This is a genomic window from Enterobacter sp. LM3, from assembly GCF_046622475.1.
In the GTDB taxonomy this organism is placed as follows: domain Bacteria; phylum Pseudomonadota; class Gammaproteobacteria; order Enterobacterales; family Enterobacteriaceae; genus Enterobacter; species Enterobacter cloacae_P.
Window position 1 is genome coordinate 1 of sequence record NZ_JBJURN010000011.1, and the last position, 56,052, is coordinate 56,052.

Annotated in this window: 57 protein-coding genes and 1 tRNA gene (1 of these 58 only partly in view); 25 read left to right on the forward strand and 33 right to left on the reverse strand. The window is 53.7% G+C overall.

Translation table 11 applies throughout. From position 1 onward, the window contains the following. Positions 1-102 precede the first annotated feature (102 nt). Both ybaL and ACJ9N4_RS13085 read right to left on the reverse strand, forming a co-directional pair. Complete coding sequence (gene ybaL / locus ACJ9N4_RS13080; RefSeq protein ID WP_182919515.1) at positions 103-1,779, reverse strand: YbaL family putative K(+) efflux transporter; 1,677 nt, start codon at positions 1,777-1,779, stop codon at positions 103-105. Between the two features lie 233 nt (positions 1,780-2,012). Next, positions 2,013-3,233, reverse strand: coding sequence for an MFS transporter (locus tag ACJ9N4_RS13085; protein WP_182273990.1), 1,221 nt, complete (start codon positions 3,231-3,233; stop codon positions 2,013-2,015). A 162-nt stretch (positions 3,234-3,395) separates the two neighbouring features. On the opposite strand from ACJ9N4_RS13085, the gene ushA reads away from it, so the two are divergent. Beyond that, positions 3,396-5,048 (forward strand): bifunctional UDP-sugar hydrolase/5'-nucleotidase UshA, encoded by a 1,653-nt coding sequence (gene ushA / locus ACJ9N4_RS13090; RefSeq protein ID WP_182273991.1) that lies wholly within the window; start codon positions 3,396-3,398, stop codon positions 5,046-5,048. Between the two features lie 98 nt (positions 5,049-5,146). Here ushA and ybaK read toward each other — a convergent pair whose 3' ends face one another. The 3 genes from ybaK to copA all read right to left on the reverse strand — a co-directional run bounded on the left by ybaK (position 5,147) and on the right by copA (position 9,236). Next, entirely contained in the window at positions 5,147-5,626 is a 480-nt protein-coding gene (gene ybaK / locus ACJ9N4_RS13095; protein WP_182919517.1) for a Cys-tRNA(Pro)/Cys-tRNA(Cys) deacylase YbaK, read from the reverse strand. Between the two features lie 199 nt (positions 5,627-5,825). Then, positions 5,826-6,620 (reverse strand): TraB/GumN family protein, encoded by a 795-nt coding sequence (locus tag ACJ9N4_RS13100; protein WP_411500537.1) that lies wholly within the window; start codon positions 6,618-6,620, stop codon positions 5,826-5,828. A 117-nt stretch (positions 6,621-6,737) separates the two neighbouring features. Further along, positions 6,738-9,236, reverse strand: coding sequence for a copper-exporting P-type ATPase CopA (copA, locus tag ACJ9N4_RS13105; RefSeq protein WP_182919519.1), 2,499 nt, complete (start codon positions 9,234-9,236; stop codon positions 6,738-6,740). A 108-nt stretch (positions 9,237-9,344) separates the two neighbouring features. Between copA and cueR the strand changes: the two genes are divergently transcribed. Next, a complete protein-coding gene (gene cueR, locus ACJ9N4_RS13110; RefSeq protein ID WP_182273995.1) occupies positions 9,345-9,755 on the forward strand; it encodes a Cu(I)-responsive transcriptional regulator in 411 nt (136 codons plus the stop codon). Here the strand turns inward: cueR and ACJ9N4_RS13115 are convergent. Together ACJ9N4_RS13115 and ACJ9N4_RS13120 are read right to left on the reverse strand one after the other, a co-directional pair. Continuing rightward, positions 9,752-10,204 carry an NfeD family protein gene (locus ACJ9N4_RS13115; RefSeq protein ID WP_182273996.1) on the reverse strand — a complete coding sequence of 151 codons (453 nt, stop codon included), beginning with the start codon at positions 10,202-10,204 and terminating at the stop codon, positions 9,752-9,754. The two genes, cueR and ACJ9N4_RS13115, sit on opposite strands and share 4 nt — an antisense overlap. Then, positions 10,201-11,115, reverse strand: a complete 915-nt coding sequence (locus tag ACJ9N4_RS13120; RefSeq protein WP_182273997.1) for an SPFH domain-containing protein — start codon at positions 11,113-11,115, stop codon at positions 10,201-10,203. The genes ACJ9N4_RS13115 and ACJ9N4_RS13120 overlap by 4 nt, the downstream gene beginning before the upstream one ends. A gap of 136 nt (positions 11,116-11,251) precedes the next feature. Between ACJ9N4_RS13120 and fetA the strand changes: the two genes are divergently transcribed. Continuing rightward, positions 11,252-11,923: an iron efflux ABC transporter ATP-binding subunit FetA gene (gene fetA / locus ACJ9N4_RS13125; RefSeq protein ID WP_182919520.1), complete on the forward strand. Its 672-nt coding sequence runs from the start codon at positions 11,252-11,254 to the stop codon at positions 11,921-11,923. Then, positions 11,916-12,698 (forward strand): iron efflux ABC transporter permease subunit FetB, encoded by a 783-nt coding sequence (fetB, locus tag ACJ9N4_RS13130; RefSeq protein WP_182273999.1) that lies wholly within the window; start codon positions 11,916-11,918, stop codon positions 12,696-12,698. The genes fetA and fetB overlap by 8 nt, the downstream gene beginning before the upstream one ends. Positions 12,699-12,742: 44 nt before the next feature. On the opposite strand, the gene ACJ9N4_RS13135 is transcribed toward fetB, so the two are convergent. The 3 genes from ACJ9N4_RS13135 to tesA are packed head-to-tail and all read right to left on the reverse strand — an operon-like array spanning position 12,743 to position 15,078. Then, positions 12,743-13,597 carry a co-chaperone YbbN gene (locus tag ACJ9N4_RS13135; RefSeq protein WP_182274000.1) on the reverse strand — a complete coding sequence of 285 codons (855 nt, stop codon included), beginning with the start codon at positions 13,595-13,597 and terminating at the stop codon, positions 12,743-12,745. Between the two features lie 58 nt (positions 13,598-13,655). Then, positions 13,656-14,465, reverse strand: coding sequence for an SDR family oxidoreductase (locus ACJ9N4_RS13140; protein WP_182919521.1), 810 nt, complete (start codon positions 14,463-14,465; stop codon positions 13,656-13,658). Beyond that, positions 14,446-15,078 carry a multifunctional acyl-CoA thioesterase I/protease I/lysophospholipase L1 gene (tesA, locus tag ACJ9N4_RS13145; protein ID WP_182274002.1) on the reverse strand — a complete coding sequence of 211 codons (633 nt, stop codon included), beginning with the start codon at positions 15,076-15,078 and terminating at the stop codon, positions 14,446-14,448. The genes ACJ9N4_RS13140 and tesA overlap by 20 nt, the downstream gene beginning before the upstream one ends. Between tesA and ybbA the strand changes: the two genes are divergently transcribed. From ybbA to ACJ9N4_RS13160, 3 genes are all read left to right on the forward strand, one after another. After that, positions 15,049-15,735, forward strand: coding sequence for a putative ABC transporter ATP-binding protein YbbA (ybbA, locus tag ACJ9N4_RS13150; RefSeq protein WP_182274003.1), 687 nt, complete (start codon positions 15,049-15,051; stop codon positions 15,733-15,735). The genes tesA and ybbA overlap by 30 nt on opposite strands. Further along, positions 15,732-18,146, forward strand: coding sequence for a putative ABC transporter permease subunit YbbP (gene ybbP / locus ACJ9N4_RS13155; protein ID WP_182919523.1), 2,415 nt, complete (start codon positions 15,732-15,734; stop codon positions 18,144-18,146). Before ybbA ends, ybbP begins: the two co-directional genes overlap by 4 nt. A gap of 182 nt (positions 18,147-18,328) precedes the next feature. Continuing rightward, positions 18,329-19,474 carry a porin gene (locus ACJ9N4_RS13160; protein WP_182919524.1) on the forward strand — a complete coding sequence of 382 codons (1,146 nt, stop codon included), beginning with the start codon at positions 18,329-18,331 and terminating at the stop codon, positions 19,472-19,474. Positions 19,475-19,548: 74 nt separating this feature from the next. Here ACJ9N4_RS13160 and mnmH read toward each other — a convergent pair whose 3' ends face one another. From mnmH to ppiB, 7 genes are all read right to left on the reverse strand, one after another. Beyond that, the gene (mnmH, locus tag ACJ9N4_RS13165; protein WP_182919526.1) at positions 19,549-20,619 is read right to left on the reverse strand and encodes a tRNA 2-selenouridine(34) synthase MnmH; all 1,071 of its coding nucleotides are present in this window, start codon (positions 20,617-20,619) and stop codon (positions 19,549-19,551) included. Between the two features lie 95 nt (positions 20,620-20,714). Continuing rightward, positions 20,715-21,782 (reverse strand): 5-(carboxyamino)imidazole ribonucleotide synthase, encoded by a 1,068-nt coding sequence (gene purK / locus ACJ9N4_RS13170; protein ID WP_182919527.1) that lies wholly within the window; start codon positions 21,780-21,782, stop codon positions 20,715-20,717. After that, positions 21,779-22,288 carry a 5-(carboxyamino)imidazole ribonucleotide mutase gene (gene purE / locus ACJ9N4_RS13175; RefSeq protein WP_182919528.1) on the reverse strand — a complete coding sequence of 170 codons (510 nt, stop codon included), beginning with the start codon at positions 22,286-22,288 and terminating at the stop codon, positions 21,779-21,781. The genes purK and purE overlap by 4 nt, the downstream gene beginning before the upstream one ends. Positions 22,289-22,462: 174 nt before the next feature. Further along, complete coding sequence (locus ACJ9N4_RS13180; RefSeq protein ID WP_182919529.1) at positions 22,463-22,648, reverse strand: hypothetical protein; 186 nt, start codon at positions 22,646-22,648, stop codon at positions 22,463-22,465. Positions 22,649-22,718: 70 nt separating this feature from the next. Further along, positions 22,719-22,928, reverse strand: a complete 210-nt coding sequence (locus ACJ9N4_RS13185) for a YdgH/BhsA/McbA-like domain containing protein (protein ID WP_182274010.1) — start codon at positions 22,926-22,928, stop codon at positions 22,719-22,721. A gap of 151 nt (positions 22,929-23,079) precedes the next feature. After that, positions 23,080-23,802: a UDP-2,3-diacylglucosamine diphosphatase gene (gene lpxH, locus ACJ9N4_RS13190; protein WP_182274011.1), complete on the reverse strand. Its 723-nt coding sequence runs from the start codon at positions 23,800-23,802 to the stop codon at positions 23,080-23,082. Positions 23,803-23,805: 3 nt separating this feature from the next. Continuing rightward, a complete protein-coding gene (ppiB, locus tag ACJ9N4_RS13195; RefSeq protein ID WP_023334762.1) occupies positions 23,806-24,300 on the reverse strand; it encodes a peptidylprolyl isomerase B in 495 nt (164 codons plus the stop codon). A gap of 174 nt (positions 24,301-24,474) precedes the next feature. Here ppiB and cysS point away from each other — a divergent pair, with 174 nt between their 5' ends. Continuing rightward, complete coding sequence (gene cysS, locus ACJ9N4_RS13200) at positions 24,475-25,860, forward strand: cysteine--tRNA ligase (RefSeq protein ID WP_182274012.1); 1,386 nt, start codon at positions 24,475-24,477, stop codon at positions 25,858-25,860. 89 nt (positions 25,861-25,949) lie between these two features. On the opposite strand, the gene malI is transcribed toward cysS, so the two are convergent. The 7 genes from malI to folD all read right to left on the reverse strand — a co-directional run bounded on the left by malI (position 25,950) and on the right by folD (position 32,778). Further along, positions 25,950-26,966, reverse strand: a complete 1,017-nt coding sequence (gene malI / locus ACJ9N4_RS13205) for a Mal regulon transcriptional regulator MalI (protein WP_196390942.1) — start codon at positions 26,964-26,966, stop codon at positions 25,950-25,952. Between the two features lie 84 nt (positions 26,967-27,050). Then, positions 27,051-28,550 (reverse strand): PTS transporter subunit EIIC, encoded by a 1,500-nt coding sequence (locus ACJ9N4_RS13210; protein WP_182274014.1) that lies wholly within the window; start codon positions 28,548-28,550, stop codon positions 27,051-27,053. A 410-nt stretch (positions 28,551-28,960) separates the two neighbouring features. Then, entirely contained in the window at positions 28,961-30,490 is a 1,530-nt protein-coding gene (locus tag ACJ9N4_RS13215) for an aryl-sulfate sulfotransferase (RefSeq protein WP_182274015.1), read from the reverse strand. Positions 30,491-30,717: 227 nt separating this feature from the next. Continuing rightward, positions 30,718-31,104 carry a M15 family metallopeptidase gene (locus tag ACJ9N4_RS13220; protein ID WP_182274016.1) on the reverse strand — a complete coding sequence of 129 codons (387 nt, stop codon included), beginning with the start codon at positions 31,102-31,104 and terminating at the stop codon, positions 30,718-30,720. Then, the gene (locus tag ACJ9N4_RS13225) at positions 31,091-31,417 is read right to left on the reverse strand and encodes a phage holin family protein (RefSeq protein ID WP_411500538.1); all 327 of its coding nucleotides are present in this window, start codon (positions 31,415-31,417) and stop codon (positions 31,091-31,093) included. Before ACJ9N4_RS13225 ends, ACJ9N4_RS13220 begins: the two co-directional genes overlap by 14 nt. A 279-nt stretch (positions 31,418-31,696) precedes the next feature. Next, complete coding sequence (gene ybcJ / locus ACJ9N4_RS13230; RefSeq protein WP_004858878.1) at positions 31,697-31,909, reverse strand: ribosome-associated protein YbcJ; 213 nt, start codon at positions 31,907-31,909, stop codon at positions 31,697-31,699. Between the two features lie 2 nt (positions 31,910-31,911). Then, positions 31,912-32,778, reverse strand: a complete 867-nt coding sequence (gene folD, locus ACJ9N4_RS13235) for a bifunctional methylenetetrahydrofolate dehydrogenase/methenyltetrahydrofolate cyclohydrolase FolD (RefSeq protein WP_182274018.1) — start codon at positions 32,776-32,778, stop codon at positions 31,912-31,914. Positions 32,779-33,087: 309 nt separating this feature from the next. Here folD and fimA point away from each other — a divergent pair, with 309 nt between their 5' ends. The 6 genes from fimA to sfmF all read left to right on the forward strand — a co-directional run bounded on the left by fimA (position 33,088) and on the right by sfmF (position 39,132). Further along, a complete protein-coding gene (fimA, locus tag ACJ9N4_RS13240; protein WP_182274019.1) occupies positions 33,088-33,651 on the forward strand; it encodes a type 1 fimbrial major subunit FimA in 564 nt (187 codons plus the stop codon). Positions 33,652-33,719: 68 nt separating this feature from the next. After that, positions 33,720-34,262, forward strand: a complete 543-nt coding sequence (gene fimI / locus ACJ9N4_RS13245; RefSeq protein ID WP_182274020.1) for a type 1 fimbrial protein subunit FimI — start codon at positions 33,720-33,722, stop codon at positions 34,260-34,262. A 43-nt stretch (positions 34,263-34,305) separates the two neighbouring features. Then, positions 34,306-34,998 (forward strand): type 1 fimbria chaperone FimC, encoded by a 693-nt coding sequence (fimC, locus tag ACJ9N4_RS13250; RefSeq protein ID WP_411500564.1) that lies wholly within the window; start codon positions 34,306-34,308, stop codon positions 34,996-34,998. 14 nt (positions 34,999-35,012) lie between these two features. Then, on the forward strand, positions 35,013-37,580 hold the full coding sequence (locus ACJ9N4_RS13255; protein ID WP_411500539.1) for a fimbrial biogenesis usher protein: 2,568 nt from the start codon (positions 35,013-35,015) through the stop codon (positions 37,578-37,580). A gap of 13 nt (positions 37,581-37,593) precedes the next feature. Beyond that, positions 37,594-38,598, forward strand: coding sequence for a type 1 fimbria D-mannose specific adhesin FimH (gene fimH / locus ACJ9N4_RS13260; RefSeq protein ID WP_182274632.1), 1,005 nt, complete (start codon positions 37,594-37,596; stop codon positions 38,596-38,598). A 9-nt stretch (positions 38,599-38,607) separates the two neighbouring features. After that, entirely contained in the window at positions 38,608-39,132 is a 525-nt protein-coding gene (gene sfmF, locus ACJ9N4_RS13265; RefSeq protein ID WP_182274023.1) for a fimbria assembly protein, read from the forward strand. A 51-nt stretch (positions 39,133-39,183) separates the two neighbouring features. On the opposite strand, the gene fimZ is transcribed toward sfmF, so the two are convergent. The 3 genes from fimZ to ACJ9N4_RS13280 all read right to left on the reverse strand — a co-directional run bounded on the left by fimZ (position 39,184) and on the right by ACJ9N4_RS13280 (position 42,068). Continuing rightward, the gene (gene fimZ / locus ACJ9N4_RS13270) at positions 39,184-39,816 is read right to left on the reverse strand and encodes a fimbria biosynthesis transcriptional regulator FimZ (protein WP_411500540.1); all 633 of its coding nucleotides are present in this window, start codon (positions 39,814-39,816) and stop codon (positions 39,184-39,186) included. A gap of 812 nt (positions 39,817-40,628) precedes the next feature. Next, the gene (locus ACJ9N4_RS13275; protein WP_182274633.1) at positions 40,629-41,345 is read right to left on the reverse strand and encodes a response regulator transcription factor; all 717 of its coding nucleotides are present in this window, start codon (positions 41,343-41,345) and stop codon (positions 40,629-40,631) included. A 24-nt stretch (positions 41,346-41,369) separates the two neighbouring features. Next, the gene (locus ACJ9N4_RS13280) at positions 41,370-42,068 is read right to left on the reverse strand and encodes an EAL domain-containing protein (RefSeq protein ID WP_411500541.1); all 699 of its coding nucleotides are present in this window, start codon (positions 42,066-42,068) and stop codon (positions 41,370-41,372) included. A gap of 277 nt (positions 42,069-42,345) precedes the next feature. Between ACJ9N4_RS13280 and ACJ9N4_RS13285 the strand changes: the two genes are divergently transcribed. The 5 genes from ACJ9N4_RS13285 to pheP all read left to right on the forward strand — a co-directional run bounded on the left by ACJ9N4_RS13285 (position 42,346) and on the right by pheP (position 47,919). Beyond that, positions 42,346-42,422: transfer RNA gene (locus ACJ9N4_RS13285), tRNA-Arg, on the forward strand. A gap of 311 nt (positions 42,423-42,733) precedes the next feature. Beyond that, positions 42,734-43,750 carry an iron ABC transporter substrate-binding protein gene (locus tag ACJ9N4_RS13290; RefSeq protein WP_182919540.1) on the forward strand — a complete coding sequence of 339 codons (1,017 nt, stop codon included), beginning with the start codon at positions 42,734-42,736 and terminating at the stop codon, positions 43,748-43,750. Between the two features lie 24 nt (positions 43,751-43,774). Next, positions 43,775-45,349 (forward strand): ABC transporter permease, encoded by a 1,575-nt coding sequence (locus tag ACJ9N4_RS13295; RefSeq protein ID WP_182919541.1) that lies wholly within the window; start codon positions 43,775-43,777, stop codon positions 45,347-45,349. A gap of 1 nt (position 45,350) precedes the next feature. After that, positions 45,351-46,373, forward strand: a complete 1,023-nt coding sequence (locus tag ACJ9N4_RS13300; RefSeq protein ID WP_182274027.1) for an ABC transporter ATP-binding protein — start codon at positions 45,351-45,353, stop codon at positions 46,371-46,373. Between the two features lie 157 nt (positions 46,374-46,530). Then, positions 46,531-47,919, forward strand: a complete 1,389-nt coding sequence (gene pheP, locus ACJ9N4_RS13305) for a phenylalanine transporter (RefSeq protein WP_411500542.1) — start codon at positions 46,531-46,533, stop codon at positions 47,917-47,919. A 36-nt stretch (positions 47,920-47,955) separates the two neighbouring features. Here the strand turns inward: pheP and ACJ9N4_RS13310 are convergent, their stop codons facing one another. Beyond that, on the reverse strand, positions 47,956-49,392 hold the full coding sequence (locus ACJ9N4_RS13310; protein ID WP_395122260.1) for an MFS transporter: 1,437 nt from the start codon (positions 49,390-49,392) through the stop codon (positions 47,956-47,958). A 107-nt stretch (positions 49,393-49,499) separates the two neighbouring features. Here ACJ9N4_RS13310 and ACJ9N4_RS13315 point away from each other — a divergent pair, with 107 nt between their 5' ends. The 4 genes from ACJ9N4_RS13315 to ACJ9N4_RS13330 all read left to right on the forward strand — a co-directional run bounded on the left by ACJ9N4_RS13315 (position 49,500) and on the right by ACJ9N4_RS13330 (position 52,175). Then, positions 49,500-50,378: a helix-turn-helix transcriptional regulator gene (locus ACJ9N4_RS13315; RefSeq protein WP_182919544.1), complete on the forward strand. Its 879-nt coding sequence runs from the start codon at positions 49,500-49,502 to the stop codon at positions 50,376-50,378. Between the two features lie 24 nt (positions 50,379-50,402). After that, positions 50,403-51,437, forward strand: a complete 1,035-nt coding sequence (locus ACJ9N4_RS13320) for a DUF2157 domain-containing protein (RefSeq protein WP_411500543.1) — start codon at positions 50,403-50,405, stop codon at positions 51,435-51,437. A 140-nt stretch (positions 51,438-51,577) separates the two neighbouring features. Further along, complete coding sequence (locus tag ACJ9N4_RS13325) at positions 51,578-51,907, forward strand: type II toxin-antitoxin system RelE/ParE family toxin (RefSeq protein WP_196391352.1); 330 nt, start codon at positions 51,578-51,580, stop codon at positions 51,905-51,907. After that, the gene (locus ACJ9N4_RS13330; RefSeq protein WP_182274032.1) at positions 51,888-52,175 is read left to right on the forward strand and encodes a helix-turn-helix domain-containing protein; all 288 of its coding nucleotides are present in this window, start codon (positions 51,888-51,890) and stop codon (positions 52,173-52,175) included. The genes ACJ9N4_RS13325 and ACJ9N4_RS13330 overlap by 20 nt, the downstream gene beginning before the upstream one ends. A 36-nt stretch (positions 52,176-52,211) precedes the next feature. Here the strand turns inward: ACJ9N4_RS13330 and nfsB are convergent, their stop codons facing one another. The 3 genes from nfsB to ACJ9N4_RS13345 all read right to left on the reverse strand — a co-directional run bounded on the left by nfsB (position 52,212) and on the right by ACJ9N4_RS13345 (position 53,933). Then, positions 52,212-52,865 (reverse strand): oxygen-insensitive NAD(P)H nitroreductase, encoded by a 654-nt coding sequence (nfsB, locus tag ACJ9N4_RS13335; RefSeq protein ID WP_182919548.1) that lies wholly within the window; start codon positions 52,863-52,865, stop codon positions 52,212-52,214. Between the two features lie 119 nt (positions 52,866-52,984). Next, complete coding sequence (locus ACJ9N4_RS13340; protein WP_411500544.1) at positions 52,985-53,353, reverse strand: MmcQ/YjbR family DNA-binding protein; 369 nt, start codon at positions 53,351-53,353, stop codon at positions 52,985-52,987. Further along, the gene (locus ACJ9N4_RS13345) at positions 53,343-53,933 is read right to left on the reverse strand and encodes a TetR/AcrR family transcriptional regulator (RefSeq protein ID WP_182274035.1); all 591 of its coding nucleotides are present in this window, start codon (positions 53,931-53,933) and stop codon (positions 53,343-53,345) included. The genes ACJ9N4_RS13340 and ACJ9N4_RS13345 overlap by 11 nt, the downstream gene beginning before the upstream one ends. Positions 53,934-54,123: 190 nt before the next feature. On the opposite strand from ACJ9N4_RS13345, the gene ACJ9N4_RS13350 reads away from it, so the two are divergent. Together ACJ9N4_RS13350 and ACJ9N4_RS13355 are read left to right on the forward strand one after the other, a co-directional pair. Beyond that, a complete protein-coding gene (locus ACJ9N4_RS13350; protein WP_411500545.1) occupies positions 54,124-55,224 on the forward strand; it encodes an MBL fold metallo-hydrolase in 1,101 nt (366 codons plus the stop codon). A 31-nt stretch (positions 55,225-55,255) separates the two neighbouring features. Then, positions 55,256-55,597 (forward strand): RamA family antibiotic efflux transcriptional regulator, encoded by a 342-nt coding sequence (locus tag ACJ9N4_RS13355; protein WP_395122261.1) that lies wholly within the window; start codon positions 55,256-55,258, stop codon positions 55,595-55,597. 49 nt (positions 55,598-55,646) lie between these two features. Here the strand turns inward: ACJ9N4_RS13355 and ACJ9N4_RS13360 are convergent, their stop codons facing one another. Together ACJ9N4_RS13360 and ACJ9N4_RS13365 are read right to left on the reverse strand one after the other, a co-directional pair. After that, entirely contained in the window at positions 55,647-55,895 is a 249-nt protein-coding gene (locus ACJ9N4_RS13360; protein ID WP_182274038.1) for a DUF1158 domain-containing protein, read from the reverse strand. Between the two features lie 91 nt (positions 55,896-55,986). Further along, a protein-coding gene (locus ACJ9N4_RS13365) for a glutamate-cysteine ligase family protein (RefSeq protein ID WP_182919554.1) crosses the window boundary here: on the reverse strand, positions 55,987-56,052 show its 3' end. Its footprint extends 381 nt past the window's final position; only the last 66 of its 447 coding nucleotides appear in the window; its start codon lies off the right edge, out of view — the gene reads right to left on this strand; its stop codon occupies positions 55,987-55,989.

Consider the following 56,052-nt stretch of genomic DNA (forward strand, 5'->3'; position numbering starts at 1 on the left):
GTGAATTCATTTTTTGCACCTCATCAGTTATTTAATTTATAACCTCTGAACGTGTCTAAAACTATTAAACCACTTCAGTGAGGGCAGCAGGCCGCAGAAATCTTACCGCATCACCGCCTCTTCAACTGGCGGCTTCTCCAGCAGCGTCAGCATCGTATTCGCAATTTCCCGCTCGCCCATCACTACCTGGTTAGCTCCGCGCTCGGTAATGTACTCCACTTCGTCGTCATAATGCGCCCGGGCGATAATCTCGATATGAGGGCACTTTGCGCGCGCTGAGGCCACAATCTCACCGGCTTCGTAGCCGTTCGGAATGGTCAGCAGCAGCCAGCGTGCGCACTCCAGGTGCGCCAGATGCATGGTTTCTTCATTGGCGGCATTGCCCAGCACTGCCTGGATGTTGCGTTCGCGCAGTTCATCTACACGGGTGCGTGAGGTTTCAATCACCACCAGCGGAATACCCTGTGCCATCAGTTTCTCACCCAGCAGACTACCCACGCGGCCAAAGCCGACCAGCAGCGCATGATTGCAGATATCCACCGGGATCTGTTTCTCTTCTTCTATCGCCTCTTCCAGCGTCTGCTCTTCAAGGGTTTCGGTTTTATCGAGGTATTTTTCCAGCAGCGCGAACAGCACCGGGTTCAGCATAATGGAGAGGATTGCCCCCGCCAGCACCAGATTTTGCCCCGCCTGCGGCAGCAGGTTCAGCGCCATACCCAGACCGGCCAGAATAAAGGCGAATTCACCAATCTGTGCCAGGCTGGCGGCGATGGTCAGCGCCGTACGCGGCGAGTGACCAAACAGGCGCACCAGGAAGAAAGCCGCAACCGACTTGCCAAAGATGATGATCGCCAGCGTACCCAGCACGGCCAGCGGTTGTTGAATCAGGATCAGTGGGTCGAACAGCATCCCGACGGAGACAAAGAACAGTACAGCGAAAGCATCACGCAGCGGCAGGGTGTCGTGCGCGGCACGATGGCTCAGCTCGGATTCGTTCAGCACCATCCCGGCGAAGAACGCGCCAAGCGCAAAGGAGACATCAAACAGCTCGACGGCACCAAAGGCGATACCCAGCGCCAGGGCGAGCACGGAAAGGGTAAACAGTTCGCGGGAGCCGGTCGCTGCGCTGCGGGACATGATCCACGGTACAAGGCGACGCCCCACCAGCATCATAATGGCGATAAAGGCCACAACCTTACCGATGGTGATGCTCATATCCAGCGCCAGTGAAGCGAAGCCGACGTTATCTTTTTCCATCATCCCGGCGACAGCTGGCAGTAAAACCAACGTCAGCACCATCACCAGGTCTTCGACAATCAGCCAGCCTATTGCGATTTGTCCGCGCTGGCTGTCTATCAGCTGCCTCTCTTCAAGCGCACGCAGCAACACCACGGTACTGGCGGTTGAAAGACACAGTCCAAAAACGATCCCGGTCATCAGTGACCAGCCCAGCACTGCCGAAAGCGCCATTCCCAGCAGCGTCGCCACCCCGATCTGGGCGATCGCTCCCGGTATGGCGATAGACTTTACCGCCATCAAATCCTTCAGTGAAAAATGCAGACCAACGCCGAACATCAGCAGGATCACGCCCAATTCCGCCAGCTCGGGAGCCAGTTTTGTATCCGCCACAAAACCTGGCGTAAATGGCCCTGCCAGCACACCCGCTAACAGATAGCCCACGAGAGGAGAAATGCGCAGTTTATTGGCAATCATGCCGAGGATAAAAGCGAGCACAAGTCCACCAACAATGGTGGTGATAAGCGGTGTGGCGTGATGCATTCCGTCTCCTTTTCGTAGTGGGTGTTCCATTTTGGGCAAAAAAATCCAAATACCGGGTAATAGTTTATGACAATTTTTACGCTTATGTTTATGAATAATTGTTGAAGTTTGAATAAAACAGCAACATGCGTGAAAAAAAGGAAGGTTGTGACAAATTAAGAGAGGGATGAAGAGGAAACCCTTATGGGATAAGGGGATCAGGTCGCTAAAGTTAAACTTTAGCGACCATCAAATCATGCTTTATGACGGTTGTCAGGCAGGAATACGGTCAACATCCCCAAAAGTGGCAGGAAAGCGCAGATTTTATAAACCAGGAAGATACTGGTGTGATCGGCAACCATCCCTAATACCGCTGCGCCCAGGCCGCCCATACCGAAGGCGAAACCGAAGAACAGACCGGAAACCATGCCGATTCGCCCCGGTAAAAGCTCTTGTGCATAGACCAGAATGGCCGAAAAAGCCGAGGCCAGAATAAAACCAATGATGACGGTCAAAATCCCTGTCCATTCAAGGCTGGCGTACGGTAAAACGAGGGTAAATGGGGTAACACCCAGGATAGAGCCCCAAATGACATATTTACGGCCAATCTTATCGCCAACAGGCCCGCCAATCACCGTTCCTGCAGCGACGGCAAACAGGAAAGCAAACAGGTGGATCTGGGCATTCTGGACAGATAAGCCGAACTTTTGCATCAGATAAAAGGTGTAATAGCTGCTGATGCTTGCCATGTAGAAGTATTTCGAGAAAATCAGGATCAACAGCACCGATATCGCCAGGATAATCTTATTCCGGGGAAGAGGGTTGATGACCTTCGCTTTAGGTTTACCTTTATTCACGCGATGCTGAGCGGCATACCAGCGGCTGATCTGCGCAAGCACGATAATGGCCAGCAGTGCGGCCAGAACAAACCACGCCACGTTGCCTTTGCCGTAAGGGGCAATAATCACTGCCGCCAGCAGGGGGCCGAGGGAGCTACCAAAGTTACCCCCTACCTGGAACAGAGACTGCGCCAGCCCGTGACGACCGCCGGAGGCCATACGTGCCACGCGGGACGATTCCGGGTGGAAGACCGATGAACCGGTCCCCACCAGCGCGGCGGCGATCAGTACCGCTTCAAAGCTACCGGCCATCGCCAGCAGAACCAGCCCGCTTAAGGTGAAGCACATACCAACCGGCAGTGACCACGGCATCGGGTATTTGTCCGTCCAGTAACCTACGACGGGCTGCAGCAGCGAGGAGGTGAGCTGGAAGGTCAGGGTGATCATCCCGATCTGCACAAAAGTTAATGAAAACTCGGACTGTAGCAGCGGGTAGATTGCCAGGATCAGCGACTGGATCATGTCGTTGAGCAGATGAGAAAGACTGATTGCGCCTAAAACTTTAAAGGAAGTGCGCGATTTCGGCGGTGACGCCGGAGAGCCTGAAACAGGCTGGGTTGATTCACTGATTGCCATAAATACCACGTCATCTGTTATCAGAAATGCAGGGTGTAATTATTATCCAACTAACATACCTGTCTGTGGCATTTGAAGAAAGTCGCAATTTTTAAAACTTATTTGTCTATTCTTGTTACTCATTGTAATTTTTGCATTGCCTATTGGTCAGGGAGAGAGAAGATGAAGTTAATGAAGCGTGGCGTCGCGTTGGCGCTAATCGCCGTCTGGGGACTGGCAAGCCTGCCTGCGCAGGCGTATGAAAAAGACAAAACCTATAAAATTACTATTCTGCATACCAACGATCACCACGGTCATTTCTGGCGCAGTGAATACGGCGAATATGGTCTGTCGGCGCAAAAAACGCTGGTGGATGGCATTCGTAAAGAGGTTGCTGCCCAGGGAGGGAGCGTACTGCTGCTGTCCGGTGGGGATATCAATACCGGCGTGCCGGAGTCAGATTTACAGGATGCTGAGCCAGATTTTCGCGGTATGAATTTAATAGGTTATGACGCAATGGCCGTTGGTAACCATGAGTTTGATAACCCGCTGACCGTTCTGCGCCAGCAGGAAAAGTGGGCTAAATTCCCGCTCCTCTCCGCCAACATTTATCAGAAAAGCACCGGTGAACGCCTGTTCAAACCGTGGGCGCTGTTTAAGCGTCAGGATTTGAAGATCGCAGTGATTGGTTTAACCACCGACGATACGGCGAAAATTGGTAACCCCGAGTTCTTTACCGATATCGAATTCCGTAAACCGGCAGACGAAGCAAAGCTGGTGATCCAGGAATTACAGCAGAATGAAAAACCGGACGTAATCATCGCTGCGACCCATATGGGTCACTACGATAACGGTGAGCACGGTTCTAATGCACCGGGCGATGTAGAGATGGCGCGCAGCCTGCCAGCGGGCTCGCTGGCGATGATTGTGGGCGGTCACTCACAAGATCCGGTGTGCATGGCGTCAGAGAATAAAAAGCAGGTGGATTACGTGCCGGGTACGCCGTGCGCGCCAGACCGCCAGAACGGTATCTGGATCGTGCAGGCTCACGAGTGGGGTAAATACGTAGGCCGTGCGGATTTTGAATTCCGTAACGGCGAGATGAAACTGGTGCATTACCAGCTCATCCCGGTCAACCTGAAGAAGAAAGTGACTTACCCTGACGGGAAAAGTGAGCGCGTACTTTACACCCCGGAGATTGCTGAGAATCAGCAGATGCTCTCTCTGCTGACACCGTTCCAGAATAAAGGTAAGGCGCAGCTCGATGTGAAGATTGGCACGCTCAATGGCCGCCTGGAAGGGGATCGCAGCAAAGTACGCTTTGTGCAGACCAACATGGGTCACCTCGTGCTGGCAGCACAGATGGCACGTACCGGCGCTGACTTTGGCGTGATGAGCGGCGGCGGTATTCGTGATTCCATTGAGGGCGGAAATATTACCTATAAAGATGTGCTGAAGGTGCAGCCGTTCGGCAACATCGTGGTCTATGCCGATATGAGCGGAAAAGAGGTCATTGAGTACCTGACTGCGGTAGCGCAGATGAAGCCCGATTCCGGTGCATATCCGCAGTTTGCCAACGTCAGCTTTGTGGCGAAAGACGGCAAACTTAATGACCTCAAAATCAAAGGCGAGCCGGTCGATCCTGCCAAAACGTACCGTATGGCGACCTTAAGCTTTAACGCCACGGGCGGTGATGGTTATCCGCATATTGATAACAAACCGGGTTACGTCAATACCGGTTTTATTGATGCGGAAGTGCTGAAGCAGTTCATCGAGCAAAATTCACCGATTGACGTGAATGCGTATGAACCGAAAGGTGAGGTGAGCTGGCAGTAACAGCGCTATTTTGTTCGCCATTTTGAACGCGGGCAGTGCCCGGGATCCTCACGTACGCCGTGTACGTTTCGGTTCCTGCGCGCTGTCCGCGAAAAGAATCAATCCCTGCGCGCAATATCCGCAAACGTCGCATCCAGTATTTTCGCCAGATCGCCTGCCGCCAGTTCGATATCCAGCCCGCGCTTGCCGCCAGAAATATAGATAGTCCCGAATTCCTGAGAAGGGGCATCAATCAGCGTTGGTAGCCGTTTTTTCTGTCCCAGTGGGCTGATCCCCCCCACCAGATAGCCAGTGGTGCGTTGGGCAACCATCGGGTCTGCCATATCGACCTTTTTCGCCCCCAGTGCTTTGGCGACTTTCTTCAGATCCAGCTGCCCGGCGACAGGTGTCACCGCGACGGCGAGGTGCTTCATATCGCCATTCACCGCCACCAGCAGCGTTTTGTACACCTGGTCGGCATTCAGCCCCAGCTTGCGCACCACTTCATCACCAAAGTTGGTTTCGTTCGGATCGTGATCGTAAGTGTGGATCCGGAAGGCGATTTTGTTTTTTTCGAGTAATTTAACGGCGGGAGTCATAGCTATCCTTCTTACGACAAACAATTTATGCCTGGAGTATACGCCTGACGTTTGTCTAAAAAATAGCACCATCTTGCGCAATAGTGTTGGCAGTGATGGTCACTTTGAGCGACAATCGGCTCAACCGAAGGTCTCCTTCGGCATAATAAAAACGATGAAATTCCTCTTTGACGGGCCAATAGAAATATTGGCCACTTTTTTATTTTAACAGTGACGGCAAATTCCCTTCTCCGTACAAATGCAATGCACCCACCGCAACAACGTAATGCCCGGCAGGCAGGGCATTCAGCGTTTCTCGCCATGCTTCATTGCGCGTGTTCATGAGCACATCATACAACGATTCACTGAACGTGGACGGCAGCGTAAGCTTACTGTCCGTTGGCGGCGCATCCAGCCACCAGCCGATCATCGTCTGCAGCAAGCGGGCATTGGTGTGCCAGTGGGTCAGGGTATCCTCCAGCAGTATCTGTCCATCATCCGGTAACTGACGAAGCAGGGCAATCTGGCTGTCGGCCCCTTCCAGCTCAATAACCGGAAGATGGCGTGCCCGCGCAACGTTCAGCAACTGATAGTCGATGCCATAATCTCCACGCAGGCCAAGACGCTGAGCCTGGGTGGCCTGCAATATCATCGCGATTTGCCATAGCGGCAGATTTTCCAGCATGGCCAGCGAAACGCCCGTTTCATCTGCCACCCGTTCCAGTTCGCGCAGCTGTGTTTCGCTAAGACGCTCAGCCAGTGGAATATCGCTCTCAAGCCCGACAAACGGCGACTCGTGGCCTGAAATATCGGCCTCGACAATCAGCGCATCGGCCTGTTTTAGCAGCTTTAACAGACCGGGTGGCAGGGGAGACATATCCTGTGTCCCCATATGGATGCTGCCCACAAGATGCAGATGCTGCCCACCGGGAAGTGAGATATCCATACCGGGCCAGGCATAGCGACGGGGGAAGAGGGCGCGAAACGATGCTTTTATACGGCTAAACAGACTCATACGCGCTCCCTGAATAGAAAGACTCATGCTAGCGCGTGGGGATGGGCGGTGCAACTGCTGAACCGGTGGGCATTTTCGTAGGCCGGGGACGCGAGCGCGCCACCCGGCTGTTTTGCATCACTCTTTCGGTTTAAACCTCAACAACCGGTTTGCGTTACTCACCACGGTAATGGAGGAGAGTGCCATTGCGGCACCTGCCACCACCGGGTTCAGCAGCGTGCCGGTCAGCGGCCACAAAATTCCGGCGGCAATCGGGATGCCGAGCGAGTTGTAGATAAACGCGCCCAACAGGTTCTGCTTCATATTGCGCAGGGTCGCTTTTGAAATGGCCAGCGCATCCGCAACGCCCATCAGGCTGTGGCGCATCAGCGTAATCGCCGCGGTTTCAATGGCGACATCGCTCCCACCGCCCATCGCAATACCCACTTCTGCCTGCGCCAGCGCCGGGGCGTCGTTGATCCCGTCGCCCACCATCGCGACCTGGCGGCCCTGGCTCTGCAGTTTCTTGATTGCATCGGCTTTGCCATCCGGCAGTACGCCCGCAATCACCTCATCAATACCTGCCTCTTTGGCAATGGCGTTGGCGGTTGTTGGGTTATCTCCGGTCAGCATCACCAGACGATAGCCTGCGCGGTGCAGACGTTTAAGGGCGTCCACGCTGTCCTGTCGCAACGGATCGCGAACGGCCAATAGCGCGGCGGCTTTGCCGTCTATGGCGAGCAGAACCGGCGTTGCTCCCTGTGATGCCTGAACGTGCAGTTCACTCTCCAGGGCTGACGTATCAATGCCGTTTTCATTCAGTAACGCCCGGTTACCGAGCAGCAGCGTATGGTCTTCGGCTTCACCGCTCACGCCCAGTCCGCGCAGGGTGCGGAAGTTGCTCACCTGCGGCAGGCTGGCGTTTTCCGCTTTTTCTATAATGGCGCGCGCCAGTGGGTGGCTGGAACCTTGCTCCAGCGCAGCGGCCAGGCGCAGTGCTTCAGCGTCAGAAATGCCCACGGTATTCACCGCCACGACCTGCGGTTTACCTTCTGTCAGCGTACCGGTTTTATCAAAGACCAGCGTGTCGAGCGTACTGGCGCGCTGCAGGGCGTCGGCATCGCGTACCAGCACGCCAAACTCGGCGGCGCGGCCAACGCCTGAGATAATCGACATCGGTGTCGCGAGGCCGAGCGCACACGGACAGGCAATAATCAGTACCGTGGTGGCAATGACCAGGGTGTAGACAATCTGAGGGGCCGGGCCGAAGAAATACCAGATAGCCGCGCTCAGCAGCGCAATACAGACCACCACCGGGACAAAAATGGCGGAAATTTTATCGGCAAGCTGGCCAATTTCCGGTTTACTGCTCTGCGCCTGGCGCACCATGCGAATAATACGTGACAGCGTGGTGTGGCTGCCGACTGCACTGGCGCGGAACAGCACGCTACCGTCCTGTACCACCGTTCCCGCATGGACAGCATCGCCCGATGATTTTTGCTGCGGGATGGGTTCCCCGGTCAGCATTGCTTCGTCAAACCAGGCTTCACCCTGGGTAATTTCACCGTCAACGGGAACGCGGTCGCCGGTGGTCAGGCGCAGCGTCATGCCGGGTTGAACGTCGGCCAGCGGGACGCTTTTCTCGCCGTCGTCTGTCACCACACGCGCTGTCGGCGGAGTCAAATCGAGCAATCTTTCCAGCGCTTTTGAGGAGCGCTGACGGGCACGAGCTTCGAGCATATGGCCTAAATTAATCAGACCGATAATCATCGCACTCGCTTCATAATAGAGATGACGCGCTTCCATCGGGAACCACTGCGGCCAGACGTTAACGCTCATCGAGTAAAGCCATGCCGCTCCGGTACCCAGTGCCACCAGCGTATCCATCGTCGCGGTGCGGTTTTTCAGGCTCTTCCAGGCGCTGGAATAGAAATGGCCGCCCGCAAAAACCATCACGGCGAGTGTCATCACCCCAATCACCAGCCACAGAGTGCGGTTATCATCGGTGACCATCATGTTGTCACCCATCATGCCCCACACCATCACCGGAATACCGACCAGCAGTGCAACAATCGCCTGCCAGCGGAAGCGTTTCATGGTGGCGATGGCCGTTTCCTGCTGGCGTTCGCGGCGTTCAGCATCATCTTCGATGGCTTCTGCGCCGTAGCCTGCTTTCTCTACCGCCTGCACTAAATCTGCGGCGGAGGCACTGCCCATCACCAGCGCAGTACGCTCCGCAAGGTTGACCCGTGCCTGTGCGACGCCCGGTACGGCCTGCAATGCATTTTGTACCCGGGAGACACAGCTGGCGCAGCTCATGCCGTTGATCAGCAGCTGTTGGCTGTCATCAATATCATCAGCTACCGGAAGCTCAGGAGTGGCCGCTGTCAGTGCTTCCGACGGGAGTGATGACTCTGCCAGCGGTTTAGCCTTTGGGTGGCTCAACTCCGCCCCGTAGCCCGCTTGTTTGATGGTATCAATCAGCGCATCTGCGCTGGCACTGCCAGTGACGGCGGCATGATCGATAGTCACTTCAGCGCTCTCAACATCAGGACGCTGTTCCAGGCTTTCTTTAACGCGTTTGACACAGTGGCCGCAGGAGAGGCCGTCCAGTGTCAGGTCTATAGTGTGAGACATAACAAAACTCCCGTATAATGATCTGGTCAGTTGTTGACCTGTAAGACGCTTTTCGCTAACTGTTATGAAGGTTAAACCTTCCATCAAGGGGAAGGTCAAGGGGGAAATGTGAATATCAGTGATGTTGCCAAAAAAACCGGATTGACCAGCAAAGCGATTCGTTTTTATGAAGAGAAAGGGCTGGTGACGCCGCCGCTGCGTAGCGAAAATGGCTACCGTAGTTACACGCAGCTGCATCTCGATGAACTGACATTACTGCGTCAGGCAAGACAGGTAGGTTTTAACCTTGAAGAGTGTGGTGAGCTGGTCAACCTGTTCAACGATCCGAAACGCCACAGCGCAGACGTGAAAAAGCGTACGCTGGAAAAAGTGGCTGAAATTGAACGCCACATCACCGGGTTACAGGCGATGCGCAAACAGCTTCTGGCACTGGCGGAATCCTGTCCGGGGGATGACAGCGCCGAGTGCCCGATTATCGAAAATCTTGCCGGCTGCTGTCATCGTAAGGCAAATGCTTAACAGGCTTTGACCCGCAGGGTTATCCCTTCCACGGCCACGACCTCAACCCGCGTACCGGCGCTGAGGTCATCGTCAGCGACCACAGGCCACGAGCTATCGCCCACGCGCATGTGTCCGCGCCCGTTCACCAGCGCCGTGTCGAGCGTAAAACGCTGGCCGACAATTTGCTGTCCGCGCTGATTGAGATGGGCGTCCACGGGATCCTGCTCTTTGACCTGCCGGTTCAGCCAGCGCCACCACAGCCACGCCGCCACCAGCGTAAGCACGGCAAACAGCGCGCCCTGCCACTCCCAGCTGATGGGCAGTAGCCAGACAGTAAGCCCGGTCGTGACCGCAGCGACACCGCTCCAGAGCAGATATCCGTTGCCGCCAAGCATCTCTGCGGCCAGCAATAAGCCACCCAGGCTTAGCCAGAAGGCGTGGGGATGTGCGACGATAAGCTCAATCATTTTCTGCGCTCGTTTCCGCTGTCTTTGATGAGCTCGGCGATACCGGCAATCGAACCCATCAGGCTGCTGGCATCCAGTGGCATCATCACCACTTTACTGTTATTCGCAGAGCCAATCTCTTTCAGCGCGTCGGTATATTTTTGTGCCACGAAATAGTTCACGGCCTGGATGTCACCCGCAGCAATCGCCTCGGAGACCATCTGGGTCGCGCGGGCTTCCGCTTCGGCTGAACGTTCACGCGCTTCGGCCTGTAAAAATGCCGACTGGCGATCGCCCTCGGCTTTCAGGATCTGCGACTGCTTTTCCCCTTCGGCTTTCAGGATCTCGGCCTGACGCACCCCTTCGGCTTCAAGAATATAGGCGCGCTTGGTTCGTTCGGCTTTCATCTGGGCATTCATGGAGGCGATAAGCTCCGCCGGTGGGCGAACGTCGCGGATCTCAATACGGGTGACTTTAATCCCCCACGGATTCGTCGCTTCGTCGACAATATGCAGCAGACGGGTGTTGATGCTGTCGCGCTGAGAGAGCATTTCGTCCAGCTCCATAGAACCGAGCACGGTACGGATATTGGTCATCGTCAGGTTAACGATAGCCAGCTCCAGGTTGCTCACTTCATATGCCGCTTTCGGGGCGTCAATCACCTGGATAAAACAGACGGCATCAATGGTGACGTTGGCGTTATCTTTAGAGATAATTTCCTGGGAGGGAATATCCAGCACCTGTTCCATCATGTTGATCTTGCGACCAATCCTGTCCATGAAAGGGACAATCAGGCTTAAGCCCGGCTGGAGCGTATTGGTATAACGGCCAAAGCGTTCAACAGTCCACTGGAAGCCCTGCGGGACAATTTTTACCCCTGCGCCGACGATAACCAGCGCGACGAAGATAAGAACCGGAACAACAATGAGCATAAAAACCTCCTGTTTTGCATGCCTGCGTGGGAAATAATTGCGAGTTTATTGACCCTAAGTATAAGAGGAAAGTCGCCTTGCAATCACTAAAGCCAGTAGACTACTGCTAATTATTGGGATGAAGACAGAGAATAAAATGAAGGATAACAGCGCGATCCTGACGATTGCTGATGTTGGTTACCGGGTGGGCGACACCACAATTCTGGAAAACGTCAGTTTTACCGTCTCACCTGGGGAGTTTCGTTTAATTACCGGCCCGTCGGGCTGCGGAAAAAGCACCTTACTGAAAATCATCGCGTCGCTGCTAAGCCCAACCTCGGGAAGGATTTTTTTCGACGGAAAGGACATTGCCACGCTCTCGCCAGAGCATTATCGCCAGCAGGTTTCTTACTCGGTACAAACGCCTGCCCTGTTTGGTGAAACGGTTTATGACAACCTGATTTTCCCCTGGCAAATCCGTCATCAGACGCCTGATCCCGCACGGTTAATTGCCGATCTGGAACGTTTTGGTTTGTCGCAGGAAACGCTCACAAAATCCGTTTCCGAACTTTCCGGCGGTGAAAAACAGCGCGTCTCATTGATCCGTAACCTGCAGTTTTTACCAAAGGTCCTGCTGCTGGATGAAATTACCAGTGCGCTGGATGACGTCAACAAGCGCAATGTGAATGACATTATCCACCGCTATGCGAAGGAGCAGAACATTGCCGTGCTGTGGGTGACGCACGACGTGAGTGAAATAGAACACGCGGATGAAGTGATGAGACTGCAGCCGCAGGGTAGTCAAAAGCGGGAGACACATCGTGGGTGAACACAACATTACCAACGAATCGCTGGCGTTTTCGATGGTGCTGGTACTGGTGGCGATTATCGTTAGCTATCGGGAGAAGCTGGGGCTGGAAAAGGACATTATCTGGAGCATCTGCCGTGCAGTGGTTCAGCTGGTGCTCGTGGGCTATGTGCTCAAGTACATCTTCAATGTCGATAATGCGGTGCTGACGCTACTGATGGTGCTGTTTATCTGCTTCAACGCGGCGTGGAACGCGCAAAAACGCAGTAAATACATTGATAAGGCGTTTGTCTCTTCGTTTATCGCCATTACCACCGGAACGGCACTAACGCTGGCAGTGCTGGTGTTCTCAGGCTCCATTGCCTTTACGCCGATGCAGGTTATCCCCATTTCCGGGATGATTGCGGGTAATGCGATGGTGGCGGTAGGGCTGTGCTACAACAATCTGGGACAACGCTTTAGCAGTGAACAACAGCAGCTGCAGGAGAAACTAAGCCTCGGGGCGACGCCGAAAATCGCGTCGGCACGACTGATTCGCGAGAGTATTCGCTCGTCGCTGATCCCGACGGTAGACTCGGCTAAAACGGTTGGGCTGGTGAGCTTACCGGGAATGATGTCGGGGCTGATTTTTGCCGGGATTGACCCGGTAAAAGCCATTAAGTATCAGATTATGGTGACATTTATGTTGCTTTCGACGGCAAGCCTGTCGACCATTATTGCCTGCTACTTAACCTACCGGAAGTTTTACAATGCGCGCCATCAACTGGTGGTTGCGCAGTTGAAAAACGTGCGGTGAATTGCCCCTCACCCCTCAGAAGAGAGGGTGAGGGGCATTTTGCATCAGTACAACAGCGCGTACAGTTGACGACGATACTTCGATGCCAGCGCGTCACCGGTACCCAGTGCGGCCAGAATTTCCTGGAACATTTTACGCGCCTGGCCGTCGGCGGCAGCCAGATCTTTTTGCAGATGGCTGAACAGCAATTCCAGTGCCTCTTCGTTACGCCCTACCTGGTGCAGTTGCAGTGCCAGCTGGCTTGCCAGTGCAGCATCGGCCGGGTTGTCCGCGACCTGCTGTTGTAGCAGCTGGATCTCGGGAGTATCCGCCGCCTGTTTCAGCAGTTCAATTTGCGCCACCAGCCCCTGATAACGGGTATCCTGATCCTGCATAGGGATCGTTTTCAGGACAGCTTCTGCATCTTCTGAACGGTGCAGGGCAATCTGCGTCTCAGCCAGCAGCAGGCCAATCTGGCTATTCTGATTCGACAGCTGCCACGCATCTTTCAGCAGCGGCAGCGCCTCGTCATATTTGCCTTCCTGCATCAGCGCGACGGCTTCCTGCGCTTTCAGCTCTTCTTCGCGTGGCAGAACTTTATCCAGCAGGGCGCGAATTGCTTCTTCAGGCTGCGGCCCCTGGAAGCCATCGACAGGCTGACCATTCTGGAACAGATACACTGTTGGGATCGCACGCAGGCCAAACTGAGATGCCACCATTGGCTCAGCATCGCAGTCAAGTTTTGCGAGAATGAACTGACCATTGTATTGCGCGGCAAGGCTTTCCAGTACCGGCGTCAGCTGCAGACAGTGTTGGCTGCGTTCAGACCAGAAGTAGAACAGCACCGGCTTAGCCATCGATTGTTCGAGGACCTGTTGCAGGTTAGCTTCAGTAATGTTGACGATATTCTGTACGGACATGAGGCATTCTCTTTTATCGGTTTGTTCTTTACATGGGGGTCAGCGACGACGCTTCAACTCAGCCGTGTAAAATTTTGTCCATCACCCGGCCTGGCAGCAGGCGTTTTAACCACCCTACGGCATGGGTCACCAGCGTCACCGGGTAGCGCATTTTGGGGTTATCACTCTCAAAAGCATGGCGCACTTTGGCGACAACGGCTTCTGGCCCCAGCGTAAAACGTGCGGCGATGCCGGGGTTTTCGACCGGTTTGTCCGACTGCGTCTGGTTGACGTTGTCGGTAAAACGGGTGCGGATAGGGCCGGGTTCAATCAGGCTCACCTTAATACCGCTGTGGCGCAGTTCCATGCGCAGGGCATCAGACCATGCCTCCAGCGCATATTTGCTGGCGGCATAGGCTCCACGGCCTGGGGTAGAGATCAGCCCCATGACCGAGGAGGTCATCACGATGCGCCCTTCATCATGCGGTAGCATGGCGGGGAGCAGGCGCATGGTCAGCTGATGTACGCCGAAGAAGTTAGTGGAAAACTGGTGCTCCAGCTGTTCCCGCGAGATGGTCTCCAGCGGGCCGTAAACACCGTAACCGGCATTATTGAACAGGCCGAACAAACGGTTGTTCGTCAGGGTAATGACCTCGTCGGCGGCGCGTTCAACGCTCTCTGGTGAATCCAGATCCAGCAATATGCCAGTAAAGCCCATCCCGTTCATGCGTTCGACATCGTTGGGTTTACGGCAGGCAGCCAGAACCCAAAAACCCTGACGTTTCAATTCGAGGGCACTCTCGAGGCCAATTCCGCTGGAACATCCTGTTATTAAGACCGATTTTTGCATAACTTTACCTGTCAGGATCTCAGCTGTTTGAGAAGTCATGTTTAACTAAAGGAGCCAGCCGCGTTGCCATCCAGTCGGCAATAAACGGCTGAGCATCGCGATTGGGGTGAATACCATCGTCTTGCATCCATTGGGGTTTCAGATAGACCTCTTCCATGAAAAATGGCAGCAGCGGAATATCAAACTCTTTGGCAAGCTTAGGGTAGATCGCGCTAAAGGACTCATTATACCGACGACCATAGTTTGCGGGCAGGCGAATTTGCATCAGCAGCGGCTGGGCGTTAGCCGCCTTAATGTCCTGCAAAATGGTGCGCAGCGCTTGTTCTGTTTGCTGGGGCTGGAAGCCGCGTAAACCATCATTACCGCCGAGTTCGACCAGCACCCAGCGCGGTTGATGTTGTTTGAGTAAAGCCGGCAGGCGCGACAAGCCTTGCTGCGAGGTATCGCCGCTGATGCTGGCATTAATCACCGGCGTCGTGTTCCGCCATTTGTCATTGAGCAGAGCAGGCCAGGCTGCGCTGGCCGCCATGCGATAGCCTGCGCTCAGGCTGTCACCCAGAACCAGTAACGTGTCCGCTGCGGCTGCGCGGAAGGTCATCAGAATCAAAAACAGGAAGGGCAAATGCCAGCGGAAAACATTGTTGAAGTTCATCGTCTTAAGAAGTCCGTCGGTCAGGGGGAGCACGAGCTGTCCATCCTCACCGGAGTTGAACTCGTTGTCAAACGTGCCGAAACCATCGCGCTGATTGGCGAATCAGGTTCTGGCAAATCCACGTTGCTGGCAATTTTAGCCGGGCTGGATGACGGCAGCAGTGGCGAGGTCAACCTGGTCGGCCAGCCGTTGCACGCACTTGATGAAGAGGCACGTGCTGCACTGCGCGCCCGGCATATTGGCTTTGTCTTTCAGTCCTTTATGCTCATTCCTACCCTGAATGCTCTGGAAAACGTTGAATTACCGGGATTACTGCGCGGGGAGAATATCCGCCAGAGCCGCGAACATGCCAGAACATTGCTGGAACAGCTGGGATTGGGTAACCGCCTCGATCACCTTCCGGCGCAGCTTTCCGGGGGGGAGCAACAGCGCGTTGCACTGGCTCGCGCCTTTAATGGTCGCCCGGAGGTCCTGTTTGCTGATGAACCCACCGGGAACCTTGACCGTAAAACCGGAGACAAGATTGCCGACCTGCTGTTTTCGCTCAACCGTGAACATGGCACCACGCTGATTCTGGTCACCCACGATCCACAGCTGGCCGCCCGCTGTGACCGTCGCCTGCGGCTGGTCAACGGTATTCTTCAGGAGGAAGCATGATTGCCCGCTGGTTCTGGCGCGAATGGCGCTCACCTTCGCTGCTGATTGTCTGGCTGGCGTTGAGCCTGGCGGTGGCCTGCGTGCTGGCACTCGGCAGCATCAGCGACCGCATGGAGAAAGGGTTAAGCCAGCAAAGCCGGGAATTTATGGCGGGCGACAGAACGCTGCAAAGCTCGCGTGCCGTCCCGCCGGACTGGATTGACGAAGCGCGCAAGCGGGGGCTGAAGGTTGGGGAGCAGATTAGCTTCCAGACCATGACCTTCGCGGGTGACACACCGCAGCTGGCGAGCGTCAAAGCGGTTGATGACATCTACCCGATGTACGGTGAGCTGCAGACCAGCCCGTCAGGGTTAAAACCCAAACCTGGTACGGTGTTGCTGGCACCGCGTCTGATGGCGCTGCTTAACCTGAAAGCGGGTGACAGCATTGATGTCGGTGACGCCACGCTGAAGATTACCGGAGAAGTGGTTCAGGAACCTGACTCCGGTTTTAACCCGTTCCAGCTCGCGCCACGGTTACTTATGAACACCGCTGACGTGGCGAAAACCCATGCCGTGCTACCGGGAAGCCGCGTGACCTGGCGCTATAAATTTGGCGGTACGCCCGTACAGCTTGGGGAGTATGAAAAATGGCTTCTGCCGCAGTTAAAGCCAGAGCACCGCTGGTATGGGCTGGAGCAGGACGAAGGGGTACTTGGCAAATCTCTTGAACGTTCTCAGCAATTTCTGCTGCTTTCGGCGCTATTAACCCTGCTGTTGGCGGTAGCGGCAATCGCCGTTGCGATGGGGCACTACTGCCGCAGCCGTTACGATCTGGTGGCGATCCTGAAAACCCTGGGGGCCGGGCGGGCGCAACTGCGTAAGTTGATTATCGGCCAGTGGCTGATGGTACTGATGCTGTCAGCGGTGACTGGCGGGGTGATGGGATTAGTGTTTGAAAAACTGCTGATGGTGCTGCTGAAACCGGTACTGCCAGCTGCATTACCACCAGCCAGCCTCTGGCCGTGGCTGTGGGCGATGGGGGCAATGACGGTGATTTCACTGCTGGTGGGATTGCGCCCGTACCGGCTGCTGATTGCGACGCAGCCGCTGCGTGTGTTACGCCGTGATGTGGTGGCAAACGTCTGGCCACTGAAATTTTACCTTCCCGCAATTACCGCAGTGGTGGTTGGGCTGCTGGCCTGGTTGATGGGGGGCAGTACGCTACTGTGGGCCGTGCTGGCTGGTGCGGTCGTACTGGCGCTGTTGTGCGGCGTACTGGGCTGGGTATTGCTCAGGCTCCTGAAGGGGGGCACGGTAAAATCGCTTCCCGTACGGCTGGCGGTTAACCGTTTGCTGCATCAACCGTGGTCAACGCTGAGCCAGCTTTCAGCGTTTTCGCTGTCGTTTATGCTGCTGGCTCTTCTGCTGGTGCTGCGTGGCGATCTGCTGGATCGCTGGCAACAGCAGCTTCCGCCGGAAAGCCCGAACTATTTTCTGATCAACATTGCGCCTGAACAGGTCGCCCCGCTGAAGGCATTTCTCTCGCAACACCAGATTGTGCCGGAATCGTTCTATCCGGTTGTTCGCGCGCGTCTGACGCAGATCAACGGCCAGCCAACGGAGAGCAACAAGGACGAGGCGCTTAACCGCGAGCTGAACCTGACCTGGCAGGAGAAGCGTCCCGATCACAATCCGCTTATCGCCGGAACCTGGCCGCCAAAAGTGGGTGAAGTTTCAATGGAAGAGGGGCTGGCCACACGCCTGAATATCAGGCTGGGGGATTCAGTGACCTTTACCGGTGACACCCAGGATTTCAGTGCGAAAGTGACCAGCCTGCGCAAAGTGGACTGGGAAAGCCTGCGACCAAACTTCTTCTTTATCTTCCCGGCAGGCGCGCTGGACGGGCAGCCGCAGAGCTGGCTCACCAGCTTCCGCTGGGAAAACGGCAACGGGATGCTGACCCAGCTTAATCGCGAATTCCCGACCGTGAGCCTGCTGGATATTGGTGCGATCCTGAAGCAAGTAGGACAAGTACTGGAGCAGGTGAGCCGTGCCCTCGAGGTGATGGTCGTACTGGTTACCCTCTGCGGTGTTCTGTTGCTGCTGGCACAGGTGCAGGTTGGGATGCGTCAGCGCTATCAGGAACTGGTGGTTTACCGCACACTGGGGGCGAGTAAGCGGCTGCTGCGTGCAACGCTCTGGAGTGAGTTCGCCCTGCTGGGGCTGGTGGCAGGCCTGGTGGCGGCTATTGGTGCGGAGACAGCACTGGCGATGCTGCAGACGAAAGTCTTCGACTTCCCGTGGGAACCTGACTGGCGGCTGTGGCTCACGCTACCGATCTGCGGCGCGCTACTGTTATCACTCTGTGGCGGCTGGCTCGGCACGCGATTGCTCAAAGGTAAAGCGCTGTTCCGGCAGTTTGTTAGTTAGTTTACCTCCGTGATGATTACGTACCGGTTTATATGCTGGTACGTAATCACTTAGTAGCACAGATTGGTAACAGGCGTCATTTTAGTAGCACAAATCATTAAAAAACCGCACACACAGTCATAGTATTTCCAGTTAATATTCACCAGCTAAATATTTAGTGGCGTGTCTATCAAGGAAAAATAATGACTATAAAAAAATCAGCGCTGGCGGCAACGATCGGCGCGGCAGTGGCATTGACGTCTTTTGCATCTCAGGCGGAAATCACCGTTCTTAAACAAGATCCACAGGCGGGTAACCCGCTGAGCCGTCTGAACTTCACCGTTGGCGGCAGTATCCGTCCTCAGTTCAACATGATGACGGGCGATGGCGACAAAGGCTCCTACAAGCGTAACGGCTTCGACGGCGGTACCCGTTTCCGTTTCGCAGCGGACTACTACCTGTTTGATGACATCAGCTGGGTAAGCTACTACGAGCTGGGTGTCAACATTCCTGCGCTGTTCAACTGGGATAATCACTACAAAGAGGGGGCTAACGACACCTCTCGCCGTATGCTGTATACCGGTCTGAAGAGCGACACCTGGGGTACGCTGACCTTCGGTCAACAGAACAGCGTTTACTATGATGTGGTGGGTGCGAAAACCGATATCTGGGACTACGACATGATTGGTCAGGCACCAGGTAACGGTATCAACGGCGACTACGACGGTTCTTACCGTTCACGTAAAATGCTGAAATACAAGAAAACTGTGGGCGATGCTGATATCTATGCATCCTACCTGTTCGAAGACAACGAATACCTGCCAGGCAACGGCCTGCGTTACAAACGTAAAGGCGGCGGTTCACTGGGTCTGGATTATCACCTGACCAAAGATCTGACCTGGGGTACGGCGTGGAACTACACCCGTGCGGATATGCGTAACCCGGAAAATGGCGATAGCGAAACGTACAACCAGAACATCCTGGGGACTGCGCTGAGCTGGAAACCTGACAACTGGACCTTCTCTGCTGGCGGCGGCTGGTACCAGAACTTCCTGACCACCAAAAAAGTATCCACTGACGACTACTTTGCGGGTGATGCATGGGGTATTGAGTACTTCGCAGGCTACAAATTCCCAATCAATCAGTATGCGGTTAAATCCATCCAGCCTTACTTCATGGGTGACCGTATTGAATACGTGAATGGCCGTAACTACCAGCGCATCGACAACGGTGTGGGTATCAGCTTCCAGCTGGATTACGGTTTCCGTGTTGATTACGAACACGTGTTCACCTCCAGCACCGACGATCTGGGCGATATGAACCTGGTCCGTCTGCGTTACGACTTCTAAGTTCTGACCCTCTCCCGGAAAGGGAGAGGGGAAACATGCAGGCCGGGTAAGGCGTAGCCGTCACCCGGCTTTTTTCAGCGTGCAAGCCACCCGGCAACCTCTTCGAACGTTCCGCGATAGACAATCTTGTCCGCTTTCTTTTCAAGCTGATAGCGGTACATCGGGTCGTAATAGTCATTCAGCAGCGGCGCAAGCCAGCTAACGTGTGCTCCGGTTCCACCTGAACGTTGCTGTTCCAGGAGCGCGACATCCAACAGCGCTGTGAATTCAGCAAAGCGCTGCAGCCCCAGACGGCGGCGAATGGCGAACAGGCCGTGGTGCAGATAGTCGCTGTACTCTTTCCAGCCCAACTCTTCACCGAATGCGGCAGAAAAATCCGCCCACATATGGTCGAAATACTCTTCACGCAGACGCTCAAGACGGATTTCAAACGGGTCTTCTACCACGACGATGGCGGCTTGCACCATGCGGTCACGCAGACACTCCGGCAGGTGGTTAGAGCCAATCATCCGGCCTTCATCTTCGAGCACCCAGCGTGCGGCATCTTTTTTTAACAGCTCAACGGCCAGCTGGTTTTCAAAACTCGCCTGCGAGAGTTGCGGTGTGAGCGTGCGACCAAACGACGAGCCGCGATGGTGCGCCAGCCCTTCCAGATCGATACCTTGCACATGCTGTTTCACCAGCAGCGTTTTACCGCTTCCGGTACAGCCGCCAATCAGCACCATCGGTTTTTGCACCTGCTCTGCGGTGGCCTGAATCGCCGCCTGGCGCAGCATTTTATAGCCACCTCTGATCAGCGGGTAATCAACGCCGGCCTCTTTTAGCCATGCCTGAGTAATATGCGAGCGCTGGCCGCCGCGCGCGCAGCAGAGATAGCCGTGAGGATGTGCCAGGCTTGCTTCGCGCCAGGCGTTGATGCGGTCGTCACGGGTTTTACCGGAAACCAGGCTATGACCGAGTGCAAGGGCGGCTTCCGGCCCCTGGCGTTTATAGCAGGTACCGACGGCGGCGCGTTCGTCATCGTTCATCAAAGGCAGGTTGAGTGCCGCAGGCATCGCACCCTGTGCAAATTCGATCGGCGCGCGAACGTCGATTAAAGGGGTATCGGACGCGAGGATCGCGCGATAATCCGTTCCATCGTTCATGGTTATTCCAGAAATCAAAACAGCAATGGACGACGATTTTACGCGCGTGAGATGAAGCCGGGGAAGGGGAAGATCAACTCCCCGGCACTTATCGCTTATTTAAGCTTCGATTGCGCCCAGACAATACCGCTCGCGTATTCTGGCGGTAACAGTGGGATCATCGCTTCCAGGGTGGCGCTCAGGCGGCCCGTGTCGGAATCGTTCAGGTTCAGGTGACCCACTTTACGACCCGGACGCACCTCTTTGTCGTACCAGTGCAGATGCACCAGCGGCAGCTTCAGCCAATCGTAGTTCAAATCGGTACCGATCAGGTTGATCATCACTGACGGGCTGTTCACTACCGGTTGCGGCAAGGGTAAATCAGTAATGGCGCGCAGGTGCAGTTCAAACTGGCTGATGGACGCGCCGTTTTGCGTCCAGTGGCCGCTGTTGTGTACGCGTGGAGCCAGTTCGTTGATCAGCAAACCGGACGGCGTGACGAAGCACTCCATCGCCATTACGCCGACATAACCCAGCTCGTGCATGATGGCGGAGAGCATGTCTTCTGCCTGCGCCTGTTGTGCGGCAAGAGCCAGCGGGAACGCCACGCTGGTGCGCAGAATACCTTCCTGATGCAGGTTATGCGTCAGCGGATAAAACACGGTGTGGCCGTCATGCGAACGAGCGCCCACCAGCGACACTTCGCCGCTAAAGTTGATGCCCTGCTCAACGATGCACTCACCGTAGCAGTCATCCGGCAGTTCAGCGGTTTCGTGTGCGCGCAGACGCCACTGTCCACGGCCGTCATAACCGCCCACGCGACGCTTCACAATAGCCAGTTCGCCCAGCATGTCGAAGACGTCAGCCCATTCGCTTTTGTCAGACAGCAACTGCCACGGCGCGGTTGCAAGCCCGAGTTTATCGAACAGCTGCTTTTGTGTCAGACGGTCAGCAATAATCGGGAACACATCGCGGTTCACAAAGGCGTTATGACGCGCCAGTTCACGCGTCAGCGCGGTTTCCGGCCAGCGTTCGATCTCTGCGGTAATCACGCTCTGGTGAAACGGAACGGCTTCCGGTTCGTCATCCAGGCCGACAGGCCAGACGCTAATGCCCAGCGGCTCTCCGGCCTGACGCAGCATGCGGCCCAACTGACCATTGCCGAGGACGCAAACCTGCTTCATGCCGCACCCCGCGGATCCGGGTTGTCCAGCACCTCGTCGGTCTGGGCTTTACGCCAGTCCGCCAGACGCTGATGTATTGCTTTATCGTGGGTCGCCAGAATTTGCGCGGCCAGCAGAGCGGCGTTTGCTGCCCCCGCTTTGCCAATCGCCAGCGTACCGACAGGAATGCCGCGCGGCATCTGAACGATGGAATAGAGGCTGTCGACGCCGCTTAACGCCGCGCTTTGCACTGGAACGCCCAGTACCGGCACCAGCGTTTTGGCGGCAATCATGCCGGGCAGATGTGCTGCGCCGCCCGCACCGGCAATGATCACCTCGTAGCCGTTCTCTTCAGCGCTTTCGGCGAAGCTGAACAGTTTGTCGGGTGTGCGGTGTGCGGAAACCACTTCAACGTGGTGCGGAACATTCAGGATTTCGAAGATTTCGGCGGCGAACTGCATGGTAGCCCAGTCGCTTTTGGACCCCATCACGATGGCGACACGCGCCGGATTATTGCGGGAAGACATGCGTCTTAAAACTCCTGTGGTGCGAAACACACTGCTTTCGAGGGCACAGAGAATAGCATGTAATACGGGCAAGGAAAACGGTTGCGCGGCTAAAACTTGAGCCGTTGTGGACCTCCGCGCATAACAAAACAGACCGCATTTGGCGGTCTGTTTAGCGAAAGTCTCTGGCGATTTTTACAGGAGATTGCCTGCTGTCAGGTTTTCTTTATCGAATGCATGGCCGACATCAATATGATTTTCCATGCTGGTGTCGATATTCGAACCTGCTTCTGGGGTGGAGAAGCGATTCTCCGCCGCCATCGCGCCAGTGGACAGGACAGCGGCCAGCAGCAGGGCGCTCACGATGCTGATTGTTTTCATTCTCTGTTCCTTGCTCATCATATTGTCGCTGTCGCTTGTCTGTTTACTGGCGGCACGGCAATCAGGGGTCTTATTTCGTCAGTTCTGCAGTCATGTGAACGCGGTTGTTGAACCGTGCGCTGGTGATTTTGTAAGACGCACCCTGTTCAGCAGCCTGAGCGGCAATTTTGGCTTCTGCGCGGTCAAGGGTAGAGGCGGTAGCGCTGACGCTCTGAGCGAAAGAACCGAAAGAGATCATAGAGAGAGCAGCAACTGAAACGAAAGTTTTGATGGATTTCATGGTCGTATTCCTTAAGTATTTTGTCTTGGATAGGGCGTGTTGCCCTGATGTGATAAATAATAGAACGACCACGGATTGGTTAAAATCGAAACAATTTGCGAATGTTATTCAAAAAAAATGAATGATATTAAACGTGCAGTGTGGGGGGAATTCAGAAAGGAAATGCGATCAGCTCGACGCCTTCAGGCGTGACTTTCACCATCGACCCTTCACTGTGCCAGGCACCCAGTACCACGCGGTGGGCGGGTTCGTCGTTGGCCGTCAGTGTGTGTACGTCCGGGCGATGGGTATGGCCGTGGATCAACCACTGGACGTGGTGCTTTTCCATCACGCTGACAACTGCCTGGGGGTTAACGTCCATGATGGTCATGGATTTGCTGCTGTTGGCGGCCTTACTGCCCGCGCGCATTCTGGCGGCGATGCGGTTACGGATAAACAGCGGCAGAGCCAGGAAAACTTTTTGGATCCACGGGGTGTGGACTTTGGCGCGAAACGCCTGGTAGCCGGTATCGTCGGTGCAGAGCGTGTCGCCGTGCATGATCAAAACGTTACGACCATAGAGGTTGAGTACCTGTTCTTCAGGCAACAACGTCATACCGCTTTCACGGGCGTAGCGCTTACCGAGCAGGAAATCACGGTTGCCGTGAATGAAGTAGCAGGGGACGCCGGAATCAACCAGCGCTTTAATGGCTGCCGCCATTTCGTGATGGAGCGGGTTGGGATCATCGTCGCCAATCCAGGCTTCAAACAGGTCGCCGAGGATGTAAAGCGCATCGGCGCTTTTCGCTTCACCGCGTAAAAAACGCAGAAAACCGGCGGTGATCGCCGGTTCTTCTGTTTGCAGATGCAAATCTGCAATAAAGAGTGTCGCCACGAATTACTCGCTGACGGTCACGCTTGTGATCACAACGTCTTCTTTTGGAACGTCCTGATGCATACCGCTGCGGCCAGTAGAAACGGCTTTGATCTTGTCAACGACGTCCATGCCTTCAACGACTTCGGCAAATACGCAGTAGCCCCAACCCTGCAGGCTTTCGCCAGAGAAGTTCAGGAAGTCGTTGTCAGCCACGTTAATGAAGAACTGTGCGGTAGCAGAGTGAGGAGCCTGAGTACGCGCCATTGCCAGCGTGCCACGGGTGTTTTTCAGACCGTTGTTCGCTTCGTTTTTAATCGCTTCTTTCGTCGCTTTCTGGTTCATGCCAGGTTCGAAGCCGCCGCCCTGGATCATAAAACCGTTGATTACGCGGTGGAAAATGGTGTTGTTGTAGAAACCTTCGCGGCAGTAGTCCAGGAAGTTTTTAACTGTTTCAGGCGCTTTGTCATCAAAAGTCTTGATTACGATATCGCCATGATTAGTGTGGAAAGTAACCATTTTTGCATCCTGTTCCGTTATTGTGGTGCGTCAACCCGTGTTCGGGTCACATATAGGGGCTTGTTATAGCATAACCACAGGATGCGATCACCTTGCATTGTGTGCTGCTTCGGGTTTGAATTACGGGTAGAATACCCGGTTTTCGTCCACACACGTGTTTACATGGAATCTTCGATGTTAAAAATCTTTAATACAATGACGCGCCAAAAAGAGGAATTTAAACCTATCCATGCCGGGGAAGTCGGCATGTACGTGTGTGGTATTACGGTTTACGATCTCTGTCATATCGGCCACGGCCGTACGTTTGTTGCCTTTGACGTAGTTTCACGTTACCTGCGTTTCCTGGGCTACAACCTCAAGTACGTGCGCAACATCACCGACATTGACGACAAAATCATTAAACGCGCTAATGAAAATGGCGAAAACTTCGTCGCGCTGGTCGATCGCATGATCGTGGAAATGCATAACGATTTTGATGCGTTAAATATTCAGCGTCCGGACAGCGAGCCGCGTGCAACCCACCATATTCACGAAATTATCGACATCACCGAAAAACTGATCGAACGCGGTCACGCTTACGTAGCGGATAATGGTGACGTGATGTTCTCGGTACCGACTGATCCAACTTACGGCCAGCTTTCCCGTCAGGATCTGGATCAGCTGCAGGCCGGTGCCCGCGTTGACGTGGTCGACGTGAAGCGTAACCCGATGGACTTCGTGCTGTGGAAGATGTCCAAAGAGGGCGAGCCAAGCTGGCCGTCTCCGTGGGGAGAAGGGCGTCCTGGCTGGCACATTGAGTGCTCGGCGATGAACTGCAAGCAACTGGGTAACCATTTCGACATTCACGGTGGCGGTTCGGATCTGATGTTCCCGCACCACGAAAACGAAATTGCGCAGTCTACCTGTGCCCACGGCGGCGAGTATGTTAATTACTGGATGCACTCCGGGATGGTGATGGTTGACCGCGAGAAGATGTCGAAATCACTGGGCAACTTCTTCACCGTGCGTGACGTGCTGAAGTATTACGACGCGGAAACCGTGCGTTACTTCCTGATGTCCGGCCACTATCGCAGCCAGCTGAATTACAGCGAAGAGAACCTGAAGCAGGCGCGCTCTGCGCTGGAACGTCTGTACACCGCACTGCGTGGTACCGACAAGTCCGTCGCGGCAGCAGGCGGTGAAGCGTTCGAAGCACGCTTTGTTGAGGTGATGAACGATGACTTCAACACACCAGAAGCCTATTCCGTACTGTTCGATATGGCGCGTGAAGTGAACCGTCTGAAATCTGAAGATATGGCTGCCGCTAATGCGCTGGCGTCACATCTGCGCAAACTCTCTTCCGTGCTCGGCCTGCTGGAGCAGGAGCCAGACGTGTTCCTGCAGAGCGGGGCCCAGGCGGACGATGGCGAAGTGGCAGAGATTGAAGCACTGATCAAGGCACGTCTGGAAGCGCGTCAGGCGAAAGACTGGGCGGCGGCAGATGCAGCACGTAATCGTCTGACCGAAATGGGTATCATCCTGGAAGATGGCCCGCAGGGCACGACGTGGCGTCGTAAGTAAGCCTGTTATGCCCGGTGGCGCTTATGCTTACCGGGCCCACAGGAGCATGAGTGTAGGCCGGGTCAGGCGTAGCCGCCACCCGGCTTTTTTTATGCCGATTCTCTGGTGATAAGCTGCCCGGAAAGGGTGATCCGTTGCGTTTGCAGCCCAGGCTCTTTCAGATTGCGTATCATCAACCCGGCGGCCTGGCGTCCCGTTTCTTCGCTGGCGGATGAAACGTAAGTAAACGACGGCGAGGTGAGGTTCACGTGCAGCATATCTTCAAAACCGACCAGCGCGACCTGTTGGGTTAAAAACACATCTTTCCCCACGGTACGTCCCACCTGATGAATGCCGGAAATAGAGCCGATCATCGCATCCGGTGAGTGGCAGAGCAGGGCGGTGATGGTGTTGTTCTTTTCCAGTAGCTGGCGAGTGGCAAAACCTGCCGCCAGCGTATCATCGCTACAGGCAGGAGAATACTCGTCACGCCAGAGCAGCCCGTTTTGCGTCATTGCGCTGCGAAAGCCGAGCAGACGCTGCTCGCGGATAAGACAACCTTCACGCCCACCAATGTAGGCAATATTGCGGTGTCCACGCTCAATAAGGTAACGCGCCGCAAGGTTTGCCGCCTGGCGGTTATCGCGCATCACCAGGTTGCATTTTTCGTCCAGCAAAGACTGGGAGACCGCTACCAGCGGTAAGGGACACTGGCGGATGTGTTCCGGCAGGGCGGCAGTGCGAGTGTCAGAGGCAAGGTAAATCACGCCAGCCACGCCTTGCTGTTTAAACGACAGCAGACAGCGCTCAAGATGGTCGTGGTCGTTCAGCGGCTGGCCGAGAAAAACCATATACCCCTGTTTTTCCAGCTCCTGAACAATGCTCGCCATCACCTTGATGGAAAAGCTGTCGCTGAAATCGCGCAGGATCAGGCCAATCAGGTTGGAGGTGTTGGCGCGAAGGTTGGCAGCGGCAACGTTATGCACATAGCCCAGCGTATTGATGGCAGCATTGACCTTCCCGATCGTTGCCTCTGAGATTTTCCCTTTCTGGCGTAGGACCAGCGAAACGGTAGAGACCGAAACCCCCGCGTGCTTTGCCACATCAATAATGCTGACTTTCTTCAAAACTGCTCCCTGAAATTTACCCATTATCAGCCAGTTAAGACAACGTCTCCCAGCGTACAGGAGACGTGTCGTTCAGGCATCTTATTATTTGCCGATTATGGTGGACATGGTCTGGGCGATAAACTGTGCTCTGGCACCGAAAATCACCTGGATACCGTTGTCTCCGACGAAGACCACGCCGCGTGCGCCCAGGCCGTTGAGGCCGTCTTTATCCACCGCATCGCTTTTCGCCACTTCCAGGCGCAGACGGGTGATACAGGATCCGACGGAATCGATGTTATGTGCCCCGCCCAGCAGACCGATGATCTCAGTTGCGATTTCAGTGTCGGTTTTATCGTCTGCACTGGCGGTGACTTCGGTGCGGCCCGGCGTTTTCACGTCGAAACGACGGATAACGAAGCGGAACGTGAAGTAGTAAATCATCCCCATTGGAATGCCGATGATAATGGCGTTCAGGAAGTTGGTCTGGTAACCGTTAAATGATGGCAGGATCCCGAACGACAGATAATCAATAAAGCCTGCAGAGAAAGATTTGGCAATATGGGCATGCAGCAGGTACATGGTCATGTAGGCCAGACCCGCCATAATGGCGTTGAAGACATACAGAACTGGAGCCACAAAGATAAAGGTGAACTCAACCGGTTCGGTGATCCCCGTCAGGAAGCAGGTAAGTGCCGCAGAGAACAGAATACCGGCAGCAATTTTCTTATTCTTCGTGTGCGCTTCGTGATACATCGCCAGGCAGGCCGCAGGCAGTGCAAACAGCATCAGCGGGAATTCACCCTGCATGAACTTACCGGCATTTTGGTACGTATCGCTGCTGAAAGACTTCGCCCCTTCTTCCAGCATTTTGAACCAGATGGTCTGGTCACCGTGGATCACCTGGCCTGCCTGGGTGGTGTAGTCCCCAAACGAATACCAGAAAGAGGGATACCAGATGTGGTGCAGACCAAGCGGGATCAATGCGCGTTCCACCAGACCGAAGATAAAGGTCGATGCCGCCTGATTATCCCCGTTAACGACAACAGAAAGTGCATCGATACCGGACTGAATATGTTGCCAGATATACGGCAACAGCAGGCCGAGCAGGAACGACAGAAACGCCGTTGCAATCGCCACAAAGCGTTTACCGGAGAAGAAACCGAGGAACTCCGGCAACTGCATGGTGTGAAAACGGTTGTAACACCATGCCGCGAGAATACCGCAGATAAGACCGCCAAAGACGCCCATCTGCAGCGTCGGGATGCCGACGACCATCGCATATTTCCCGCCCTGAGAGGCCATCTCCGGCGTGATGCTGAGCACGGTATTGATGGTGATGTTGGTGACAAACACCGAAACGGCCGCAGAGAGCGCCGCAATGCCCGATTCTGACGCCAGACCGACAGCGGAGCCAATCGCGAAGAGCATCGGCAGGTTATCAAAAATAACCCCGCCCGCGTTCATCATCAGCGGCAGGTGGAACTTATCGCCAAAGGCCAGCAGCAGGCCCGCAGCGGGAAGCAGTGAAATTGGCAGCATTAAGGCGCGACCAATCATCGATAACTTAGACAGCGATTTAACAAACCCTGATATCAGACTCATGCTGATTTCCCCCCGAGTAGCGCTTTTTATGCGCTGTTATTGTAAGTAGAACGTTTTAGTAGAACGTTCTACTTATCGTGAGGAAAGTATGAAAACTGCGCAACTTAATTTTCACATTTCAACAGATGAAATAGTGATTATTTGAAGTTGATCGATAATTAACCTCGATGGATGTGGGGGATTTTATCCCCTTTCTGCGGGGTACGCTTCGGGGAGAGGCGGGTTTTTTCCCGGCGCTGCGCCTGGTTACAGTGGTACAGCGGTGTGAGTGATAACGCCAGGCCCCTGGTGACGTGTTATATATGGTCAAGGGTTCATGCAAATGCATGAACCCTGATAACAAATGCAGTTTAATCGATGAGTTAATAAAAACGGATGATCAACTGCTTCTGTTTTTTACAATTACTTTTTTATGAATTTACCGTAATTGATGCTGTAGTGATTAAGTCAGATAGCTCGGTTTCGTTAAATAATCTTGCACGATAGCCCTCTGCAGGGAATTGAGGCGCGCCATCAGGTAGAGAAATAACATCATAGATGGTGGCAATCATATTACCGTTCACATCAGAGATAAAGAATGAACGGGCATGGTTAGTAAAAATAACGAAGTAATCATCATGGTCAAACACTCCCCCCATAAAATCGGTCCACTGGATGATGGGGGTAGTTGGCAGTTCAATCGGTGCATGAATTTCCACTGCAGTTTTTGCTGCTAAGTCTACAGCATAGAATAGAATGCGAGCCGGAGGTGTTGAATAGGTATCGGTGGTTGGATCATCATTTATAGGGCGAATGACAGGGCTTCCATCTGCACCAACACAGGATCTATTATCAAAGACAGATAAAACAAATTTACCTACGGTAGGGTCGATATTTCCTGCAAATGCACTGTTATTAGTGATGCACACAGTGTGAGCACCATTTTCATAGTTAGTAATTCCGGTATTATCGATATGAGTAGTCGCTTGAATTGCCGGGAATTGAGGGTTGAAATTACCCGTGTCGATCGCCCACAAGATACTACCATCAACGATAGATACGCCAAAAGTTGTACTCGTGGTGCGAGAGTGCGCAATAATTGCTTCCTCATTGTTTGGACTGCTTTGGATCCATGTGAGTGAATTCAAATGAACATCATTAGGTGTGTTGTTATTTAATATCTGAGAGCCGCTATATTCACTGGTATAGTTTTTTGCCCAAATCATTTTACCTGTCTGATCGTTGAACTTCAGGATACAGGAGTCTTGTGCCATCGTATTGCTTATTCGATTAGGACTATCGCTACCAAACATATAGATATCGCCTGCTGAGTCCCAGACTAAATCGTGAGTGTTTGAATAGTGATTGCCATTAGAATCACGCATGTCGAATTCAAAAATGACATTACCGAGAATGTCAATTTTGAAAAAGCGTCGACCGTACCATGAAAAATCTTCATCGCTACCGGTATAAATGTAGCCATTGTGAATTCTCAACGGCTGGAGATGATAAACCGATAAAAAATTAAAACGCAGGTCACCGTTTTCATCGTAACCTCGGCCAGTTGATTGCATTAACCAACTATTTCCCCAGACAGATGTAAATAACGTAGGATCTGTTTGTTCAATATCGAGGTGGAAGATAACGGATGGATCATAGACCTGATCCACCGTGCTAACAGAGAATGGTTGGTTGTAAACCTCAGTTCCAGTTTCGTCCTTAAACACAACCTGGACGTTGTTGGCATATTGCGCGTAAAGGCCAATAACAGGGATTTTTATGGTTTGAGAAACGGCATAAATCAGATCCGATGTATAGGTAAAATCTACGCTGGTTGGGCTGGTTGTCCTTTTTGATACAGTGTAAGAATAACTTACTGGTGTATCTGAAGTAAAATAAATATATGCAGCGAGCTGATTGTCGGCCGGTGCAAGTTCAGTTTTAACATAAGTAATTGTCATGATTGAATTCCTTTTTGGTTCGTAAAATATTTTTGTCAGGGCAGCACGATGTCGCCAATAAAAATAGCGGGCTGTTTTGACAGTGTGCAATAACCTTACCGTGAAGATAATATATTGCCTTTGGTTGTTTATTGAAAAATAAGATGAATATAATCTGGTTTTATAATTCTCCTTTTTCTATACTGGCTGCGTAAACAGCGATAGGTGTAATCGTTTTTTAGATACTCTTAAGGATACATTTTTCGTGAGAGTTGAAAATGAACGCCATCCTTTATTTCCGTCCAGTTACCTCCCCACTCAACATCAACATTCAACTCACGGGCCGCCTGAAACACAGCTGTTGCAATTGTCTGGTAATGTTTAAACTCCCATGACGCCGTACCATTGATAACTGCGAATATATCAACGGCATGCCCCGTTAAATGTCTGCTTTTCGACGTTAATGATTTTCCTGATGCCAGTAGCTCAAGTTGCCGTTTTTGGGTTCTTAACCCTTCTGAAATACCGAAATCAATCGGTGATAATTTCAATGCTTTTCTCATTACATCAGAAAGATCCTTATGTACACCTTTAAGATTCCTTTCAGTAGTCTTACTGAATTCATGATTTATCATTATTCTCTCCAGAGATTTTCTTCCAGTAATAATTAAGGGCGACAACGCCCATTGCACCTGATATACCACTAACCGCAAGCGAAGTATGAAATACTGTTCCGAGACTTTGTGACATCAATCCAGCAAGTAAGCCGGTAAATCCTGACACGATAATTTGTGCCAATGCCGCGAATAAATTTCTTCCCGACTGACCAGACTTAACGTCAAGGAGATATCTAACAAGACCTCCCCATGCGCCGAATAATATTATGTAGATCCAGCTAAAAAATGCATTTGATGATGGGTCTTTCCATGGCAAAACAATTACCTCCATAGATTTTTTAAGTAAAAAATTTTACCGCATGATGAGATTACTTTTTCGTAAAAAGCTATATGCATGTGCTATGCAGTAAATAATAAACGTTGAGCAACCCTGTTTCGTGATGGATGTCACACGGAATGCAATTAATAGATTTTGTCGATCAATTTTGGTGAAATGATAGTTATGTATTATTGATGGTGAAGATTATATTTAGTAGTGGAATACATAAGAGAGAGCAGGGGGAGAGGGGGTAACCCGATAGTGCGAGGACTACCGGGTTGGGGGTGGGAATTATGCTGTAACCGTAACGCTCTGTCCTTCAAAGCTCACGGTCTGACCTGCGACAATCTTACAGCGCTTGCGGGTTTCCACCGCGCCGTCGACTTTGACCAGCCCATCCGCGATCGCGATTTTCGCCTGCGCGCCACTTTCGCTCCAGCCTTCCAGCTTGAGCAGATCGCACAGCTCAACGTGCGGGTGTTTACCTAAAGAAAAATTGGCCATTTTTACGCGTCCTCTACGTCGTGATACTCCTCGCACGCCTGCAAGGTATTCTGAATCAATGTTGCTACGGTCATCGGGCCAACACCGCCCGGTACTGGGGTGATGTAAGACGCACGCGCTGCGGCATCTTCGTAAACCACGTCGCCGACAACCTTGCCGCTTTCCAGACGGTTAATTCCGACGTCCACGACAATCGCACCCTCTTTAATCCACTCACCTGGAATAAAGCCTGGTTTACCCACTGCGACGATCAGCAGATCGGCGTTTTCTACGTGGTGACGCAGGTTTTTGGTGAAGCGGTGGGTCACGGTGGTGGTGCAGCCAGCCAGCAGCAACTCCATGCTCATCGGGCGGCCAACGATGTTGGATGCACCAATGACAACGGCGTTCAGGCCGTAGGTGTCGATGTTGTAGCGCTCCAGCAACGTGACGATCCCGCGAGGGGTGCACGGACGCAGGCGCGGTGCACGCTGGCACAGGCGACCCACGTTATACGGGTGGAAACCGTCGACATCTTTGTCTGGTGCAATACGCTCCAGCACCTTCACGTTGTCGATGCCCGCAGGCAGCGGCAACTGAACCAGAATGCCGTCGATTGCTTTATCGGCATTCAGGGTGTCAATCAGCTCAAGCAGTTCTGCTTCGCTGGTGGTTTCGGGCAGATCGTAGGAGCGGGAGACAAAACCCACTTCTTCACACGCTTTGCGCTTGCTGCCGACATAAATCTGCGATGCCGGGTTGCTACCAACCAGCACAACAGCCAACCCTGGGGCTCGTTTTCCGGCCGCTCTGCGCGCCTTCACTTTTTCCGCAACCTCAGAGCGCACCTGCTGCGCAATCGTTTTACCGTCAATAATCTTTGCTGCCATCAGAGAGAAGATTCCGTCTGTAACGTTTGAAAGGGGGATTGCCTATATTTTGTCAGAAGCGAGCGCCGCTGTCAGTCACCCTTTGCGAGATTTCCACAACTGGCTGCAAAACCCCTGGTTTTGACATGGTCAATTTCCTAGGCGGGATTAGGATGTGGCCTGGTGAAATGGCAGCGTTTTGACATATTTTAATATTCGTTCCTGAGCTACTTTGTCTCCTCCGAAATAAGCTTTCAATTAATCGATTGAACGTATTTCTTATTCCCGGTTTTTCGCGGGAAGGGTTATTTACATTTTAAAGGAATAGACATGAAATTCAGCAATATTGCATCTACCGTTGTTGCCGCTCTGGCCCTGGTCGCGGGTGCCGCTCATGCAGAAGATACTACTACGCCCGTTTCCGTTAATGGCGGTACCGTGCATTTTAAAGGTGAATTAGTGAATGCCGCGTGCTCTGTTAATACGGCATCTTCTGAACAGACGGTTAATCTGGGTCAGTACCGTACCGCGAAATTCACCAAAGTGGGCGACACGACCTCCAATATTCCATTCACTATCGAACTGAATGATTGTGATCCACTGGTAGCAAAAACTGCCGCTGTTGCTTTCACCGGTCAGATTGATGCGACCGATAAAACCCTGCTGGCGGTATCCTCTGGCAGCAACGACAACGCCGCGAAAGGCGTGGGTATCGAGATCCTCGACAGCAAATCCAGCACGCTGACACCGGATGGCGCGACCTTCTCTGCCGCACAGAACCTGATTGAAGGCACCAACACCCTGAACTTCACCGCGCGTTATAAATCCACGGCGGCAACTGCCGAGCCAGGCCAGGCGAACGCGGACGCCACTTTCGTAATGAAATACGAATAATTCCTCTGCACAGGGATGTTTAGGCCTCAGGGATGAGGCCCGTCATACGCTAATGCCAGGAACGAAGGATGACAAGGATCGGGAAACTGCTGCTAGCCCTTACGATGGCTCAACCAGTATTCGCACATACCGTAGTGATCGACGGCGGCAAGGTTCACATCAGAGGTGAGCTGGTCAACGGTGGGTGCGCCGTGGCTCCTGACAGCCAGAGTATGCGTATCGATATGGGGCAGTACCGGACCAATTCCTTTTCCGGCGTGGGCAGCTTTTCAACGGTCAACGTACCTTTTACCGTACGGCTGCTGGACTGCAGCGTGGATGTCTCGCGCACCGTAGGGATCCAGTTCCAGGGCGTCACGCCGGCGGAAGATCCACAGGTTTTTCTGGCGACATCACGGCCTGGTGAAACGCCCGTGAGCAGCGGTGTTGGGTTGGCACTTTTTGACGAACAGCAACGCCAGATTATCCCGAACGCGACGGCGGTCAGCTGGTTGCCCATCAATACCCAGGAGCTCGCGTTTCATTTTAGCGCCCGCTATCGGGCTATTTCCGAACACCTCGTGCCAGGCAATATTCAGTCAGATGTCTGGTTCACGTTGATTTATCCATAACGCCTTCTACGCCTGCGAACATATTATTAAAGGTATTGTTGTGATGAACTCCCTAATTAAGCCAGGACTGATTATATCTTTTATTTTGCTGATGGTTTCTGCTTCCGCCAGTGCCTCCGGTGGTATTGCACTGGGGGCCACGCGCGTGATTTATCCGGCAGACGCGAAACAAACTTCGCTGGCGATCACCAACAGCAATAAGCAAGAGCGCTATTTAATTAATGCGTGGATTGAGAATGCTAATGGGCAAAAGGAAAAAACCTTTGCCGTCACGCCACCCTTGTTTGTCAGCGAGCCGGACAGCGAGAACACATTGCGCATTATTTATGCCGGTCCGGCGTTGCCCACTGACCGTGAATCGCTCTTCTTTATGAACGTGAAGGCGATCCCGTCAGTGAGTAAAACGAAAATGGAGGACAACAACGTCCTCCAGCTGGCGATTTTGTCGCGCATCAAGCTGTTCGTACGCCCGAATAAACTGGCGATGCAGCCGGAAGAAGCGTTGTCTCAACTGCGCTTTGAGCGTGTCGGCAACCACCTTAAGGTGAGTAATGCCTCGCCATATTACATCACGCTGGTCAACCTGAAGCTGGGCGGTAAGGCTCTGGACAACCTGATGATTGCGCCTAAAAACTCGGCGCAGCAGGTGCTGCCGGATGCGGCAAGCGGCACGCTTTCCTGGCAGAGCGTGAATGACTACGGCGCGATTACGCCGGCGCGCAGCGTCAATCTGTGATCAGAGACAGGGCGATGAACAATCACCACGGGCGTTACTGCCCGGTAGCACTGGCGCTGATGGCAGCGCTCTGGCCGCAAACTGGCTGGAGCGAAAGCTACTTCAACCCCGCATTTCTCTCCGACGACACCGCTAACGTGGCGGATTTATCGCGTTTTGAACAAGGACACCAGCAGGCTCCAGGCATCTATCGCGTGGATCTCTGGCGTAATGATGAGTTTATTGCCACTCAGGATGTGCGCTTTGAGCAGGCGACTGATGATACGTCACCGGTTGCGGGTGGGCTAACGCCGTGCATCACGCGCGCGATGCTGGACCGATTTGGCGTCAATATTGCGGCGTTTCCTGAGCTGGCAAACACCAGGGGCGACACCTGTATCCCACTGAAGGCGGCTATTCCCGGCAGCGTGGTGGCGTTCAATTTTGCCTCGCAGCGCCTTAATATCAGCCTGCCGCAGGTGGCAATGCAGAACAGCGCCCGCGGCTACATTCCCCCCGAACAGTGGGATGAAGGCATCCCTGCCGCACTGTTGAATTACAGCTTCACCGGCAACCGGGGGAGCGAGGACGACAGCTATTACCTGAACCTGCAAAGCGGGCTGAACTATGGTGCCTGGCGGTTACGCAATAATGGCGCATGGCGTTACACGCAAAACAACGGACAGCGGAACAGCAGCTGGCAGAATATTGGTACCTGGGCGCAGCGCACCGTGATCCCACTCAAAAGCGAGCTGGTACTGGGCGACAGCAATACCGGGAATGATGTTTTCGACAGCGTTGGTTTTCGCGGCGGGCGACTCTACTCCTCCGACAATATGTACCCGGACAGTCTGCAAGGCTACGCGCCAACCGTGCGCGGTATCGCCCGCACGCCAGCAAAAGTGGTCGTTCGTCAGAACGGTTATGTCATTTATCAGAGCTATGTTCAGTCCGGTGCGTTTGCTATTACCGATCTGAACCCGACCTCCTCAAGCGGTGACCTGGAGGTGACGGTCGAAGAGAAGGATGGTAGCCAGCAACGCTATACCGTGCCGTACTCCACCGTGCCATTGCTACAACGTGAGGGACGCTGGAAATATGACCTGGTGGCGGGGGACTACCGCAGCGGTAATAGCGAGCAGGATACGCCGTTCTTCACTCAGGGCACGTTGATTGCCGGCATAGCCGATGGCTACACGCTTTACGGTGGTACACAGCTGGCGTCGCGCTATACCGCGCTGGCCATCGGTGCCGGGAAAAACCTCGGTGACTGGGGCGCGGTTTCCCTCGATCTCACCCACGCCCGCAGCCAGCTCGCGGACGACAGCCGCCATGAAGGCCAGTCGCTGCGTTTCCTCTACGCGAAGTCACTTAACGGATTCGGAACCAACTTCCAGCTGCTGGGCTATCGCTACTCCACGAAAGGGTTCTATACCCTGGACGATGTGGCCTGGCGCTCAATGGAAGGTTATCAGTATGGCGATAGCCAGGATGATGACGGCGTGCCGGATGTACAGAGTTATCACAACCTGACGTGGAATAAGAAAGGGCGTTTCCAGCTCAATATTTCCCAGTCGCTGGGGGATTACGGTTCGGTGTATCTCTCTGGCAGCCAGCAGAGCTACTGGGGAACCAGCGAGTCGAACGTCTGGTATCAGCTGGGTTACGCGGGCGGCGTGCAGGGGATCAACTACTCCGTGTCCTGGTCGTGGAACAAGTCCGTGGGGATCGACGGTACGGACAGGATCGCGTCGTTTAACGTCTCTGTGCCGTTCAGTCTGTTTACCCGCCACGGTTATCGCCGCGATAACGCGATCGACAGAGCCTACGCCACGGCGTCAGCAAGCCGTAATAGCGACGGTGACACCAACTGGCAGACCGGGGTCAGCGGGACGCTGCTTGACGATCGTAACCTGAACTACAGCGTCACGCAGGGGCACACCAGTAATAACGGTGCAAGCGGCAGTGCCAGTGCCAACTGGCAGGCGACCTACGGTACGCTGGGCGCGGGGTATAACTACTCGCGCGATCAGCACGATCTCAACTGGCAGCTTTCTGGTGGCGTGGTGGGCCATGCCGATGGCATAACCTTCAGCCAGCCACTGGGTGATACCAACGTGTTGATCAAAGCTCCAGGGGCAACAGGCGTCAGCGTGGAAAACCAGACCGGGGTGAAAACGGACTGGCGGGGTTATGCGGTGATGCCGTATGCCACGGTCTACCGTTACAACCGCGTAGCGCTGGATACCAACACCATGAGTAACAACACCGACATCGAAAACAACGTGAGCAGCGTGGTACCGACCAAAGGCGCGCTGGTGCGTGCCAGCTTCGATACCCGCATTGGCGTGCGCGCTTTGCTGACGGTGAAGCGCGGTAACCAGCCGGTACCGTTTGGTGCCGTAGTGCGCGAAACCCAAAGCGGCGTGACCAGCATGGTGGGAGATGACGGACAAATTTATTTAAGCGGGCTACCGCTGGAAGGTGAACTGTTGATCCAGTGGGGCAACGGGATGCAGTCCCAGTGTCGTGCGCACTATCGCTTACCGCCTGAAAGCCAGAGCCAGGCCATTACCCTGGCGGGGGCAAGCTGTGATCGCTAACAGGAACCCAATGATGAACATTTTCCGCAACGTAGCCGGTGTTGCCCTGCTGTGTGGCGCGCTGCCCGCGTGGGCGACGGTGTGCCAGAATTCGAATGGCGTCGCGAAGGACATCTCGTATGACCTCTCAAACGTTTTTAACAGCTCCAACAACAAACCGGGCCAAATTATCACCCTGGCGCAAAAATCCGGGATGGTGGGGGTCAGCGCGATTTGCCCGAAGGGAACCACCGGAAAATCGACTATGCGTAGTTATGTCACCGATCTACCTGTTACGACGGAGATCGACAGCTATAAGTATGTGCAGCTCAACGACTACCTTGACGGTGCAATGCAGATCCACGATGACTTCGCAGGCACGTTCTACCCGCCAGCAAGTTATATCCAGATGGGGCAGCACCCCAACGTGCCGAACAACAAGGCATTTCCGGTCACAGATTCAAAGCTGGTCTTTCGCCTGAGGGTGACGCGGCGGTTTATCAACATGGTGGTGATCCCACAGCAGACCATGTTCCGGGTGTATGTCACCACCACGTCGTCCGATCCGCTTAACACGCCGGTGTATACCATCAGCTACAGCGGGACGATTCAGGTTCCGCAAAGCTGTGAGGTTAATGCCGGCAGGGTCGTCGAGTTTGATTTTGGCGACATTGGAGCCTCACTGTTCAGTCAGGCCGGAGCTGGAAACCGCCCTCAGAAGGTTTCGCCACAAACTAAAACCATCGCCATCAAATGCACCAACGTAGAGGCTAATGCTTACCTGACGATGCGAATCGAAGCCGAAAAAGTCTCTGGTAATGCGCTGGTATCGGATAACGCCGATCTGGGGTTTGTGGTTGCTAACGAAAGTGGTACACCGCTCATCCCCAACAACCTGACCAGCAAAATACCGTTCCGTCTGGATGATAGCGCCCAGGCACAGGTGGCGATCCGCGCCTGGCCGGTCAGCATCACAGGTAACAAGCCTAAGGAAGGACGTTTCTCCTCTCGCGGTTATCTGCGCGTGGATTACGATTAAGGAGACGAGATGAACATCTGGAGTCGATCCCTTGCGGCGCTGGTGCTGTTAGTGCTTAACACACACGTGCAGGCTGTCACCGCGCTGGGGGAAATCAATATCGAGTTGTATGGCAACATCGTCGATTTCACCTGCGTGGCAGAAGGCAGTGACAGCGATAAAACCGTCACGCTGGGTACCTGGCCGACAAAACAACTCAGTACGGCGGGAAGCCGGACGCAGCCCGTTCCGTTTACGCTGAAACTGACCGGATGCCCGCCGGGTTCAGCATCCATCACCTTTTCGGGTAAAGCTGAAGGAAGCGATAATAGTCTGCTGGCGCTGAATGATGCCAGTGCAGCCCGCAATGTTGCCGTGGAGATCCGCGACAGAGATAAAACTCGCCTGGCATTGCAGCAGGCCAGTCAGGCGGTTGCCGTTGATGCCGGGGGAAATGCAGAGTTGTCATTTTATGCTAATTATATTGCCACGGCAGATAACCCGCAGCCAGGTAGAGCCGATGCGGATGCTACTTTTATGATTAATTATAATTAGAACTGACCGCACTCCCTGCAACTCATATAAGTTGCAGGGAGTGAATTCAGATTACAGCAATTCGTGCGCTTTGGCATAATCAATTAATTCAACAATGCTCTGTACCCCGAGCTTGGAATAGATATTCGATTTATGTGCGCTGATTGTTTTGTTGCTCAATAATAGTTGTTCCGCAATCTCCTTATTTGATAATCCATTGGCCAGATAACGCAGGACGGTGACCTCGCGATTTGACAATGGCATATCAACCGCTGATCCAGTTCGTGAGCCAAGATGATTTATAAAACTCAGCGTCTCCGAAGGGAAGAATGAATAGCCGGTAAGTATCATATTAACCGCATTGTAGATCTCACCTAAATCTTTTCGTTTGCTGACAAACCCATTTGCGCCTGCGCGAATGGCGCGTCCGGCATAAAAAGCCTCTGATTTAGAAGACAAAAAAAGCACCTTTATGTCTTTGTTGATGTTCCTGATTCTCTTCAGTAATGAGAACCCATCTGTTCCTGTCATTTCGATGTCGAGAATCACCAGATCGATGGGATGGTTACGTATGCAGTCAAGCACTTCGTGACTATCGCCAGACTTGAGTTTAACGACGATGTTTTTATTTTTCTGTAGCAGGACTTCTATCGACATTCTGACAATAGGGTGTTCGTCCATAATGATAACGGATGCCGGTTTCATTTTTTATGCCTCAGATTGTTAAAAGCGTTATGCTGAGTTTTGTTAAAACTCTCGAAAAGCCGGAAGGATAATTGTGCAGATCCTTATACGGTGGTATTTCCCTGGAGAGAGCGAAAGCATCCTTGTTAACGTAGTGATGGAATCAATGCCGCAGTGCGGTTATCTCATTTTACTGATGATCGCAAAATGAATTTTCTTATTCATGTCTGTAACTCTCCTTATTATACCGTTTAAGCTTTCTCCGAAAAGCCTGTAAATCAATTTCTGCTTATTTGTGAATATTATCTGCTGGATCTTAAGGCCTGGTATTTTAATTTTAGCGGAAATGCCCTGGTATCCCATTTACTGCAAACATTCGTCTTTATGTAATAACAAAAAATAAAAGATATCACTATATGTTGATCAAATGTTAACTAAAAGGGTGTGGGAATAACCTGTCTCTTCGCCGTTTACACAGCAAGAATTCGCCCGATTCTGGCATGATACCTTCATTTGAAAGCCTGTGAGCATCACCTTAAAAAATCTGTCCTGACACAGCAGGATATGCTGTATTGAGGGCTTCTGGTTCCCTGCACGTGCAATCAAATTGCTTGTTTTTACATCGTTATCTTCTTTTTAACGTTATTGCTTAAACCTTATCACACGGATGAAAGCACTGCCTGTGTCGGTTTTATCAGCATTTCACTTCATTGAAGTGGATAAATTAGGAATAGTTTTAAATTCGACTTAATTGTTAATTTTTAACATAAAAATAACAAATCTTGTAAGTAATTTCTTAAAGGTGTTTAGGAATTAATGGGTTAGTAAGGGCGTTAAAACGTGATGTCTGAAAGGTTATTGAGAAGATGCAGCAGCTCCTGACGATGATTTAGCCCAAGCTTCGTCAGGATACAACTAAGGCGATAAATGATGCGGTTATAAGGGCGGTTGTGCAGGTGTGCAATATGCCGTAACGAGTTACCGCGCGACAGATCCTGTAAAACAGGCCACTCATCGCGAGAGAACCACTCTTTTCTGTTGCGCGGCAGAAATGAGGTTTCCAGCAGGTATTGCTGCATAGCCGGTGGAGAAAGCTGGCGCTCCAGCACATGAAAAGGGCCAGCAGCTTTACAAAAAAGTCGGGCGTCATAATCATCAGCCCGAATTAACAGATGGGGCGCGAGGAATGGCGGGTACAGGCTGTGTCTTCTTAGCCGATCCAGCAGGTCAATAAGCGTTGAAGCCCGGCTGTCGATATCCACGACAAGCCGCGCTGAAGGCCAGTGGTTAAGAGCACTGAGGGCCGCTTCCAGCGTGTCATAGTCACAGCAGTTGCTAAGGGGAAACTGCCCGTTGAGGAACCCCGAACGAAGAAAATTATCCTGTGTGACCAGAATGATAAAGGGGGCGTCGGTTTTGCGAGTCTGGTTGATAGACTGGCTCAAAAATTCGAGGCGATCGAAGAAGGGGGGAGCAAATGCCGAGTGCGTAAATCCCAGTGCATCACTTCCTGTACGACGCCGCCTGTAACGGCGCACTGTCATTCGTATAGCTTCCCTCCCGGCGATGACCGCTTACTCTTCTGGCCATGTCCAGGATGGCCAGTAATATCCCTGACCTAATCCCGCGCCTGCCTGTAGGGCACAGGCATGATCCCTGTCTGTCTCAATGCCTTCGATAAGGACATTTTCGGCAATTTTCGAACAGAGAGAGACCAGTTGCGATAGCGCCGGAGTGGCTCGTAAACGCCAGAACGCGATCTTATCGATTTTTACCCCGGTTAACGGCAGGTGACAGGATAAAAATGATTTCACCGATGCTTCATTTACGTCATCCAGCCAGATGCGGTGACCCTGCATCGTCAGCTCCTGCAGGCGACAGGTGACGCGTGCGCGAAGCGCCACAGGCAGCAAGAAAAAGCCCGCCGGGTCGACAATCTCAATGTTCAGCGGCGGGCTTTGCAACTGTAGTAAACGCTGAAACGTTGCCGGCGTGGTTAATACCGTTATCGGCAGATTGATAAAAAGGTTGTTACCGGGTAAGGCGTTTTTTAGCGTGGCGAGTTGCGCTTCGAGCAGCATCATTGCCTGGTCAGCGGATTGATCGCGAAAATAATGTTCACTGTGCTGATGTGATGACAATATGCTGAGCACCTCGTTACCCACGGTGCGCGAAGAGGAGAGGGCGACGACGGGTTCAAGTTTAATGCCGATAATGTCCTGAGAAATGCGTTGTAATCGGGGGGGCGTATACGTCAGGTTTTGCGTTGTCACTCCATTATCCTGTTGTTGATCAGCCTCCAGGCGGCCGGGATACCTCATACCAGTGTGCCGGGGCGACGCGCAGGAAAACAGCAGGCGTTACTTAAATGCGGCTAAGTCTTTTCGCAGCGGTAAAACGGGAGGGATATACCCATAAATGTTGAAAAAACAGCCGTATTTACAACCGGCTAGTCGTTATTGGAAGAGAAGACGGTAAAGGCATTGACTCAGCTGTCATTGACCGTATAATTCCACGCGTTTCACCACCACGAAGTTCACTCTTCTCCGTGCGCCCTTAGCTCAGTTGGATAGAGCAACGGCCTTCTAAGCCGTAGGTCGTAGGTTCGAATCCTACAGGGCGTGCCATTCAATACCTTCGCTCATCGTCACGTCATCCTTTCAGCCTTCCCGGTTATCTGTCTGTTGCTTAAATAATCTGAAATAACCCTGGCGTCAGCTAATCAGCCGTCTTTTTCAGATTTAAGGTTTTCCTAATCTTCTGTTGAGTGATGATTTATTATCAGTTTTTTATCATTCTAAACTCTGCGATAAAGAAATTTTACACTTTTACGCTTAAACTGGATTGATACTAATTATCATTAGCGTTTTTGTGTGCTTTAATCCTTACCCGCAAAGCCATTCGTTGTTATTTACTTTGGTCTATTAAGGATATTTTTATGAATTCTCGCGTATTGTCATGCTTTTCGCTTGCACTGTTGTCTTCATCAATTTTCCTTTCCACACAGTCAGTTGCGGCTGATAACAACGAAGGCATCGTTGTTTACAACGCGCAGCATGAAAATCTGGTGAAGTCATGGGTTGATGGCTTTACGAAAGAAACCGGGATTAAAGTCACACTGCGTAATGGCGATGACAGCGAGCTGGGCAATCAGCTGGTTCAGGAAGGCAGCGCTTCACCTGCGGACGTGTTTCTGACGGAAAACTCTCCGTCGATGGTGTTGGTTGATAATGCAAAACTGTTTGCACCCTTAGAGGTTGACACCTTAAAGCAGGTACCAGCGGAGTTTCGACCAGCGCATGGCCGCTGGATCGGTATTGCCGCGCGTAGCACGGTATTTGTTTATAACCCGGCAAAGCTGAGCGAGCAGCAGTTGCCGAAATCGCTGATGGATCTGGCAAAACCTGAGTGGAAAGGACGCTGGGCGGCATCTCCGTCAGGCGCTGATTTCCAGGCAATCGTCAGTGCGATGCTGGCGCTGAAAGGTGAGCAAGCCACGCTGGAATGGCTCAAAGCGATGAAAGCCAATTTTGTTGCCTACAAAGGTAACAGCACCGTGATGAAAGCCGTTAACGCCGGTCAGATTGATGGCGGGGTGATTTATCACTACTACCGTTTTGTTGATCAATCCAAAACGGGTGAAAACAGCAAAAACACCAAACTCTACTACTTCAAACACCAGGATCCTGGCGCGTTTGTCAGCCTCTCTGGCGGCGGTGTACTGGCTTCCAGCAAACATAAAGAACAGGCTCAGGCGTTCATTAAGTGGATCACCGGTAAAGAAGGCCAGGAACAGTTGCGTACCAACAATGCCTTTGAATATGCCGTGGGTGTGAATGCCGCTTCTAACCCGAAACTGGTTCCGCTGAATGCGCTCGATGCGCCAAAAGTTGAACCTTCAACGCTCAACAGTAAAAAAGTTATCGAGCTGATGACACAAGCCGGTCTGCTGTGATCCTGAGAGTAAAGTGAACGTCTTATGTCTGGTCTGAGTCTCGACATCGGTAAAAACGGGGTGCGGGAGCCTGTCCGCAGGCGTCCTGCGCTGCCGATGGTAGCGTTAGCTATATTGTTTTCATTAATGGCGCTTTTGCCTTTGGGTTTTATCATTGCCATTGGCATTGAGACGGGCTGGGAAAGCATTAAGGTTCTGGTATTCCGTCCACGTGTTGCTGAGTTGCTCAGCAACACGCTGTGGCTAACGGCGCTCGCGGTTCCATTGTGCATTGTGCTTGGCGTGGCAATCGCCTGGCTGACAGAACGCACGACGCTTGCTGGCCGGGGAATATGGTCTGCGCTGGCGGTCGCACCGCTGGCGATCCCCGCATTTGTGCAAAGCTATGCCTGGGTGAGCGTTGTTCCCTCCATGCACGGCCTTTCTGCGGGCGTGTTTCTCTCCGTTTTAGCTTACTACCCGTTTATCTATATGCCGGTTGCGGCGGTGCTGCGCCGTCTCGACCCCACGCTTGAAGATGTGGCTGCTTCGCTCGGTACACCGCCGTGGCGGGTCTTTTTCCGCGTGGTGTTACCGCAGCTCAAACTCGCTATCTGCGGCGGTGCGCTGCTGGTGGCGCTGCATCTGCTGGCGGAGTATGGCCTGTATGTGATGATCCGCTTTGACACCTTTACAACGGCGATTTATGACCAGTTTCAGTCAACGTTCAGCGGCCCTGCGGCTAACATGCTGGCGGGGGTGCTGGCATTGTGCTGTCTGGCCATTTTAGTGCTGGAAGGGGTCACGCGCGGTAAAGCACGTTACGCGCGTATTGGTGCCGGTGCCGCCCGTGAACAAAAACGCTGGCCACTGAAACCTGCTGCGGCTGCGCTGGGTCAGATGTTGTTCCTTTTACTGGTCGTCCTGGCTCTGGGCGTCCCGTTAGGTGTGCTCTGCCGCTGGATATGGCTTGGCGGTGTACAAAACTGGATGAGTGCTGACCTCTGGCATTCGTTGCGTCAGACGCTGATGCTGGGCGTGGGCGGTGCGTTGCTGACCACCACGTGCGTGATCCCCATTGCCTGGCTCGGTATTCGCTACCCGCGCCGCATCTTCCGGATGCTGGAAGGGTGCATCTACATCACCAGCTCGCTGCCAGGTATTGTGACCGCCCTTGCGCTGGTCACGGTTACCATCCATTACGCCCGGCCTATCTACCAGACGGAAATTACGCTGTTCCTCGCCTATCTGCTGATGTTTATGCCTCGCGCGCTGATTAACCTGCGGGCCGGGATGGCTCAGGCTCCGGTAGAGCTGGAAAACGTGGCGCGCAGTCTTGGCAGCACGCCAGCGAAGGCGCTGTGGAGTGTCACTATGCGGCTGGCTGCACCGGGTGCGGCGGCGGGGGCGGCTCTGGTCTTCCTCGGCGTCAGCAACGAATTGACCGCCACGCTGCTGCTGTCACCGCTCGGGACACGTACGCTTTCCACCGGTTTCTGGGCGCTGACCAGCGAGATCGATTATGTTGCTGCTGCGCCTTACGCCATGCTGATGATCCTTATCTCACTGCCGCTGACCGCGATCCTTTACATGCAGTCTAAAAAAATTGCAGGGCTATGACATGCTTGAATTAACGTCCATTTCTAAATCGTTTTCCGATGTGCGGGTGCTCGACAGTTTAAACCTGAGCGTTGCGCCGGGAAGCAGGACAGCGATTGTCGGGCCGTCAGGGTCGGGTAAAACCACACTGCTGCGTATTCTGGCCGGGTTTGAAACGCCGGATGCCGGGCGCATTGTGATGCAGGGCCGCACGCTGTTCGATGAAGACAATTTTATCCCCGCTCACCAGCGCGGTATCGGTTTTGTTCCCCAGGAAGGGGCGCTGTTTCCACACCTTAATGTGGCAGACAATATCGCCTGGGGCTTAGACGGTACCCGCCACGAGAAACGGGCGCGCGTAGAAGCGTTGATGGAGATGGTATCACTGGACAGGAAGCTTGCGACACACTGGCCGCATGAGATTTCCGGTGGACAGCAACAGCGTGTGGCACTTGCCCGTGCGCTGGCACAGCGTCCTTCATTGATGCTGCTCGACGAACCGTTCTCTGCTCTGGATACCGGTCTGCGCGCGATGACGCGCAAGGCAACCGCCGATCTGCTGGCGGAAGCGGGTGTGGCCTCTATTCTGGTGACCCACGATCAAAACGAAGCGTTGTCATTTGCCACCCAGGTTGCCGTGATGCGATCCGGGCGTTTCACGCAGGTTGGCACACCGTTTGAGGTCTACACCCAGCCGGTGGATGAAGAGACTGCGCTGTTTCTTGGCGATGCGTTGATCTTGCCTGCCCAGCTTGCCGCCGGGCGTGCAGTATGTGCGTTGGGTGAGATACGTACGGACAACGCGTATGCGGCAGGCGAGGGCAAGGTGATGCTACGTCCTGAACAGATGCGGGTCACGGCGTGTTCACCACATGAAAGCCCGCTCTCGATTATCGATGTGGATTTCACCGGGCATTTGTCCGTCCTCACGCTTGCGTTAGCCGGGCAAAAGGAACCGCTGGTTCTGAAAACCGTCAGCCAGCCAGGCTGGAACCCGGGGGCGGCAGTGCGTATTGATATCACCGGTAACGCCCGCGTATTTTAAGATTTACCGTATCTGACTTAATGACCCCCCAGCCAACGGGGGGTTAATACACTCATTATCGCCACCGCATGCAACGTCGTTCCCCGCTGCTTTTCTTGCTACCACCAGCATGAAGTGTTAAAACGTGCCCCTTCTAAAAAAGAGACAGGGGTAGGACGTGAAAGACGCGTCATCCGCTTCAGGCAACGGTAGTTCTGAAGCCTCGTCGGAGCACAATCCGACGCTGCAACGTGGTTTGCAAAATCGACATATTCAGTTAATCGCCCTGGGCGGCGCTATCGGTACCGGGCTGTTTCTGGGTATCGGCCCCGCCATTCAGATGGCTGGCCCGGCGGTACTGCTGGGTTACGGCATCGCCGGGGTCATTGCCTTTCTGATCATGCGCCAGCTCGGCGAGATGGTCGTCGAAGAGCCGGTGTCAGGCTCGTTCGCTCACTTTGCTTATAAATACTGGGGCCCGTTTGCCGGCTTCCTCTCCGGCTGGAACTACTGGGTGATGTTTGTACTGGTCGGGATGGCAGAGCTGACTGCGGCAGGCATCTATATGCAGTACTGGCTCCCGGACGTACCGACCTGGGTCTGGGCAGCGGCCTTCTTTATTATCATCAACGCCATTAACCTCGTGAACGTGCGCCTGTATGGCGAAACCGAGTTCTGGTTTGCGCTCATCAAGGTGCTGGCAATCATCGGTATGATTGGCTTTGGCCTCTGGCTGCTGTTCTCCGGTCATGGCGGCGAGCGTGCGACCATCGATAACCTGTGGCAGCACGGCGGCTTCCTGGCAACGGGCTGGAAGGGGCTGATCCTGTCGCTGGCGGTGATTATGTTCTCCTTCGGCGGGCTGGAGCTGATTGGTATCACCGCTGCTGAAGCGCGCGATCCGCATAAAAGCATCCCGAAAGCGGTCAACCAGGTGGTGTACCGGATCCTGCTGTTCTACATCGGTTCGCTGGTGGTTTTGCTGGCGCTCTACCCGTGGGTGGAAGTGAAATCCGACAGCAGTCCGTTCGTGATGATTTTCCACGATCTGAACAGCAACGTCGTGGCCTCCGCGCTGAACTTCGTGATCCTGGTGGCATCGCTGTCGGTCTACAACAGCGGCGTATATTCTAACAGCCGCATGTTGTTTGGGCTCTCCGTGCAGGGTAACGCGCCGAAGTTTCTGACCCGCGTCAGCCATCGCGGCGTGCCGGTGAACTCGCTGCTGCTTTCCGGAGCCATCACGTCGCTGGTGGTGTTGATCAACTACCTGCTGCCGAAAGAGGCCTTTGGTCTGCTGATGGCGCTGGTTGTTGCCACACTGCTGCTGAACTGGATCATGATCTGCCTCGCGCACCTGCGCTTTCGCGCGGCGATGCGCCGCAAAGGGCGGGAGACACAGTTTAAAGCGCTGCTGTACCCGGCGGGGAACTACATCTGCATCGCCTTCCTGGCAATGATCCTTGTGCTGATGTGTACCATCGACGACATGCGCCTGTCAGCGCTGCTGCTACCGGTGTGGGTGATCTTCCTGTTTGCGGCATTTAAACTTTCCCGTAAGAAGTAGGGCCCTTTTCGCCCGGTGGCGAAGAGAGTGCCGGGCTTATTTCGTGGCCTGGCAGGTCTTCACCACCGGCAGGCACAGGTGGTGACGCATACACAGCGTCACCAGTGCCAGCCCTGCCATCATGGTGGCTTCTACCGCCAGAAAAACATTTATCGCCTGGGTATAATCACCGTGATGGTTTTGCAGCGCATGCAGCAAAATCGCCCCGAAAATAGCCGGGCCAAGCCCCAGCGCAGCCTGCTGTAGCGTGCTTAAAATCGCGCTCGCGGCTCCCGCGTCATCAGGCTGAATATCGCGCATACCCATGCGATAGAAGCTGTTCACAATTAATGCCTGGCCGTAGCCGACCAGCCCGGTCGCCGGAGCCAGCGTCAGGGCAGTGTTGTTCATCCCCCAGAAATGGAACGTCACAATCAGTGCCAGCAGCCCGGTTATCTGGATCGCCAGCCCGGTCAGCAGAATGGTACTGGTGCTGTAGCGGGCAATCAGGCGCGGGGCAAACCACGCAGAAATAAAGTAGGTCACACCGAGCGCGATAAAACTGTTCCCGGACTGCCAGGGGGCCATGCCCAGACCGGTTTGCATGGTCAGCGCCATACAGAACATAAACCCGGACCAGACGCTGAAAAAGAGCACCGCAATCAGCACCCCAAAGCGAATACTGCGAAGCTGCATCAGGCGTGGTGGGATCAACGGATGCGCGTTCTCCCGTTCTTTCTGGCGCGCATTCATCACCATAAAAAAGGTGAGCGGGATGATGGCGAGCAATGCGGCTTTCAGCGGCCATGACCAGTGCCACTGTGGGCCAAGCGCCATCGGGAACAGCAGGCAGCAGAGAATCGTCGCCAGCAGCACAGTGCCCGTCCAGTCAATGCGCGATGGCGTTTCACGACGGGTTTCTGGCACGTAACGACGGCTCAGCGCCAGCACCACCAGACAAATTGGCACGTTAATAAAAAACGCGTTACGCCAGCCCAGCCCGGCGATATCCGCGGATACCAGCCAGCCGCCGCCCATCTGCCCGACGATAAAGGCGATGCCGCCTATGCCGCCAAACAGGCTAATGGCTTTGGCATGGGCGGTGCCTTTTAGCGTGACGTGCAGCGTGGCGAGGATCTGCGGCATGATCAGCGCCGCGCCTGCACCCTGAACAATACGCGCGGCAAGCAGCTGTTCAATGTTGCCCGCCATCCCGCACAGCAGCGAGGCGAGGCCGAAGCCCGCCACGCCCCACATAAACAGACGACGGCGGCCCAGGTTATCGCCCAGCTTGCTGCCGGGTGCCAGACAGACGGCAAAAGCCACGCCGTAGAGGGCGACGATCAGCTCCAGCCCGGTGGCGGTGGCGTGTAACGAATGGGTTATTGAATCCAGCGCTACGTTCGTAATTGACGTATCGATAAGCGGCAGCATCTGGCCGGTTAACAGCAATATCAGGCCTGCGCGACCCGGTGAAACAACTGACGTATTCATGGTGACTCCATTGCGTCATTCAGCAGATGGTCGTAGCATCGGTGATCTCATAAACGGGTACCAGTTCTTACTTATACTGGTACTGGCACTACCATGCAGGGGGATTTATGGCGCTGATGTCTGAACCCGTCATCTCACTTCAGGATGACACCCGAAAACAGCTGGGGGCATTTTTACGCGCACGGCGAGAAAGCCTCGATCCCCAGCGTCTCGGCTTGCCACGGAGTGGCCGTCGCCGCACACCGGGGCTGCGTCGTGAAGAGGTGGCCTTTCTGGCAGATGTGGGCGTCACCTGGTACACCTGGCTGGAGCAGGGCAGGGATGTGAATCCATCTACAGCGGTGATGGCCGCAATAGCCAAAGCGCTGCAGTGTACCCCGACTGAAACCCGACACCTGTTTGTACTGGCTGGTCTGCCGCCGGGTGAAGCGCCGCAGGCGGCCTGCTGTGAGAGCATCAGCGAAGGCACGCGCCGGTTGCTTGATACGCTGATGCCAAAGCCTGCCAGCATTCAGAAACCGAATTTTGATATTGTGGCGTGGAACGACAGTTTCGGTCATCTGATGGGCGTCGACTTTAACGCCATCCCGCCAGAAGATCGCAACTGCATTTATCTTTTTCTGACGCATCCGGCGTGGCGCGCCCGTCTGGGCAAACGTGATGACGTACTGCCGATTTTTGTCTCCTATTTCCGCGCGGCGATGGCCGAACACCGGGGCGATCCACTCTGGGAAGCCAAACTGGCACGTTTCTTTGCGGTGTCTGAGGAGTTTAAAACCCTGTGGCACCAGCGCAACGATGTTCGCGGTGTGGAAAATCAGCTGAAGCTGTTCGCGCATCCTGAGCTGGGAAATTTTACTCTGCAGCAAATGTACTGGTACTCTGCTCCGCGCAACGGGTCGCGGCTGCTGGTGTATTTGCCAGTGGATGAGGCGGGGGAAAGGGCGATGACGTGGCTGGCAGAACAGGCTGTTATACTCAATTAACATCTGACTTTTCAGGGAGTGAATATGAACGTTACCCGCAAACAGGAACGCCTCCTTCACCGTGCGCTTAGCGAGTGGGAGCAGGAAGGGGCATTAACCCCCGAGGAACGCCAGCGTCTGGCCGGTACGCTGCAGCGCGTGACCCTGGACTGGCAACGCCTCAGCCGTTATGCCTTCTGGACGGCGCTGGCCTGCGTCATCATTGCTATTGGCAGTCTGTTTTCCGACAGCGAACTGATGGCGCGTATCATTGAATTCTTTGCATTCTCCTCCCTCGCCCGTATCGGGCTGCCCGCGCTGGTGGCGGTATTATTCTACCTGTGGGGGTTCAGCCGTCAGCGGCGAGAAACGCAGTGGTACTACAGCACTGAAGCGATCCTGTTCCTCGGCGTATTCTTTACGGCGATTGCTCTCTGGCAGCTTGGTGAACGGCTCGATAACGGCAGCGGCCACATTGCCCCGCTGTTCCTGGCGGGCTGCGCCGTTTATGGTCTGGTGGGCTTTTTTGGGCGTTCCGGGTTAGTGTGGCTGTTCTTTTTACTCTCGCTCGGTAACTGGTTTGGGGCACAGACGGGGTATATGTCCGGCTGGGGCGCTTACTGGCTGGGGATGAACTACCCGGTGCGGTTTATCTTCTTCGGGGGCGCGCTGCTGGCGCTGTGCTGGGTGCTGCGCGCAATGTTACAGGCGCGACATCTCTATACCACCAGTAAAGCGATGGGCCTGACGTATCTCTTTGTTGCCCTGTGGATCATGTCGATTTTTGGTAATTACGATATCGATAACTGGTACAGCATCACTCAGGCATCGCTTCTGCCGTGGGCGCTGCTGTTCGCCGTGGCGGCGGCAATTTGTATCTACATCAGCCTGAAAACCGACGACGGCATGTTGCGTGGCTTTGGTCTGACGTTCCTCGCCATTAACCTCTACACCCGCTACTTCGAATACTTCTGGGATGGGATGAACAAGGTCGTGTTTTTCCTGATTCTGGCGGCGTCGCTGGCGGTGATAGGCCGTTATGCGGAGAAAATCTGGCACGCCGGAAGTACGGCCAGATAAGTTTTTTGCGAAGGGCTTTCAGGGAATCAACAGGTATTCGGTTTAGCCTGGATAAAACAGGTAAGGTGAATCACGAAAGGCAAAATTAGCCTTTAATGCAAATTGCCTTACATGCTAATATCATCAGGGATGAAAAAACCGTGTTCAGACTCATCGTTCATCAGGCAGTCAGAGAAGAGAGCCTCTCTTTGCCTGCAGGGGTACAAGCGAAGTTGATTCGCCAGCTTGATAAATTACGCAATAACCCAACCGTACTACGGGCTCCCGACAGCAAACCATTGTCATATGGCTTGTTTGAAATACGCACCGTCGGGCTAATCCATAGCCGCGGGATATACGTTTATCAGCGGGATAAGACGATTTATCTCTTGCGCGTATTTATCAAAAAAACGCAGAAAACACCTTCTGTGGAGATCCGTCTGGCACTGAAACGACAACAGGAGATGTTGGATGAGCAAGAAGATCATTGACTGGGATGAGTTGAGAGCAGAGTTGTTAAGTGACTCTGATGTAAAGGCTGCTTTTGACGCAGAAGAACGTAAGGAGCGCTTACGCGAGATGCTGGCGCAATGGCGAAATCATGCCGGTCTTACGCGTGCGCAGGTGGCGGAGCGAATGGGCGTCAGTGCGCCAACCGTATCCCGAATGGAAGCCAATATTACGCGGGCAAGTCTCGACACGTTAACGCGTTATGCGCTGGTGTGTGGAGTCAAACATCCGCAAATCATACTGTATTGAAATCTGGCACGCCGGAACCCGGCGTACCAGCAGTGATTAGCACTCCGTCACGACGGTGCTCAGCGGCAGGCGAGATTTCGGCAGGGATGCGTTGAAATCTTCCACGCTATGGTGCCCAACCGGTACCACCACCAGGCTGGTGTAGCCTTTCTCTTTCAGGCCAAATTCTTCGTCGAGGATCGCGGCGTCAAAGCCTTCAATCGGCACAGCATCCAGGCCCATTGCGCCCACGCCCAACAGGAAGTTACCGACATTCAGGTAAACCTGTTTTGCCATCCACTGGTCGTCATCTTTCAGATCAACACGGTGAATGTCGGCGAAGTAGTGGCGACCTTTGTTGTTAGCGGCTTTTGCTTCCGGGTTCGCAAAACGGCCGTCGGCATCTTCCTGATCGACCACGCGCTCCAGCCAGGCATCGTCCATTGCGGTTTTCGCGCAGAAGACCACGACGTGAGAAGCATCCAGCATTTTACGTTCGTTGAACACGTAAGTACCGGCCGCAGATTTTGCCACACGCGCTTTACCTTCCCCGGTGCTGGCTACAATAAAGTGCCACGGCTGAGAGTTGGTGCTGGATGGGCTGTACTGCAGCAGGGTTTTGATTTTTTCCGCTTCTTCGGCGGTCAGTTTTTTGCTTGCGTCGAACGCCTTGGTGGAATGGCGCTTCAGGGCGACAGAAATAATATCCATTACAACTCCTGGTGGTTACATTCGCCCCACAGGGGCGTGAAAGGAGAGCAGATTACAGGGCGAAACGGAAAAAGATAAGTGCGATTCGAGCGCTTATACTGTTCGTCTCAGACGAACAATCAGGTCGGACGGATCCACTTCTGATCTTTTTTCGGCAGTTTATCGACAATCAGGTTCCACGAGTCAGCCACCAGATCGGCCACCAGTTCTGGCGCAATGTCTTCTCCGCCATAGAGTGAGATCCAGTGCTTTTTATTCAGATGATAGCCAGGCTCAACCCCGCGGTAGATTTGCTGATTTAACAGGGATTTTTCCGGTTCGGACTTCAGGCTGATATGAGGCCGCCCGTGGGCGACCGCGACAATCATGAAAATCTTACCGCCGACTTTAAACACATCAAATTCCGGGCCAAACGGCCAGCACTGTTCGGTAAAGGGCATTTCCAGTGCCACGCGTTTTGCGTGTTCCTGCAGTGATTTACTGTCCATTAACGTCCTCAATGGCAAGTGCGCGCCACATGGCTTCAAAACCGAGGGATTTAAAATCCCCTGCGCGAGACGGATCGCGGGTGGCGAATTCCATCGTGCTTTCGGCCAGCGATAAGAACAGCGCATCGCCAAACGTTTTAAATTCATCCGACATAAACACCGGGCGCACCGAACGGCGGCACAGCTCATGGAGTTCCGGGAACATCTCTTTCACCGCCAGTTCCGTTTCGGCGCTCAACTTTTCACTGACGCCAATCTGGCGGATAGCCGCATGAGCAACGGGGTTACGAATCCCCCAGTCCACATAGCTGTTCCAGATATTGCGGGTATGTTCTTTAGGCAGCGTGATGGTGCGATCGAGGTTCTCCAGCATGGTCTGGCAGAGATCCTGCTTCAGGTGCAAATAGAGGGCATTCAGCAGATCGTCTTTCGTAGCAAAGTAACGGAACAGTGTGCCTTCAGCAACGCCCGCGTTACGGGCAATTAACGCCGTTGAGGCGGCAATCCCTGACTGTGCAAATGCAGCGGTTGCTGCTTCCAGTAAGGCCTGTTTTTTATCTTCACTCTTCGGACGTGCCACTAAATTTTTCCTCCTGTCAATTGTAAAAGCCATGATTGAAACACGTGCTCTGCCACGCTGCAACGCGGAATGTCAAAGATCGAAAACGTCTTGACGACTTTATCAGCATATCTATAATGAGTGCTTACTCACTCATAATCAAGCTCAACCCGCGCAAACCATCGGAAGGGGCGCGTATTCGGGTCAGGATATGAAAAGTCTCTCTATCTGCGTGGTGTTTGTCATGATTATTGCTTCAGCTGCGAGTTTACCTTTTGTCCTGAACGCCGGATTTGGCCAGCCACCGCAGGGTGAGCAGCTCCCGGAAGTGGAGGCTTCTCCACAGTACCGAGACGGACGATTCCGCAATACGCTCCCTACGCCGGGTTATAACGGCGACAAAAATATGCTGGTGGCGATGTGGGAGTTCCTGACCAAAAAAACCGAAAACGCCCGTCCTGCTCAGCCATTGCCGCTGGTGAAAACCGATCTCGCGGGTTTGCCTCTGGAGCAAGACACTCTGGTGTGGCTTGGTCACTCCTCCTGGTATATGCAACTGGCGGGAAAACGTATCCTGATCGATCCGGTGCTCGGTGATTACGCCGCGCCGTTCTCATTCCTCAATAAAGCCTTCGCGGGTGAGTATCCGTGGAACGCGGGCAGTATGCCGGAGGTCGATCTGCTGATTATCTCGCACGATCACTATGACCATCTGGATCACGCCACCATCAGGGCATTACTGCCAAAAGTGAAGCAGGTGGTCACCCCGCTGGGTGTGGGTTCTCATCTGCGCTACTGGGGTATGAAGGCAGAGATTATTGATGAGCGCGACTGGAACCAGTCCGTGCATATCAGTGATGAACTGACGGTGCATGTGCTACCGGCGCGTCACTTCTCTGGACGTGGCATTAAGCGTGACCAGACGCTGTGGGGTAGCTTTATGTTCGTCACGCCAGAGCAGAAGGTTTACTACAGCGGGGATTCCGGTTACGGCCCGCACTTCAGGGCTATCGGTGAACAGTTTGGCGAGGTGGATTTAGCCATCATGGAAAACGGCCAGTACGACCAGGACTGGAAGCACATCCACATGCTGCCGGATGAAACCGCGCAGGCCTCGGCGGATCTCAATGCTAAAGCCGTGGTACCGGGACATAACGGGCGCTTTGTGCTGGCGAAACACACCTGGAACGACCCGTTGATCCAGCTGGCAAAAGCCAGCGCGGACAAAAATTATCGGCTGCTGACACCGGAACTGGGCGAGCCTGTCCGGGTGAGTGATACCACCCAGCAATTTCGCGTGTGGTGGGAATAATGATTAATTGTGGAGCAGAGGGGAGCGCAGTATGACTATTTCCGCTCAGGTCATCGACACTATCGTCGAGTGGATCGACGACAACTTGCACCAGCCGCTGCGCATTGAAGAGATTGCCCGTCATGCGGGTTACTCGAAATGGCACCTGCAACGGTTGTTTATGCAGTACAAAGGGGAGAGTCTGGGGCGTTACATCCGTGAACGTAAGCTGCTGCTGGCGGCGCGCGACCTGCGTGAATCGGACGAACGCGTGTATGACATCTGCCTGCGCTACGGGTTTGATTCGCAGCAGACGTTCACGCGGATCTTTACCCGTACCTTTAACCAGCCGCCTGGAGCCTATCGCAAAGAGAGCCACAGTCGGGCGTATTAGGGCTGAGATGACGAGAATGCCGGGCTGCCACCCGGCTTTTTTGTGCCGGTTACGCCGCCAGTGAAAACCAGCGACGCCAGATGAAACGCAGGACGAAGAATTCAATAGTGCCGAGCAGCAAGAACCACAGGCAGAACAAAATGGTGTAGAGCTGGTTCAGATCGACCAGATGGAAGGTTGCAACCATCTTTTTTGCCAGCACCAGCCCGAGAGAGGGCGCAGGTAACAACAGGCAGGAAAGCAGGGCCATCAGCAGTATGCCCCCTGCGGTTAACAGCGATTCTAACGGGTGTTTCATCTTAATGTTAATCGTCAGTTAAAAACGTTATTGTCGGGCATCGTGTAACGTAAAGCAAAGCAATATATATCAGCCGAAAGGGAGGGGGGGTTTATAGACTCGTCGCCCACAGCTCGCAATGTTGTTGTACCAGCGAGGTCAGTGAACCGCTGTCGTT

Coding starts and splice junctions, on each gene's coding strand:
- ybaL (WP_182919515.1), bottom strand. CDS start 1,779: ATGCATCACGCCACACCGCTTATCACCACCATTGTTGGTGGACTTGTG.
- ACJ9N4_RS13085 (WP_182273990.1), bottom strand. CDS start 3,233: ATGGCAATCAGTGAATCAACCCAGCCTGTTTCAGGCTCTCCGGCGTCA.
- ushA (WP_182273991.1), top strand. CDS start 3,396: ATGAAGTTAATGAAGCGTGGCGTCGCGTTGGCGCTAATCGCCGTCTGG.
- ybaK (WP_182919517.1), bottom strand. CDS start 5,626: ATGACTCCCGCCGTTAAATTACTCGAAAAAAACAAAATCGCCTTCCGG.
- ACJ9N4_RS13100 (WP_411500537.1), bottom strand. CDS start 6,620: ATGAGTCTGTTTAGCCGTATAAAAGCATCGTTTCGCGCCCTCTTCCCC.
- copA (WP_182919519.1), bottom strand. CDS start 9,236: ATGTCTCACACTATAGACCTGACACTGGACGGCCTCTCCTGCGGCCAC.
- ACJ9N4_RS13115 (WP_182273996.1), bottom strand. CDS start 10,204: ATGATTGAGCTTATCGTCGCACATCCCCACGCCTTCTGGCTAAGCCTG.
- ACJ9N4_RS13120 (WP_182273997.1), bottom strand. CDS start 11,115: ATGCTCATTGTTGTTCCGGTTCTTATCTTCGTCGCGCTGGTTATCGTC.
- fetA (WP_182919520.1), top strand. CDS start 11,252: ATGAAGGATAACAGCGCGATCCTGACGATTGCTGATGTTGGTTACCGG.
- ACJ9N4_RS13135 (WP_182274000.1), bottom strand. CDS start 13,597: ATGTCCGTACAGAATATCGTCAACATTACTGAAGCTAACCTGCAACAG.
- ACJ9N4_RS13140 (WP_182919521.1), bottom strand. CDS start 14,465: ATGACTTCTCAAACAGCTGAGATCCTGACAGGTAAAGTTATGCAAAAA.
- ybbA (WP_182274003.1), top strand. CDS start 15,049: ATGCCAGCGGAAAACATTGTTGAAGTTCATCGTCTTAAGAAGTCCGTC.
- tesA (WP_182274002.1), bottom strand. CDS start 15,078: ATGAACTTCAACAATGTTTTCCGCTGGCATTTGCCCTTCCTGTTTTTG.
- ybbP (WP_182919523.1), top strand. CDS start 15,732: ATGATTGCCCGCTGGTTCTGGCGCGAATGGCGCTCACCTTCGCTGCTG.
- ACJ9N4_RS13160 (WP_182919524.1), top strand. CDS start 18,329: ATGACTATAAAAAAATCAGCGCTGGCGGCAACGATCGGCGCGGCAGTG.
- mnmH (WP_182919526.1), bottom strand. CDS start 20,619: ATGAACGATGGAACGGATTATCGCGCGATCCTCGCGTCCGATACCCCT.
- purK (WP_182919527.1), bottom strand. CDS start 21,782: ATGAAGCAGGTTTGCGTCCTCGGCAATGGTCAGTTGGGCCGCATGCTG.
- purE (WP_182919528.1), bottom strand. CDS start 22,288: ATGTCTTCCCGCAATAATCCGGCGCGTGTCGCCATCGTGATGGGGTCC.
- ACJ9N4_RS13180 (WP_182919529.1), bottom strand. CDS start 22,648: ATGAAAACAATCAGCATCGTGAGCGCCCTGCTGCTGGCCGCTGTCCTG.
- ACJ9N4_RS13185 (WP_182274010.1), bottom strand. CDS start 22,928: ATGAAATCCATCAAAACTTTCGTTTCAGTTGCTGCTCTCTCTATGATC.
- ppiB (WP_023334762.1), bottom strand. CDS start 24,300: ATGGTTACTTTCCACACTAATCATGGCGATATCGTAATCAAGACTTTT.
- cysS (WP_182274012.1), top strand. CDS start 24,475: ATGTTAAAAATCTTTAATACAATGACGCGCCAAAAAGAGGAATTTAAA.
- ACJ9N4_RS13210 (WP_182274014.1), bottom strand. CDS start 28,550: ATGAGTCTGATATCAGGGTTTGTTAAATCGCTGTCTAAGTTATCGATG.
- ACJ9N4_RS13215 (WP_182274015.1), bottom strand. CDS start 30,490: ATGACAATTACTTATGTTAAAACTGAACTTGCACCGGCCGACAATCAG.
- ACJ9N4_RS13220 (WP_182274016.1), bottom strand. CDS start 31,104: ATGATAAATCATGAATTCAGTAAGACTACTGAAAGGAATCTTAAAGGT.
- ACJ9N4_RS13225 (WP_411500538.1), bottom strand. CDS start 31,417: ATGGAGGTAATTGTTTTGCCATGGAAAGACCCATCATCAAATGCATTT.
- ybcJ (WP_004858878.1), bottom strand. CDS start 31,909: ATGGCCAATTTTTCTTTAGGTAAACACCCGCACGTTGAGCTGTGCGAT.
- folD (WP_182274018.1), bottom strand. CDS start 32,778: ATGGCAGCAAAGATTATTGACGGTAAAACGATTGCGCAGCAGGTGCGC.
- fimA (WP_182274019.1), top strand. CDS start 33,088: ATGAAATTCAGCAATATTGCATCTACCGTTGTTGCCGCTCTGGCCCTG.
- fimI (WP_182274020.1), top strand. CDS start 33,720: ATGACAAGGATCGGGAAACTGCTGCTAGCCCTTACGATGGCTCAACCA.
- fimC (WP_411500564.1), top strand. CDS start 34,306: ATGAACTCCCTAATTAAGCCAGGACTGATTATATCTTTTATTTTGCTG.
- ACJ9N4_RS13255 (WP_411500539.1), top strand. CDS start 35,013: ATGAACAATCACCACGGGCGTTACTGCCCGGTAGCACTGGCGCTGATG.
- fimH (WP_182274632.1), top strand. CDS start 37,594: ATGAACATTTTCCGCAACGTAGCCGGTGTTGCCCTGCTGTGTGGCGCG.
- sfmF (WP_182274023.1), top strand. CDS start 38,608: ATGAACATCTGGAGTCGATCCCTTGCGGCGCTGGTGCTGTTAGTGCTT.
- fimZ (WP_411500540.1), bottom strand. CDS start 39,816: ATGAAACCGGCATCCGTTATCATTATGGACGAACACCCTATTGTCAGA.
- ACJ9N4_RS13290 (WP_182919540.1), top strand. CDS start 42,734: ATGAATTCTCGCGTATTGTCATGCTTTTCGCTTGCACTGTTGTCTTCA.
- ACJ9N4_RS13295 (WP_182919541.1), top strand. CDS start 43,775: ATGTCTGGTCTGAGTCTCGACATCGGTAAAAACGGGGTGCGGGAGCCT.
- ACJ9N4_RS13300 (WP_182274027.1), top strand. CDS start 45,351: ATGCTTGAATTAACGTCCATTTCTAAATCGTTTTCCGATGTGCGGGTG.
- ACJ9N4_RS13310 (WP_395122260.1), bottom strand. CDS start 49,392: ATGAATACGTCAGTTGTTTCACCGGGTCGCGCAGGCCTGATATTGCTG.
- ACJ9N4_RS13315 (WP_182919544.1), top strand. CDS start 49,500: ATGGCGCTGATGTCTGAACCCGTCATCTCACTTCAGGATGACACCCGA.
- ACJ9N4_RS13320 (WP_411500543.1), top strand. CDS start 50,403: ATGAACGTTACCCGCAAACAGGAACGCCTCCTTCACCGTGCGCTTAGC.
- ACJ9N4_RS13330 (WP_182274032.1), top strand. CDS start 51,888: ATGAGCAAGAAGATCATTGACTGGGATGAGTTGAGAGCAGAGTTGTTA.
- nfsB (WP_182919548.1), bottom strand. CDS start 52,865: ATGGATATTATTTCTGTCGCCCTGAAGCGCCATTCCACCAAGGCGTTC.
- ACJ9N4_RS13340 (WP_411500544.1), bottom strand. CDS start 53,353: ATGGACAGTAAATCACTGCAGGAACACGCAAAACGCGTGGCACTGGAA.
- ACJ9N4_RS13350 (WP_411500545.1), top strand. CDS start 54,124: ATGAAAAGTCTCTCTATCTGCGTGGTGTTTGTCATGATTATTGCTTCA.
- ACJ9N4_RS13355 (WP_395122261.1), top strand. CDS start 55,256: ATGACTATTTCCGCTCAGGTCATCGACACTATCGTCGAGTGGATCGAC.
- ACJ9N4_RS13360 (WP_182274038.1), bottom strand. CDS start 55,895: ATGAAACACCCGTTAGAATCGCTGTTAACCGCAGGGGGCATACTGCTG.